Annotated in this window: 30 protein-coding genes and 11 tRNA genes; 10 read left to right on the plus strand and 31 right to left on the minus strand. The window is 39.8% G+C overall.

All coding sequences use genetic code 11. The annotated features are described in order from the left end of the window. Positions 1-205 precede the first annotated feature (205 nt). The 11 genes from LQ50_RS19780 to LQ50_RS19830 form a co-directional block, all read right to left on the minus strand. Positions 206-281: transfer RNA gene (locus tag LQ50_RS19780), tRNA-Val, on the minus strand. 8 nt (positions 282-289) lie between these two features. Next, positions 290-364 (minus strand) — tRNA-Glu (locus LQ50_RS19785). A gap of 7 nt (positions 365-371) precedes the next feature. Further along, a tRNA-Asn gene (locus LQ50_RS19790) sits at positions 372-446 on the minus strand. 6 nt (positions 447-452) lie between these two features. Then, positions 453-526: transfer RNA gene (locus tag LQ50_RS19795), tRNA-Ile, on the minus strand. 15 nt (positions 527-541) lie between these two features. Further along, a tRNA-Gly gene (locus LQ50_RS19800) sits at positions 542-612 on the minus strand. A 103-nt stretch (positions 613-715) separates the two neighbouring features. After that, positions 716-792, minus strand: a tRNA-Pro gene (locus LQ50_RS19805). Between the two features lie 16 nt (positions 793-808). Further along, a tRNA-Arg gene (locus tag LQ50_RS19810) sits at positions 809-885 on the minus strand. Between the two features lie 9 nt (positions 886-894). Then, a tRNA-Leu gene (locus tag LQ50_RS19815) sits at positions 895-983 on the minus strand. Positions 984-1,027: 44 nt separating this feature from the next. Then, a tRNA-Tyr gene (locus LQ50_RS19820) sits at positions 1,028-1,112 on the minus strand. A 31-nt stretch (positions 1,113-1,143) separates the two neighbouring features. Then, positions 1,144-1,236: transfer RNA gene (locus tag LQ50_RS19825), tRNA-Ser, on the minus strand. A gap of 7 nt (positions 1,237-1,243) precedes the next feature. After that, positions 1,244-1,319: transfer RNA gene (locus LQ50_RS19830), tRNA-Ala, on the minus strand. A gap of 265 nt (positions 1,320-1,584) precedes the next feature. Here LQ50_RS19830 and LQ50_RS19835 point away from each other — a divergent pair. Beyond that, a complete protein-coding gene (locus tag LQ50_RS19835; protein WP_034632644.1) occupies positions 1,585-2,667 on the plus strand; it encodes a hypothetical protein in 1,083 nt (360 codons plus the stop codon). A 390-nt stretch (positions 2,668-3,057) separates the two neighbouring features. On the opposite strand, the gene LQ50_RS19840 is transcribed toward LQ50_RS19835, so the two are convergent. Next, entirely contained in the window at positions 3,058-4,590 is a 1,533-nt protein-coding gene (locus LQ50_RS19840; RefSeq protein ID WP_034632683.1) for a flotillin family protein, read from the minus strand. Positions 4,591-4,985: 395 nt separating this feature from the next. Between LQ50_RS19840 and LQ50_RS19845 the strand changes: the two genes are divergently transcribed. After that, positions 4,986-6,134, plus strand: coding sequence for a S8 family peptidase (locus tag LQ50_RS19845; protein ID WP_034632645.1), 1,149 nt, complete (start codon positions 4,986-4,988; stop codon positions 6,132-6,134). A 129-nt stretch (positions 6,135-6,263) separates the two neighbouring features. Here LQ50_RS19845 and LQ50_RS26345 read toward each other — a convergent pair whose 3' ends face one another. Beyond that, positions 6,264-6,386, minus strand: a complete 123-nt coding sequence (locus LQ50_RS26345) for a hypothetical protein (RefSeq protein WP_272913739.1) — start codon at positions 6,384-6,386, stop codon at positions 6,264-6,266. A gap of 127 nt (positions 6,387-6,513) precedes the next feature. Between LQ50_RS26345 and LQ50_RS19850 the strand changes: the two genes are divergently transcribed. After that, positions 6,514-7,443, plus strand: a complete 930-nt coding sequence (locus LQ50_RS19850) for a helix-turn-helix domain-containing protein (RefSeq protein ID WP_034632647.1) — start codon at positions 6,514-6,516, stop codon at positions 7,441-7,443. 25 nt (positions 7,444-7,468) lie between these two features. Here LQ50_RS19850 and LQ50_RS19855 read toward each other — a convergent pair whose 3' ends face one another. The 5 genes from LQ50_RS19855 to LQ50_RS19875 all read right to left on the minus strand — a co-directional run bounded on the left by LQ50_RS19855 (position 7,469) and on the right by LQ50_RS19875 (position 13,017). After that, positions 7,469-8,653, minus strand: coding sequence for a KamA family radical SAM protein (locus LQ50_RS19855; protein ID WP_034632648.1), 1,185 nt, complete (start codon positions 8,651-8,653; stop codon positions 7,469-7,471). A 502-nt stretch (positions 8,654-9,155) separates the two neighbouring features. Next, positions 9,156-9,920, minus strand: coding sequence for a transposase (locus LQ50_RS19860; RefSeq protein ID WP_308417938.1), 765 nt, complete (start codon positions 9,918-9,920; stop codon positions 9,156-9,158). A 441-nt stretch (positions 9,921-10,361) separates the two neighbouring features. Then, on the minus strand, positions 10,362-11,117 hold the full coding sequence (locus LQ50_RS19865; RefSeq protein WP_034632652.1) for a glucose 1-dehydrogenase: 756 nt from the start codon (positions 11,115-11,117) through the stop codon (positions 10,362-10,364). Then, a complete protein-coding gene (locus LQ50_RS19870) occupies positions 11,029-12,144 on the minus strand; it encodes a zinc-dependent alcohol dehydrogenase (RefSeq protein ID WP_070808163.1) in 1,116 nt (371 codons plus the stop codon). Before LQ50_RS19870 ends, LQ50_RS19865 begins: the two co-directional genes overlap by 89 nt. Positions 12,145-12,330: 186 nt before the next feature. Further along, a complete protein-coding gene (locus tag LQ50_RS19875) occupies positions 12,331-13,017 on the minus strand; it encodes a GntR family transcriptional regulator (protein WP_034632654.1) in 687 nt (228 codons plus the stop codon). 225 nt (positions 13,018-13,242) lie between these two features. Between LQ50_RS19875 and LQ50_RS19880 the strand changes: the two genes are divergently transcribed. From LQ50_RS19880 to LQ50_RS19895, 4 genes are all read left to right on the plus strand, one after another. Next, the gene (locus tag LQ50_RS19880; protein WP_034632656.1) at positions 13,243-14,679 is read left to right on the plus strand and encodes a hypothetical protein; all 1,437 of its coding nucleotides are present in this window, start codon (positions 13,243-13,245) and stop codon (positions 14,677-14,679) included. A 98-nt stretch (positions 14,680-14,777) separates the two neighbouring features. Beyond that, positions 14,778-16,562, plus strand: a complete 1,785-nt coding sequence (locus LQ50_RS19885; RefSeq protein WP_052144881.1) for a sulfatase family protein — start codon at positions 14,778-14,780, stop codon at positions 16,560-16,562. Between the two features lie 412 nt (positions 16,563-16,974). Then, on the plus strand, positions 16,975-17,469 hold the full coding sequence (locus LQ50_RS19890) for a sigma-70 family RNA polymerase sigma factor (protein WP_034632658.1): 495 nt from the start codon (positions 16,975-16,977) through the stop codon (positions 17,467-17,469). 323 nt (positions 17,470-17,792) lie between these two features. Then, positions 17,793-19,070 (plus strand): SulP family inorganic anion transporter, encoded by a 1,278-nt coding sequence (locus LQ50_RS19895; RefSeq protein ID WP_052144882.1) that lies wholly within the window; start codon positions 17,793-17,795, stop codon positions 19,068-19,070. 31 nt (positions 19,071-19,101) lie between these two features. Here LQ50_RS19895 and LQ50_RS19900 read toward each other — a convergent pair whose 3' ends face one another. The 11 genes from LQ50_RS19900 to LQ50_RS19950 form a co-directional block, all read right to left on the minus strand. Next, positions 19,102-20,721: a gamma-glutamyltransferase family protein gene (locus LQ50_RS19900; protein ID WP_034632660.1), complete on the minus strand. Its 1,620-nt coding sequence runs from the start codon at positions 20,719-20,721 to the stop codon at positions 19,102-19,104. Positions 20,722-20,979: 258 nt separating this feature from the next. After that, entirely contained in the window at positions 20,980-22,104 is a 1,125-nt protein-coding gene (locus LQ50_RS19905) for a family 8 glycosyl hydrolase (RefSeq protein WP_152608265.1), read from the minus strand. 114 nt (positions 22,105-22,218) lie between these two features. Beyond that, complete coding sequence (locus LQ50_RS19910) at positions 22,219-25,497, minus strand: trifunctional glycoside hydrolase family 18/polysaccharide deacetylase/glycosyltransferase family 2 protein (RefSeq protein WP_034632663.1); 3,279 nt, start codon at positions 25,495-25,497, stop codon at positions 22,219-22,221. Positions 25,498-26,019: 522 nt separating this feature from the next. Beyond that, complete coding sequence (locus tag LQ50_RS19915; protein ID WP_034632665.1) at positions 26,020-26,400, minus strand: hypothetical protein; 381 nt, start codon at positions 26,398-26,400, stop codon at positions 26,020-26,022. A gap of 191 nt (positions 26,401-26,591) precedes the next feature. Next, a complete protein-coding gene (locus tag LQ50_RS19920; RefSeq protein ID WP_052144884.1) occupies positions 26,592-28,589 on the minus strand; it encodes a TRAP transporter permease in 1,998 nt (665 codons plus the stop codon). 6 nt (positions 28,590-28,595) lie between these two features. Next, positions 28,596-29,045 (minus strand): DUF1850 domain-containing protein, encoded by a 450-nt coding sequence (locus LQ50_RS24500; RefSeq protein ID WP_052144885.1) that lies wholly within the window; start codon positions 29,043-29,045, stop codon positions 28,596-28,598. 78 nt (positions 29,046-29,123) lie between these two features. Beyond that, positions 29,124-30,140 carry a TAXI family TRAP transporter solute-binding subunit gene (locus LQ50_RS19930; RefSeq protein WP_034632668.1) on the minus strand — a complete coding sequence of 339 codons (1,017 nt, stop codon included), beginning with the start codon at positions 30,138-30,140 and terminating at the stop codon, positions 29,124-29,126. A gap of 159 nt (positions 30,141-30,299) precedes the next feature. Continuing rightward, positions 30,300-31,652 (minus strand): sigma-54-dependent transcriptional regulator, encoded by a 1,353-nt coding sequence (locus tag LQ50_RS19935; RefSeq protein ID WP_034632670.1) that lies wholly within the window; start codon positions 31,650-31,652, stop codon positions 30,300-30,302. A gap of 12 nt (positions 31,653-31,664) precedes the next feature. Further along, positions 31,665-33,644: a transporter substrate-binding domain-containing protein gene (locus tag LQ50_RS19940; protein WP_052144886.1), complete on the minus strand. Its 1,980-nt coding sequence runs from the start codon at positions 33,642-33,644 to the stop codon at positions 31,665-31,667. Positions 33,645-34,361: 717 nt separating this feature from the next. Next, entirely contained in the window at positions 34,362-36,224 is a 1,863-nt protein-coding gene (locus tag LQ50_RS19945) for a hypothetical protein (RefSeq protein ID WP_034632673.1), read from the minus strand. Between the two features lie 79 nt (positions 36,225-36,303). After that, complete coding sequence (locus LQ50_RS19950; RefSeq protein WP_034632675.1) at positions 36,304-36,573, minus strand: hypothetical protein; 270 nt, start codon at positions 36,571-36,573, stop codon at positions 36,304-36,306. 560 nt (positions 36,574-37,133) lie between these two features. Here LQ50_RS19950 and LQ50_RS26350 point away from each other — a divergent pair. From LQ50_RS26350 to LQ50_RS19960, 3 genes are all read left to right on the plus strand, one after another. Next, positions 37,134-37,262: a hypothetical protein gene (locus LQ50_RS26350; protein ID WP_272913740.1), complete on the plus strand. Its 129-nt coding sequence runs from the start codon at positions 37,134-37,136 to the stop codon at positions 37,260-37,262. A gap of 414 nt (positions 37,263-37,676) precedes the next feature. After that, on the plus strand, positions 37,677-37,874 hold the full coding sequence (locus LQ50_RS25255; protein WP_152608266.1) for a hypothetical protein: 198 nt from the start codon (positions 37,677-37,679) through the stop codon (positions 37,872-37,874). A gap of 105 nt (positions 37,875-37,979) precedes the next feature. Beyond that, positions 37,980-38,357 carry a hypothetical protein gene (locus tag LQ50_RS19960; RefSeq protein ID WP_034632681.1) on the plus strand — a complete coding sequence of 126 codons (378 nt, stop codon included), beginning with the start codon at positions 37,980-37,982 and terminating at the stop codon, positions 38,355-38,357. Between the two features lie 314 nt (positions 38,358-38,671). Here LQ50_RS19960 and LQ50_RS24505 read toward each other — a convergent pair whose 3' ends face one another. Further along, entirely contained in the window at positions 38,672-39,178 is a 507-nt protein-coding gene (locus LQ50_RS24505) for an EccA family type VII secretion system protein (RefSeq protein WP_052144887.1), read from the minus strand. Beyond that, positions 39,132-40,930: right-handed parallel beta-helix repeat-containing protein (locus tag LQ50_RS19965; protein ID WP_152608267.1), on the minus strand; the 1,799-nt coding region annotated here is incomplete at its 5' end. The genes LQ50_RS24505 and LQ50_RS19965, both read right to left, overlap by 47 nt.

Here is a 40,930-nt window from a genome sequence, read left to right on the forward strand (position 1 = left end):
CATGTCGAGGCTTTCTCGACGATGTTTCGCTTCATGCTCCACCCCGCGTCGTTTTATTAGTAATACGGATGATGCTTTTTCGAAGAAGTTGTCTTTTCCTCTTCTAGTAACGCTTTGTGGTGTTTGCGTCAAGACATGTCGAGGCTTTCTCGACGATGTTTCGCTTCATGCTCCACCCCGCGTCATTTTGTTAGAAAAAAATCTATGGTGGAGGATGACGGGATCGAACCGCCGACCCCCTGCTTGTAAGGCAGGTGCTCTCCCAGCTGAGCTAATCCTCCATTTGCGTTGGTGACCCGTACGGGATTCGAACCCGTGTTACCGCCGTGAAAGGGCGGTGTCTTAACCGCTTGACCAACGGGCCAATTTGATGGCTCCACAGGTAGGACTCGAACCTACGACCGATCGGTTAACAGCCGATAGCTCTACCACTGAGCTACTGTGGAATAAAATGGGCCTGAGTGGACTCGAACCACCGACCTCACGCTTATCAGGCGTGCGCTCTAACCAGCTGAGCTACAGGCCCACAGTAATTTTTAAGAGCGGGTGATGAGAATCGAACTCACGACATCAGCTTGGAAGGCTGAGGTTTTACCACTAAACTACACCCGCATATCAAGTTATAATACATCGTGAATATCAAAAACGCACTAACATGTCTCTTCCTCTTCTAGTATCTCATAGAAGCAAATGCGTCGAGACAACTCGCAGCTTCTGGTCGGGAAGACAGGATTTGAACCTGCGACCCCCTGGTCCCAAACCAGGTGCTCTACCAAGCTGAGCCACTTCCCGTTTACTCTAATAAGAATGGCGCGCCCTGAGAGATTCGAACTCCCGACCTTTTGATTCGTAGTCAAACACTCTATCCAGCTGAGCTAAGGGCGCTCAATTATTTGGTGCCGAGGGCCGGACTTGAACCGGCACGGTAGTCACCTACCGCAGGATTTTAAGTCCTGTGTGTCTGCCAATTCCACCACCCCGGCCGGACTTATTATAATTCCATATTAACATATCTATCGCGCAATAATGGTGGAGGGGGACGGATTCGAACCGCCGAACCCTGAGGGAGCGGATTTACAGTCCGCCGCGTTTAGCCACTTCGCTACCCCTCCACATTCCAAATAAACTATTTATGTATAATAATGGCGGAGGAAGAGGGATTCGAACCCCCGCGCGGTTTAACCCGCCTGTCGGTTTTCAAGACCGATCCCTTCAGCCGGACTTGGGTATTCCTCCGCGTATTTGGTGGAGCCTAGCGGGATCGAACCGCTGACCTCCTGCGTGCAAGGCAGGCGCTCTCCCAGCTGAGCTAAGGCCCCGAAATTTTTCTCTAGGTTTATAAAACTATCATAGTATTTTAATTAAGACAAGTATTTTTTTATATCTGAGTAATATAACCCTAGACAACTTTAACGTATTTTTTGTTACATTTACCGCTGAAACAGGCGAAAATCGTACCTTTTTCAGTGGCCTGTTACATTCCTAGTAACGGCCGCTAATCCCCACTCAAAAATTCTAGCATATCCCTCTCCCCTCAAGCATATCTATCAATTAAATAATAGAATAACGTGGAGGTGCTTCATTTTGGTCCCGCTCTCAAAAAATGAAATAGAAATACTGATGAGTACATTAAACAAAGAGCAAATCTACTTCTTGCAGCATCGAACAAAACAAAAAAAGAAGAGCCGCTGGTTACAAACTCTAGCAAATGATAAAGGAATCGACCTCAATGAAAAAATGAGTGACCAAGAAATGGAGGAGAAGCTCGATGATTGGATCTTAGTCGAAATCAAAGATGGAGGATATCAAAAGCGACCGCATAAATGTGATTGCGGACAAGCACTTCGCTTCCAATACATCATCCGAAACAAAGCACAAGGCGCCGTACGCTACCTTGGAGAAAATTGTTTTGAAAACTACCTCTCCCTCCCTGCTTCTGTCATTAAAGATGTTAAAAAAGGATTGTATTCGATTGATCTTGAAAGAGATGAAATACTCATGAAATACAAGAAGAATTTGTTTTATCCTTTAGACAAGTACATGCATTTACCACTCCCTCAAGATCTACTCGACCAATATGAACGAGGTCTTCCACTATCCGATAACCAGATTAACCTAGTCGAACGGATCCATACAAGATACGAGGAAGAAAGGAAATTAGCCTCTTTATTTCAGCGGCTAACCATTGAACAACAACAATTTGTATCAAAGCAAAACCAAGAAGACCGAAGAGAATTACTTCTCTCCATTGAGGAAGGACATGCAGAAAGCTTCTTAGATATAGAAGATCTATCCGAGTTCAATGAAACCTTACTAAAACAACTACATCTAAACCTCCCTCTACTCGAAAGGCAAAAACAGATGATAGAAGAATGGCAACGAACCAAAAAAAGAGAGAAAGCTTTGTACGCCTTAACATTAGAACAGCAACAATTCATCCTCACCCTTAGCAAAGAAAAACAAGCTGCCTTACTCGATCAAATTCACAAACCACTTTATTTTATCTATGAAGAAATCAAGAACTTACCACTAGATGACCAAATAAAAAAACAAGTCGACCTGAAATTGCCTTTGTTAAAGGAGCAAATCTACCAAATTCACCTAGCACAAAATAAAGGAGAATGTGTAACCAAACGAAATGCCGAAACAAAAATAGCAATCGATTGAAATGTGGATAACTACTACATTAGTCAAAAATCCTTAGCCGCCCTGTTGCTATCTTACAGAAGACTCCTTTTAGAAGATTCGACGAGAGTCCACTGAAAATGTTGATACTCGTACCTTTTTCAGTGGCCCTTATCTTACATCATGTAGAAAACTAGATGTATAACTGCATAGTTCTATAAAACTTGTTGATTTTGCATCTAAAGAAACCACCTACTTTTGTGGAAAAGTTAGGTGGTTCCTTTTAATTATAAACAACTTCTCAATGAAGATTTCGGCCTCAACTAAACATTCAGTCCAACTTCAATATTATTCTGTCCAAACTCTCTGATTTGCTGTCGAAAACAATCCATATTCAATCCAAATTTACTCATTTTCAAGCGAAACACATGATTATGCTTTATCCTGTGACTCGTCATCGCCCTGTGCTAACTCTTCCTCAGAATTCACCGGAGGGCTTGATTCCTCTTTCTCTTCCCCAGCTGCAGCTGCAGCCTCTGATACAAACGTCTTAAAATGATCCGCCTGACCTCGTGATACAAAGCTCTCAAGCATCGCTTTTAAATCCATGCCTGTGCTTTCTTTTAAGCTTTCTTGCAGGCCAACCATCGTTTTCGTGACATTGCCTGTAATTTTAGACGCACCGCCGTTTGAATCTGAGCCGCCGAGGTCAATGACTCTCATCTCTTCAATTTGAGAAAGTGGCTGTGCGACTTCACGAGCGTATTTAGGAAGCATGTCGATAAACATTTCAAGAATCGCTGCTTCTCCGTATTTCTCCATTGCTTGGGCCATGAGCTCTTTCGCTTCTGCCTCGGCACGGCCTCGTTCGCGGATAACCTCGGCTTCAGCTAGACCTTTTTGTTTTTCGATCGTTGCCTTGGTTTCCCCGTCGATTCTTGCTTTTTCAGCCTCAGCTTCAGACTTGGCTTTAATATCGTACGCATCTGCATCAGCGAGTGCCTTACGACGTTTTTGTTCTTCTAACTCAAGCTCTACTTGTCTTTGACGTTCGATGTATTGAATCTTCATCTCTTCTTCTTTAACTTGCTGAGCAAGTCTGGCTTTTTCTAGTTCATAAGATTGCTCTGACTTGGCTCTTGCTCGTTCGGTTTCTTCTTTAATTTGAGCGGCCTTTATATCTTTTTCTTTCCTCGACTCAGCAACCGCACTTAATCGTTTGTTTTCCTCATCTTGCGCTTCTTGATCGTTTCTTGCTTTGTACATTCTTGTTTCTTTCTCAGCATCAGACTCCGCCATTTCAGCCTTTTTACGAATTTCGGCGATACGTGGGCGTCCTAAATTTTCTAAATAGCCGTTTTCCTCATCGGCATCACGAAGATCATCTAAACCAAATGAGGTAATTTTAAAGCCCATATTGTCTAATTCCTGCTGGGCAATATCTTGGACTTGGTGATTAAACGATTCGCGGTCATTGTTGATCTCCTCAACCGTCATTTTCGATAAAATCGCACGAAGATTCGTACCAAGAACTTTTGAAACCTCTTCTTCAATTTCCTTATCTTTCTTCCCTAAAAATTGTTCCGCGTAGTTAGCAATTCCAATTAACGAATCAGCAATCTTCACTGAAGTTACCGCATCGGCCACAACCGGAACCCCTTGAGATGTATAGACTTTAGGTGTCGTTAGTTTGATTTGAAATGAATTCAAATCAACAGGGGTACACGTTTGAAACATCTTCAAACGAATCCCACCACCACGAATAATTTTCAAGCTTCTTCCATTTTCATCAAAGAAAATCCGCGTATCTTCCTCTGGATTCCCAAGCTTCGGCCCGGTGATAATTAATGCCTGGTTCGAACTAGCCGTTCTATAACGTTTCTTGAAAATAAAAAAACCAATCCCAGCCACAACTAATAATGCAAAAAGGAAAATAGTAGTTAAAAATAGCCAAATTGTACCCATCATCAAGCATCACTCCAACATTAAAATTTTGTATCTATCTATTGAACTACTCTTCTACTATATACGATTTGGAATTGAATTAGTTTCATTTTTAGGAAAAAAATACAAGAAAGGTCCAGAGGGACAGGTTCCTCGTCCCAGTTTAGTGGGACAAGGGACCTGTCCCCCCGACCCACGCAATCAATATATCAACATATTAATAATGTATTTACTTTCATAATTTTTCATTATATTCTGATATCCAACCCCAGAAGGTTTTCATTTGACCTTCTACCTTTCCATCATCCGTTTATCGCAATTCTTAAAACAGGAGGTGATAATACAGTTTCATAAACTTTTTCAACTAGAATCCTACATATGATTTTACTAGTAAAAAAATTGAGGAGGAACATGATTTGAAAAAGTTATTTACGAAAGTAGTTGCCGGTGCGGCGTTATTATTGTCCATCTCCCTTTCTACCACATCGATCTCTGCCGAGGAGCAGAAAAAGCAATATTTAATTGGTTTTGAAAATCAAGTAAGCGTAACTGAATTTGTAGAAAGCAGTGAAAAGGGAAAAGACGAATTTTCTATTTTTGCTGAAATAAATGATGAAACCATCGAAATGGACCTTCTCTATGAATTCGAGGATATTCCAGTCGTTTCAGTTGAAGTAAGCCCAGAGGATGTGAAAGATTTAGAAGGAGACCCTTCTATTGCTTTCATCGAGGAAGACATTGAGGTTAGTATTTTTAACCAAACGATTCCTTGGGGGATTACACGTGTACAAGCCCCAGCTGCCATTAACAGAGGCTTCACTGGAGCAGGGGTTCGCGTAGCTGTTCTCGACACAGGGATTTCAAATCATCCTGATCTAAATATTCGCGGTGGGGTGAGTTTTGTTCCTGGTGAATCTACTTATCAAGATGGAAATGGCCATGGTACTCATGTTGCAGGTACGATTGCCGCACTAAATAATTCAATCGGTGTTGTTGGAGTCGCACCAAACACAGAGCTTTATGCTGTAAAGGTGTTAGGAGCAAATGGTTCAGGGTCGATCAGTTCCATTGCTCAAGGACTACAATGGACAGCTCAAAATAATATCCATGTTGCTAATTTAAGTTTAGGGAGCCCAACCGGTAGTCAAACATTAGAGTTAGCTGTTAATCAAGCGACAAGCGCAGGGGTGTTAGTCGTTGCTGCATCAGGGAATAATGGGTCTGGTACGATCTCATATCCAGCTCGTTATGCCAATGCTCTTGCCGTAGGCGCAACAGACCAAAATAATAATCGTGCAAGCTTTTCACAATATGGGACAGGCTTAAACATTGTAGCCCCAGGAGTCGGAGTTCAGAGTACGTATCCTGGTAATCGCTATGCAAGCTTAAGCGGAACATCAATGGCAACTCCTCATGTTGCTGGTGTTGCTGCACTTGTGAAACAAAAGAACCCAGGCTGGTCTAACACACAAATTAGACAGCATCTTCTCAACACAGCAACTCCACTAGGTAGCTCGAACCAATACGGAAGTGGACTTGTTAATGCCGAAGCTGCTACAAGATAAACGGTTTTGCTTAAAAAAGCATGATTTTATCCCAGAGATAAATAATCATGCTTTTCTTTTGTTTTACGACCAAAAAATAAAGATCACCTCTCGTTAGAAGCGATCTTCTTTACCATGCTATCATTTTGATTACGAGTGAACAGGTCCTAAATCTAAAGGTACAACCTCACTAATCCCTACTCCGGCTAATGCTGGGTCAACACCAAGCGCTAAAACACCTAAGAAAACGGCTGTGATAAGTAATTTCTTCATATAGAACCTCCTAATTTTTTGAATTTTTTAACAAGCAATTATATAATGGAAATAACTTAGTAATATCTTACTATCCTTTTTATTATTAATCTATACGATATTAATATATTAATATTGGAGGCACATAATGGAAAAAGTACTGCTAGGAAAGAAGATAAGAGATTTGCGAAAGTATTTACATATTACTCAAAAAGAGTTAGCTGATGGCATTTGCACTCAATCGATGATCAGCTTATTAGAAAACAATGAGGAGATTTATCCTTCAGCACAATTGTTATATATGTTGAGTAAACGCTTAGGGGTCTCTATCGAGTATTTTTTTTCAGATAAAGATGTTTATGGATTAAATTATGTTAATGAAATTTGTGATCAGTTAACCACCCTTATCCAATCCAAAAGATATCAGTTAGCCTATAGGACGATACAAAAAGAAAAGCATAACCCTGATTTTTCGAAACCGCATTTGCAAAAATTCATTCTCTGGAGAGAAGCGATTTGCATTAACCATCTCTTTCAAGACCGACAAAAAGCTTTAGAAAAGTTAAAGGATGCAATGACCTTAACGGATGCACTCAATAAAAACTATTCCACTCAAGATTTAGAAATTTTAACTAGTAAAGCGATTATTTATGGAGAAGACGGGCAATGGGACAAAGCGGATCAGAGTTTTGATGAAATTATAAGGCAAATCGAAAGAGCCTCCCAATTAATGAACGCCATCCCGTTGATCAACACCTACTATAACGCTTCACGTACGTCTCTTAAACTTCAAAAGTCTAAGAAAGCTCTCGAATTAAGTGAAAAAGGAATTGCCTTGTGCCTCAAACAAAAAACATTCTATAATCTAGGCTACCTCTACTATCAAAAAGCCGAATGCCTCAAGCAAATGAATGTAGATAATCAAGATGACATCATCACATTTTACAATAAAGCCCTTCAAGTATTTCAAATGATCGATGATACAACCAATATAAAAAAAGTAACTTCTGTTATCCGGGACAGGGGGACAGGTCCCTCGTCCCATGAGCCAATCATCCAAAAAAGCCTAAGCAAATAACTTGCTTAGGCTTTTGATAATCCCATTATAACTGCGCCACACGCTCTCTTCTCTTCTTTGTCGGCATATCCGGCATCTCATTCACCGAAACGACTTCATCATTTTTCTTCTCTGGTTTCTTCCAATACTGTTCATTCCCAGGTAAATCATCAAACCACGCCGCATCGTCAGGACAGTCAAGAATCATAAACTTCCCGTACTCGTCATCACGAGATTGATGATATTTTAAATATGCTTTGCCATCTTCAATAGCTAAAATTTCAATCTTTCCACTCGTATGACTCATCGAAAGCCGTACTCGTTTCCCTAATCCTGACGTTTTCGCTTTTGCTTTTTCAACAATGTCATAAAGCTCTTTCAATGTTAAAACGAAATCATTATTCCCAGCAACTGGACGATTCACAAAGAAATAGTAAGGGGTAACGCCAGCCCATGACAATTTATCCAGTAGTTCTGCTAACACTTCTGGATCATCATTAATTCCTTTTAAAACTGGTGTCTGATTGACAACAATTGCACCAGCATCATGCAGAGCTTGGAACCCTCTTTTGGCTTCTTCTGTAATTTCAACAGGGTGATTAATATGTGCCATTACATAAATCCGTTTTTCAGGCGTCGAGTATTCGCGAATTAATTTGAGCAATTCCTCATCTTCGTAAATACGCATTGGGTTAAAAACAGGCATTTTCGAGCCTAAGCGAATGATTTTCACATGATCGATTGCACGCAGACGCTCAATGATCATTCTAAGTTTTTTTGTAGCTAAAATGAGCGGGTCCCCACCCGTCAATAGAACATTATTAATTTCTGGATGCTCTTCAATGTATGTCAAACCCGGCTCGACATCACTCATCGCTTCCTTAACATCATTACGGAACAAGCGCTTTCGAAAGCAATAACGGCAATAAGCCCCGCACACCTCGGATACAATCAACAAAGCGGTTGTCGCATATTTATGCTGACAGCCAGGGACGGAATAATTCGTATCCTCATCCGACGCATCCCAGCGACCATATTCTTCAAGCTCCCCTTCATTCGGGATCACCAGCTTACGAATCGGATCGTTCGGATTATTCCAGTCAATTAAGTTCAAATAATAATCGTTTACACGAAACACGTACTTTTCTGTAATCTTCTTTAGTTTTGCCTTTTCTTCTTCTGGTATCTCTTTAATTTTATCGAGATTCATATAATATTTTGGTTGTGCCATAGTACCCTCCTCTGAATAAATCAACATATGTAGATTCTTACTTCAAGCATCGAGCAACCCGCTTTAGTAGATTCTTAGGTGACATATTCGGTTTAAGCATGGTCACACAGAAATCCATATATTTCCCATTCAATCGTAACATACGCCTAATTCACCTGCTAATAAGCAAATCGTCCACTTCATGATGACAAGCACACCTTATCGCCATTACACTCGCCTTACAGTCTCCTATCTCCCATTTCCTCGTGGGACGGGTTGAGACTGCTGAAAAAGTCTCTTTTAGCAAATTCGAGGAAGCAGCAATAGCTCCACACGTTGCGCGCCTGCTACGAGAAACATGAGCCTCCTAAGGTCGGCTGCCGGTGCAAAGCAAGTTTGCACCTATGAAACCACTCATTGCAGGCATAAGACAAAGCAACGGTTCGCTCATTGCTTAAAGGCCATTGAAAAAGAAGAAGAACATTCCCTTTTTCAGTGTCCTCGGACAGGTTCGTCGTCCCATTTACAACCGTTGTATCACACTCTTTGAAATCCCTGTCACTCTTGATAATTGCCGAAGCGATATCCCATCGACTTTTTTAAGTTTCCGCAGGATGTCATTTCGGTTTTCTTTCTCCAACTGCTGTAAGCGGCTACTACTTTCTATTCCATATTCATTCATATATTGTTTGATTTCACTATCAGAGACTCTAACTTGGACGTCAGCATTTAAACAAAGATCATCAGATACGTGCTGCATGTAGTCCTTGAAACGTTGTAATGCTTCGGTTCTGTCTGCTGCAAATTGATCCAAGGCGAAGGTCACATCCACTACATCCGGTTTATAAATATAGTCTTCTATACTGGTCCACGAACGCTTGAATACACTTTGAGTGAGGCCTGCTTTGAGGGGGTTTTGGTGGATATATCGGAGGACAGTTAAAAAATAAGCTCGATCTTCTACATTTTCACTCTTAAATCGCTCTTGAAAAAGGTGACCATTTCGTTCATATTTCTGATTATACCAATAGACGTAGCTTGAGCTGATTCTTTTCATTATCAACGCAATCGGCTCCTCACCTTCCTTCAATAAAAGATGAATGTGATTATTCATCAAACAGTAGCCGTATAATTCAAATTGACACATTGCTTTGAAGCGTTTTAGCGTTAGGAGGAATCTTATTTTGTCTGTATCATTCTCAAAGATAAGTTGTTGATTAACTCCTCTTTGGATAATGTGATAGATGCCACTTCGGCTCCTTGTCCTAGGTTTTCTCGGCATATTCATCACCTCAAGGTTTGAAGTTTTGGATTTTAGTGGGGTTAAGAAGAAAGATATCGATGAACATTGAATGGAGAGAACGACGAGCTTGTTGGCTTATGAGGGAAGAATTGTAGATAGATGAGAAATGAGGTTCTAAAGAGTGGGTTAAGATTACTTCGCTATTTATGACAAAAAACCTGCTTATTCGGTAAATTTTTGTGAGAGAGACGGGGGGACAGGTTCATCGTCCCATTTTCCCTTAGTAAATAAAAAAGTTGTGGATATCTACACACCCCGACAAGAATCTCTGCCATCCCTTGTGGATATCTTATAAAAGGTGGATAACCGTCTGTATAAATAGGAGGTTATCCACCTTTTATAATGACAACGAACTATTGTTTAATAATGTATGTTTCAATTCATCCACACTAAACGGGACGAGGGACCTGTCCCCTCGTCCCACGCTTATCTCCCCAACCATCCACCATCTACTGCTAACACATGTCCATGGACAAAGTTTGAAGCATCAGATGCTAAGTAGATAATGGTACCTTTAAAGTCCTCTGGTGTGCCCCATCTTCCGGCAGGAATTCTTTCGAAGATCTGTCTACTGCGTGTTTCATCCTTGATTAAGGCTTCATTCATATCTGTAGCTATGTAGCCTGGAGCGATTGCATTGACGTTAACATTGTGCTGTGCCCACTCATTTGAAAGTGCCTTTGTCAATTGCGCTACTCCACCTTTTGCTGATGCATAAGCCGGAATCGTGATCCCGCCTTGAAATGAGTTTAGTGAGGCAATGTTAATGATTTTACCACTCTTCTTTGGCACCATGTGTTTTCCTGCTTCCTGAGATAAAAGCCATACTGCCTTTAAGTTGACATTTAAGACATCATCCCAGTCCTCTTCAGTAAAATCTACCGCAGGATTCCGACGTTGAATCCCGCCACTATTAACTAAAATATCAATTTTTCCAAAGCTCTCTATGACATTAGGAATGGCTTCTTTGACTTGTTCCGTATTAAAGAGATTACAAGGGATGACCTCACACCTTCTCCCTAAACTCTCTATCTCTTCCTTTACATTTAATTGCGATGAATCACGCTGTAACAAAGCAATATCTGCTCCTGCCTCAGCTAATGCCAAGGCCAAGGCACGACCAATGCCACGAGTTGCTCCTGTGACTGCTGCCACTTTTCCTTCTAGCGAAAATAAATTCATTCAAATCACCCTTTACTTGTTTAGTAATAAGCACTTTTAAGGACTCCTCCGTGTTCTTCATAACGGAAAAGCCTTTGTCAATATCGTCAATGTGAAACTCATGAGAGATAAGAGTTGAAAAATCGACTTTAGCTGATGCCATCAGTTCAACCGCTGTTCGGAAGTCATCACTTGTGTAGCAACGTGTTGTTGTAATTGAGAGCTCTCTAAAATGCATATCTGCTAGAGAAAGCGCCGGTTTGTTTTTAAAAACACTCACAACAACGATTTGACCTTGTGTCTTGATTAGTGGAATCATTTGATCAACCGTTTGCTGACTTCCTGCTACCTCAAAGACAACATCGATGAATTCATTGTTATTTCGTGCTCGTATCTCATCAACGACATTCGTTTCCTTCGCATGAATGGCACGAAAACCCATTTGCTCTGCTATACCTAAACGAAATGGACTAATATCAGATACATAGATATCCTTGGCCCCATTTAATTGAGCGATTAAACCGATTAATAACCCTATTGGACCCGCACCTAATATCGCTACACTTTCGCCAACTTTTAGCGTCGATCTTCTGACCGAATGCACAGCCACAGCGACAGGTTCTGTTAATGCTGCTAGATTTAACGGTAATTCATCAGGGACTTTATGTAATCGATTAATAGGAACTTTTGCATATTCACTGAATCCTCCATCCACATCAATTCCAATGAGCTTCAAACTCTCACAGACATGAGAATTCCCTGATTGGCAAGGTCTACACTCTCCACAGCTAATCGTCGGCTCTACAACAACACGGTCTCCTTTTTTGAAAGAGGACATTCCTTTAATCTCTTCTATCACGCCGCTAAATTCATGCCCCATTGTTAAGCTACTTTGTGCTCTAGGGTGCTGGCCTGCATAAATCATCATATCAGTACCACAAATTCCTCCGTAAGAAACTTTGAGTAACGCTTCGCCTTCAGCAATGATCGGTTTTTCAATCTCAGCTACTTGAACTAGCTTGGGCCCTACATATTTTCCCGCTTTCATCGATTGCCTCCCTAGAACTATATTCCGTTATTATAAATCCTCCATTTTTGTGAAATTTCCTCTGCCCAAGGATATTCCGCTTTTCTTTCAACTAAACAAATAACCATAAAACTAGTTAATCATCGATGAAAAAACTACGATCATTTCCCCATACCTTCTTCACCCTTATCATCTCAAAAGATTCTTTTATACCTTCTCACCGCGAATGTAAGCGTCAATAACGGTATTATTTGTATCAACTAGATGTTTTTTCGTTAGACTCTCTAATCTCTCTTCGTCTTTTGCTAACAGGGCTTCGATCACATCTCGATGATTCCTTAACAAACTACCAATTTCACCTTTTTGTTCAGAAAAACGTTTTTCCGTTGCGACTAGTAATAAGCAAAGGATGATATTTCTAATGTTTTCCCAAGAATGTGAAATTCTTTTGTGACCAGCCTGCTTGATAATTTTTTCATGAAAGCTCAAATCATTATAAGAAAACTCTAAATAATCATTGTGCTTCGCATTCAATTCCATCAAATCTAAGATCTGATAAAACTCTTTAGCCTTCTCTTCATCAAACGTTCTAGAAATTTTCTGCAGACAAAAATGTTCCAATAGAAAACGGACATCGTTCAATTCTTTTATGTCCATTTCATCCAAACCATGAACAACCGCCCCCATTCTCCCAAGCTCAACAAGACCTTCTGTTTTCAAAATTTTAAAGGCCTCTCGAACAGGTGACCGACTTGTTTCAAATCGAGTAGATATTTGATTTTCAGTTAGTACCGTACCTCTTTCAATATCTCCCTTAATTATCTGCAGCCTTAACTCACAAGAAATTAATTCTCCTAAGGAATCATCCTGCAACCACTTCTCGGGAAACTCCATCATCATTCCTCCTAAATCCCCTTCATTTTCTCGGCAGCGCTTACATCGATATACTTACATACTAGTCGACAACTATACAAGTGTCAACAGGGACAGGGGGACAGGACAGAGGGGACAGGTTCATCGTCCCATTTAGGACGGAATGGGACAAGGGACCTGTCCCCCCGTCCCACTTCCATTACACTTAGCTCAATGGTATAGTAAGAAAAAAGGAGGTTTTTCCGTATGCAGCAACAAACTTCGTGGACGTTACTTGATCACAAAAAGTCAATCACTATCCAAGCGCAGAAACTAACCCTTTTTCAACAATGTAAAATCATTGAAGCTGCTGACTCACAAGACCAGCGTTACTTGCTTTTCTTTTATAAAGATCACTTTATCACGGTACAGCCTGCAGTGGACTTTACTCGTGCGTCTTTTCTAGGCCAGGTCAAATCAAAGGGGTTTGACATCTATGCACCCAACCCTCTGTTTTCAAAGCTATTGCCTTCGCTCTCAACTGTAAAAAAAACACCTATCCCCCAATTACTGCACCAGATAAAGCAAAAGTATTCCGTTTCCGAAACAGCGTTAATATCCTCTTACTTTGATTCCTACATCGCTGCTGACCAGCTTGAAACCCTTTTAAAAGACTTCTATTTCACGTATCGCCGTGATGGCAAATTGTTGACTGCTTATCATTTAGCAAAGATCCTACTCTCAAGAGGGTATCAACAAGAATGGCTTCTTTCTTCCGTTAATCATCCCGACTACACGAATGCTGCAAAACGTTACCAGCCCCCATTTGCTGAGCTTCTTACAACCAATCCCATTTATGTCGAACAACACTATTTCTTAAACATAGACTCTACTTATGAGCTGCTCCTCACGCTCTATAAACAACAAGACCGAACGATTGACTTGGTCATTCTTGAGACAGCAAAATGGCTCAAACACCCAAGTGCCAGAACGTATCCAACCTTTATAAATAAACTTTCTGCCCATCTAAATGAGGAAGACATCTTTCTATTTCTTTACTCTTTATTGCCAGTCGTCTCTCCAACCTCCAGTCTTCATAAAGATGTCTATGGACGTTTAATGGAAAAACAAGAGCATGAAACTGCGATCCACTTGCTTTTGTCTTATTCCATTCCACTCTCTAATGACGAGATGAAGCATCTTCCTGCTTTCCTTGAACGCTCAGCGAACTTTCGCTCTATCCATTCATTACCTACGATCTCTAGCCATGTATTTCCTTTATTCACCAAACAACCGCAGCAATTAGAAGAGATTCTTCAGCTCAAACTGCCACAACTGTTACAACATCATCGCTTGCTAGAGCTGCACTCATGGCTGCAAAAGAATGCCCTTACAATGAAGCTGCCCATTGCAAAGAAGCTCTCGGAAATGGTCAACCTGATCAATGATCCTGATCGCCAATTAGAGCTCGGGTATCACTACTACGACTTACTTCAATACGAACAAGCCATCGAGTGTTTCCAATGGGAATCGGAGCTACATCCCAGAAAGCTAGAGCCTGTCCAACAACTCATGAAAACTTATAAAAAGCTAGGCAGACAAGAGGAAGTAAAAATGTATCAGCACCTATTGAAGCAAATCCAACGGGAACAGGCACAGGGGTTCAGTTCATCCTCGTCCCCTTCCGACTTAAACATTTGTTAGTGGGACAAGGGACCTGTCCCCCCGTCCCACCCAATCACACCACAACTTTTCTACATACTATACAGAAGCACAATTTAGTACTATAGGAGGGCAACACATTGACCAAACATAAATGCTCACCAGGTCATTCAACGAAAAAAAATAAACGACCGAATTTCCTTGTTATCCTTGTGGATGAACAACGATTTCCAACCGTTTATGAAAACGAAGAGCTAAAAGAATGGCGTAAAAAACACTTGAAGACACAGGAGCTTCTACGAGAAAACGGGATGACTTTTTTAAATCATTATATTGGAAGTACTGCTTGTTCACCTAGTAGAACGACACTTTACACAGGCCAGTATCCTTCCCTCCACGGGGTCACTCAAACGACAGGTGCAGCGAAGGGAGCTTTTGATCCAGATGTATACTGGCTTGATCCTAATACTGTCCCTACTTTAGGAGATTATTTTCGTTCTGCAGGGTATCGAACATTTTGGAAAGGGAAATGGCATGCGTCTGATGAGGACCTGATCGTTCCAGCAAGTCACAATGCTATGCTAAGCTTTAACCCTACAACCGGAGTCCCCGATCCTGAGAAACAACAGCAATATTTAAAGGCAAATCGGCTCGATTCCTATGGCTTCGATGGGTGGATCGGTCCTGAGCCACATGGATCAAACCCACGAAATTCAGCTTCATCGGCAGCAATTGGGTTAAGTGGCCGTGATATCGTTTATTCTGAAGAGGTTGTTCGATTAATTCACTCCCTAGAAGACGAAGCTCATAAAAAAAATCACGAGCCCTGGCTCATTGTTTCATCCTTTGTCAATCCGCACGACATCACCCTATTTGGGCTGTTCACACAATTACTACCAACATTTAATTTTTCTGTAGATCCTTCTGTTCCTTTTATCCCACAAGCCCCGACAGCACATGAAAACCATCTGACGAAGCCACAAGCCCAAAACAGTTACAAAGACGTGTATCAACAGGCCTTACAACCAACATTGGATACGCCTTTTTACAGGCAACTATACTATTCACTTCATAAGCAGGTGGATGATGAAATGTATAAAGTCTTTACCGCTCTAAAGCAGTCTATTTTCTATGAAGATACCATTGTGGTATTTACGGCAGACCATGGTAGTCTCGTTGGGGCCCATGGAGGGTTGTTTCAAAAATGGCATAATGCCTATGAGGAAGCGATTCATGTTCCACTCATTATACACAGTCCTAAATGCTTTTCAGACTGTAAAGAAACAGATATGCTAACAAGTCATGTCGACATTGTGCCCACTTTATTAGGTCTTGCAGCCATTGATGCAGAAAAGGCCCAAGAGAAACTGAAAAAGGATCATACAGAAGTCCATCCCCTAGTTGGTCGAGACCTAACGTCATTACTAAAAGAAAGTCCAACATTCACTCGAAGTGATGAGCCTCTATATTTTATGACAGATGATGAATTTTCAAAAGGCTTAAATCAAACCACTCTATCTGGCCAACCATATGAAGCGGTTATCCAGCCTAATCATTTGGAAACGGTCATCGTCAAACTACCAACAGGCGAGGCGAACTCAGAGGAGATTTGGAAGTATACTCGATATTTCGATAACCCCCAATTTTGGAGTGATCCAGGCGTTGAAGATGTAGAAACCATCCAGAAAAAAGCCACAGATGTTACAAAAGACCACCAAGCTGCTCTTTGTATCACAACCACCAAAACGCAGCCAATACCAGATCAATTTGAATTATACAATCTAACAAAAGACCCATTAGAAGAAATAAACCTTGCACATCCTACACATGAAACACCTGAAACTAATATGATTCAACACCTTTTAACCTTAATTCTTCAAGAACAACGAAGACAAAAGAGACTCACTCCTTCAAGTGGTACGTAGAGGGTGGTACACAGGGACAGGGTGGTACACAGGGACAGGTTCATCGTCCCAGTTTGGTAAATAGATAAGCTGTGGATATCTACACATTCTTACAATAATCTCTGTCGTTCCTTGTGTATATCTTATAAAAGGTGGATAACCCTCTGTATAAATAGGAGGTTATCCACCTTTTTAGTGACATCACACGGGACGAGGGACCTGTCCCCCCGTCCCCCAAAAACACTCATTCCCCCCAAAATTCCCCCTCCCTCCGCTAGGTTCCTACCAAATAACCTAAAAGATAAATGAAAAATCACCACTCCCTCACCCCAGAAAATGCATTACTCACGATATGACGTTCTGTCAACAACCATATATGGTAAACATACCGCCGGAATAATCGAGAAAACGCGTTTTCTAAAAGGATAGAAAAGTGAATCATAATCAACCATCATTTGAGGAAGTGCTCAAAAACTATGAACCTGCGATAAAAAAACAACTAATCTCGTTACGTATATACAAAGACCATGATGAATTCTATCAAATCGGCCGCCTCGCCCTCTGGGATGCCTATCGAAAGTTCAATCCAGAAAAAGGGACCTTCTCTACATACGCCATTTCCTACATTCGCGGTAGAATGCTGGTCAGCTTACGAAAAGAAAGAAAATATAGCGATCACCATTCCTATGCTGGCGATGAACAGCTAGAAGCTGTTGTGAGCCAACACGAGACGACTCCTCTTGAAATCGAATTACTCGAGCCTTATTTAACCAACCTAAGCGAAAGAGAGAGACTATGGGTCAAAGAATCGATCATTAAGCAAAAGAAAACCGCCGAGATCGCCAGTCAATTTAACGTTTCCACTCCAACCGTACGCTCATGGAAAAAAACAGCATTAACCAAATTACGAAACCAAGCAAGTCTATGACACTGAACCCATTTCCCACCTCAGTATCATGATGACACTTTAGAATTCAGATGAACAGTCCTATATAGTGGAGTTTCTGAATGGTTCCTTTTCTCTACTAAACTCATGCTATAAAGCTCTAAAACAGTAAACGTGCAGAGATCATCACCTTAAGAAGAACAAGATCCAAATCTCGTGCTTCCCTTTCCTTTTCTATAATAGAGGGACAAGGGACCTGTCCCCATGTCCCTTTTGTATGACAAGTCATAATCCTCCTTGCTGAACATATATTTTTAGACAAGCACGGCATCTTATTGCCTTATCTACTAGGAGGTACTCACACTATGCTTTTTAAACTCATGCCAGGCTTGAAGCGCTTAGTCCATTATCAGCCCTCTCACTTAAGAAAGGACCTTACTGCCGGAATCGTTGTTGCTGTTCTCTTCATTCCACAAAGTATGGCCTATGCTACGATTGCAGGAGTCCCACTCGTTCTTGGTTTATATGCGGCTACCTTGCCGTTAATCATTTATGCATTATTTGGTAGTTCGAAGCATTTATCTGTTGGGCCTGTTTCGATTGTCTCTCTTTTAGCTTTTTCGGGAGTCGCTAGTTTAGCAGAGCCGCAATCTTCGCACTTCTTAGAGCTCATTTTGTTTCTAGGATTACTAGTCGGTGCCATTCATGTGCTATTAAGCTTGTTCAAGACAGGCTTTCTTTTTGATTATATTTCTCCTGCTGTTATTTCTGGATTCACCTCCGCAGCGGCGATTATTATTGCTTTAAACCAGGTGAAGACGCTACTAGGAGTCTCACTCCCTCCTTATCATGACTTCATCACTTATTTGCTTGCTATTGTACATATCCTCCCACAGGCCCATCTAGATACGGTCATCATCGGAGTTAGTAGTTTGTTCTTTTTGTTACTTCTTAAAAAAGTTACCTCCTCTCTTAGCCCGTTGTTTGTCATTATTGCTTCTATTTTTCTTGTTCAAACGGCTAATTTGGAAACAAAAAGGGTCGATTTGGTTGGTGTGATTCCAAGTGGACTACCGAGTTTCCACCTTCAAGTTCCTAGCTTTGAAATGATCCAATTGCTACTACCTATTGCATTAACAATTGCTTTTGTTTCATTTCTTGAATCGTATGCCGTGGCTAAAACGGTCGCAAAAAAAGATAAAGATGACATCAATACCAATCAAGAACTTATGGGCTTAGGACTAGCTAATATATCAAGCTCACTCGTCGGCTCCATTCCCGTAGCAGGAGCCCTATCCAGAACAGCTGTGAATTACCAATCACAGGCAAAAACAAACCTATCGTTACTCGTTACAGCTGGGTTTATTTTGTTAACGTTATTGTTTTTCACACCTTATTTTTACCATTTACCAAAAGCCACTTTAGCCGCCATCATTATCCTAGCGGTTGCAAAGCTGATTCATTTACATCATCTTCCTAAATTGTTGCGTACAGCTCCACTTGACGCCGTCATTTTGCTTACTACTTTTTTCGCTACGTTGATGATTGATATATTTTTAGGGTTAGTCATAGGAATGGGGATGTCGGTTGTTTGTTTTGTTATGAAAAAGATAGTCGGTATAGAGAAGAACACACTTGGATGACCAAGTGTGTTCTTCTACCATTGCATGATGTCTACCAAGCAGCTACTTCTCCATCGGTACGTGGTTCGGTTGCTCCTGTAAGGACACCTGTTTCGTTGTTTCTCCAAATAATTTGACCACGCCCGAAGTTCGCTTCATCGACGCCCTTCTTAATATCATGTCCTTTTCTAACCAATGCTTGCGCGATATGGTCAGGGAAGTTCGGCTCTACGACAACCGTTTTTCCTTCTGTCCAAAGCCATCTCGGAGAATCTAGGGCAGCTTGTGGATTTAAGTGGAAATCAATCGTACTCATAACCACTTGCATATGTCCTTGCGGCTGCATGAATCCACCCATAACGCCAAATGGACCGACTGCTTGGCCGTCTTTTGTTAGGAAACCAGGAATAATGGTATGATACGTCTTCTTACCTGGAACAAGATAATTATCATGATTTGGATCAAGCGAAAAATTATGTCCACGGTTTTGCAAGGAAATTCCCGTCCCTGGAACAACCATTCCAGATCCAAATCCCATGTAGTTACTTTGAATAAAGGAAACCATATTCCCTTCTCCATCTGCTGTGGCAAGATACACGGTACCGCCTTTTGGTGGTTGCCCCGGTTCAGGTGTAATCGCTTCTTCACCAATTAGCTCACGGCGTGTAGCTGCATATTGTTCGGACAAAATGTCTTCCACAGATACAGACATCGATTTTGGATCGGTAATGTATTTCATTCCGTCTATGAACGCAAGCTTCATCGCTTCAATTTGTTTGTGATACGTGTCGACATCTTCTTTCGCCTGGAACTCATACCCTTTTGCGATATTTAGAGCATGCAAGGCGATAAGCCCTTGTCCATTCGGAGGAATCTCCCATACATCATAGCCGCGATAGTTCACGCTAATCGGGTCCACCCACTCTGGTGTATAAGCTTCCAGATCACTTTTGCGAATGTATCCACCATGCTTTCTAGAAAATGCATCAATTTGATCAGCTAGTTCTCCTTTATAAAAAGCCTCCGCATTGGTTTCAGCAATCTTGCGAAGAGTGTCGGCATGTCCTTGTGATGACCAAACCTCTCCTGCCTTTGGAGCTTGTCCATTCGGAGCAAACGTATCAAACCAAGGAGAAAACGCCTCTCCTTCCCCAACTTTCTGGAAGTTTTCAAATCCTTTCTTCCAGTACTTAGATAATGTTGGAGACACAGGATAGCCATTTTCCGCATAATCAATGGCTGGAGCTAACACTTGTGTAAGTGGCAACTTACCGAACTTTTCCGATAACTCCGCCCATGCCCCTGGAGCACCCGGTACCGTCACAGGTGTTAACCCGAACTTTGGAAGTTCCTTTTCGTGTCCCGCTGCCTTCATCGCTTCAGGCGTGAGCTCTTGTGGTGCTTGTCCACTAGCATTTAAACCGTGAAGTTCCCCTTTCACCCATACTAATGCAAACGCGTCAGAACCAATACCGTTTGAAGTCGGTTCTACGACGGTTAAACAAGCAGCCGTTGCAATGGCTGCATCAATCGCATTTCCACCTTCTTTTAAAATTTGCAATCCTGCTTGAGCCGCTAGTGGCTGTGACGTAGCTACCATCCCTCTATTTCCATATACAACATTCCGTTTTGATGCGTACGGATAAAACTGTGAATCATATGTATGTTCCATTTTCGCCTCTCCCTTTATTTTAGTATTAAAAAAAGCTCAAAAACTTTCTTTTAATAAGTAAAATTAAAAATTTTATATACAATTTGTATAATTTTAATTATAATTTATTATCTTTTGATAGTCTAGAAAATATTGATATTTCGGAATAATTTGTTTGCGGGGCGGAGGGACAGGTCCCTCGTCCCGTGTCCGCCCTCAATAGACAGCAGTAAAAAAGGATCAAGGGACCTGCTCCCTCAATCCTTATCTACTAGTGGGTCAATGAACCTGTCCCCTCGTCCCACTTATCGAAATCATCGATAGCAAACGAAGGCTATCATTATAATAGTTACTTTCCTTATCGCGATCATATTCCCTTGTTATTCGATTCCATAACCGATTAAACCATTCTTGATTTGTCTGATCAATCGTTGCACTGACGGCTAGTGGAGCAATAAAAGCCATGTCGGAAAAAGAAGAAAGAGGGGTTCCATCTAGGTTATAACCTGCCATAATGTTGTTTGGGTCCATATTTGTTCTATCTATCATCGAGTTGTTCAGTAATGTTAAATACTCTTTGATTCTCTTATCTTTCGTCATGTAATAGGCTTCGGTTAAACGCCAAGGTACTCTGCATGCATTATAAAAATAGCTGCTATCATGAATTGATTCTAAAAATCCTGGATCTACAGGTCCCCATATACCGTCTTTCTTCCAAACAAAATCAGGAACCAATCCTGCAACGCTTTGGTTTTGTAAATCGGTCAGGACGTCTAAGGTCGACTCTATGACTTTCTTCCACCTAGCATCTTTTGTTTCCTCATAAAACACATACAAGTGTCCAAGCATCCAATCTGAAGTCCGAGAAGCTGTGCCAAATAACGGATCATCATTGTTGACCCAATCCCCAAGTTGTAATGTCCACAACTCCGGGTTAACCACCGATTCCATTAAGGCTTCAATGATTTGAAGCGCCTCTGCCCTATAATCAAATTCGCCATCGCTACCCCAATATTGATCGGCCAAGAGCAAAGCATAGGCTATATCCATGTCCCCGTCTGTAGCAGACCATGTTTCATAGGCATTCTCATCAACCATGTTTCCATCCACTTGACGTATTTGCTTCCATGCCATGAGTGAGGAATTCCCTGATGATGGATGATGCTTAAAGTAACGCACCATCCCGTCAAAATATTCCCTCGTATCTAGGTCAAATTGCGCCATTGAAACCATGATTAACATACCAAAGCCATGTGCTTCAGAAACCGTGCTGCCGTGGTCGTTGTACTCCACATAATAGTGTCCTGGCCTGTTCTCGACCTCTCGAACATAATCGTTTTTCCATTGACCATAAGTATCTCTTACATCTTCACTTACCTCTTCTTGTGATATATTTCTAGTCATACTAGGCTCCGAATATAATTGATAGAATGTTATGAAGATCAATAGTGTGAGTAAAGTAACTAGAATCTTTAATTTTTTCCTCACATCCGCACTCCCTCCAGCATGGTAAACCTATTAAGCACCAACCTTCGCTTTTTGAATAGGTTGTTGCACATTTCCTGTTCTGTTTAACTTATTCCAACCCATCAGTCCACCTTTTAGTGCAAAAACTAATGACTTCCATACTACATAAGTAAAAAACTGACGATAAACAAAACGTTGGATGATTAAGAAAAAAAGCGGCTTTTGACTCTCTTTTTCTAGCCTGAAACTATACATCGTGACGAGAAAATCCACTAGGAAGAAACCTAAATAAAAATAGAGCAAAGTAGGATTTTGTGTTAGCAATCCAATGATTAATAGGATATCTATTAACGGGGAAGCCGCTTGTAGAACATATTGATAGATCATATTTGGCATGGCAATAAATCCTAATCCTTTTTGCTTCATACTAAACGTAGCTTTTCTATGTTTCCACACACATTGAAGGATCCCGTAAATCCAACGATAACGTTGTTTAATGAAACTTCTCACCGTTTCAGGTGCTTCTGTATATGCAATGGCCCCTTCTTCACAACGTACATAATATCCCTCACGTAATAACTTCATAGTGACATCCGTATCTTCAGCTAATGTGTCCTCTTCAAAGTTGTTGACTTCTTCAATCGCTGTTTTTCGCCAAGCACCTATGGCACCGGGAACAACCGGGATACAATTTAATTGATCAAAGGCTCTCTTTTCTAAATTAAACCCTGTTACATACTCTACATGCTGCCATAATGTGATTAGATTTTTGATATTCCCAATTTTGACATTACCTGAAACTGCTCCTACCTTAGGATTAGAAAAGTGGCGAACAAATAATGAAACCGCATCCTCAGTAATAATCGTATCCGCATCCAAGGTAACAATAATCTCACCCTTCGCTTCTAAAAGTCCTACATTTAATGCAGAAGATTTCCCTCCATTGATTTTATTAATCAAACGGACTTTACTGTTCGAACCGAAATGGGTTCCAATCACCTCAGAAGTTTGATCCTTTGAGCCATCATCTACTATAATGACTTCAAAATGTGGGTAATTGCTTTTCAATATTGTTTGTATCGTCTGACGGATTACTTTTTCCTCATTATAGGCAGCAATCAGTATGCTTACAAAAGGGTTGTAACCTCTATTAAACGTAATCTTCTGACTATTGCGCTTGTGCTTCATACTGTAATAACCCAGAATCAGTAAGCGTATGACACCAATCATGATAATCGTATATAAAAAGATCGTTGGAATCTTTACGATAAAATAGTAAAGAGCTGAGCCTATTTGATAAAAAGGCTTATAACCCCCTTCGTTCGAAGTAAAAGACGGCATGACTTCCGATCTTGTTTTATCAATCAGTTCACTTACTGGTACAATAGAGTAGCCTTCAGCTTGTAAATACTCAATAATATGTGGCAAAGCTTCAATCGTTGGACGTCGATCTCCACCAGCATCATGAAGCAAAATAATATTACCTGCTTCGCTTTCAACTCGCCTTTTTGTTTCTTCGAAAATTTCATCAGCAGTTTTCCCGTCCCAATCTCTTAGGTCAATATCTGAGCCAACAATGGTATACCCCTTTTCTTGAATACTCAATAACGTCTTAAGGGTTTCAAGGGAAGGTCTATCTTCTCCTTCATTGTTCGTTGAAAGAAATGGTGGACGGAATAATAACGACGATTGCCCCGTCGCACTCTGAATAACCCGCTGTGTTGCATTTAACTCAAAATCCATTTGGGTAGCTGACAAATCCAAGATGTTGCTATGAGTAAAGGTATGGTTTCCAATTTCATGCCCCTCCTCATTAATCTGTTTCAGAATTTGAGGGTACAAGGCAGCATTACTTCCAATTATAAAAAATGCTGCCTTCACATCATATTCCTTAAGAATATCAAGAATTGCTTTTGTATAACGTGGGTCAGGACCATCATCGAATGAGATCGCTATTTTCTTTTCTTTGTTTCCATATCGTTCGATGTGATAAGGGGTTGGGTATTTTTTATAAGTCTGATCCACGATAATAGAATGATCAAACTCAACTTGACGTTTGCCTTGTTCCTCCGTTTTGGATACTCTAAAAATATCTCCGCTTCCACTTGTGCTAAAAGGCAATATAGATGGAATGCTCCGTAAGGCAGATGGATTAAAACCACCATTCGATAGAGAGGCCCAAATCGTTGGATCTTCTGAGCCTATATTCCAAACGCCTATACCTCCAACTCGTTGATTCATCGCTATTGCTACCTGGTTGTGAAACGTTACACCATCCAAGAACCATAGAATATGGTCATCACCCGATTCTTTATAACGAACATATGGGGTTAGAGAGGCCTTATCCCATTGTACTTCTAAACCATGATTCGTGACTAAATCCATAACGTTATGAAAAAAGAGCGGTGTTGCTCGTTCCCCACTCGTTTCATTCCAATCATAGCCATAGCTTGCCAAACACACAACTAACTTATCAAGAGGTCCCTCATAACTCTCAATGATCTCTTTCGACCAATTAAACGAAGCTAATGGCCCTGGGCCTCCCGTCTCAATATGCTGATCAAATACGTTGATTACAACTCGATCAGAGACTTCAGAAAGTAACTTAGAATCATACGTTGAGTCTTTCGGACGAATATGTAGTGCTACTATAAGATCAGCGGAATGAAAATCTTGATATAACTCACTCATAAAAGCTAAAAAATACTCTTTATTTTCGTGACCGATCCCTTCTAATTGAATATGAATGCCATCATATCCTTGTTCTTTTACTTTTTGATGTAAATTCTTAATCAAGCTGGTTCTCATTTCAGGTTTTTCAAGTAATCTATTGATGGACTTTTGTTTAACATCTTCTGCAAAGGATAACCTAGGATAAATCTTCACCTGGTTTTTTTGAGCAATCTCATCGATTTCACGATCTTTTTCCTCCATTATTTGAAGTTGATCATTTACGTAATACCAATTAGGAATCACTACATCGATCTGATCAATCTGATTCTTAAAAGCTATTTTATTGGTTACTTGATACTGATTATGATCATAGAAAGCATAAACTTCTTGATTAATAACCTGATTGCCTTCCTTTATACTATCTAACGAAGCCTCATCCTCACTGCTTGCTACTGGAAGACTAATTGGCTCTATAGGACTTCCTTCCAAACTCAATTCTGTTAATGAAGGCTCTAGGGCAATCCCTCTAAAGATAAAGCCTATTAAGGTTATGATTAGTATCAACGACAATAAGAATGTTAACTTAGAATATCTCCACCTCTTACCCGAACCTTCAAAGAAAACAAATTTCTGCTTTTGTGCAAGCTTTGTTTCCATTATACTATTCACCCCATCTCTTAATTAAGAACTCATTCGTCCTTTATAACGAACATAAAAGTCATGTTAAATCCCTTATTTTTTGAAAATAAGGGTTCATAGAAGATAATTATTTTTTTAAGACTCGTCACCAATCACTACACTATGTTCTTTTTAAAGAACAATTTGTGTGCAATTAGCTAGATCATTAGTAGAAAGTCCTCAACTGAATGATTACAAATTCAAATATGAAGCTTAAAAAAGAGCTTTAAAATAATAAAGTCAAAATTTAATTGTTAATATCATCAACAATCTCAGTAACGTTTATATCCCTTGATTCTTGCCCTTTTACAAATTATGTCTAATTAAACTTCTTGCAATTGCTCTTGGCTTAATTTACTTATTTCCATCATCTAACCTCCACTCACCTTTTATCAAACAAATCGTATTCCACGACTATAGTTATACGCTCATTGTAGTTCTTTATAACGAACTAGTCAAGTGGGTCAGAGGGACAGGTCCCTCGTCCCAATCCCTGCTAATTTACCATTGAACTCCATAGGAACTTTGAAACTGTTCAGCCAATTGAGGGTGTTCGGTAAGACTAATAGCATCTAATACTGTCATGTTATTTTGATAAACTCTAACTATATACTCTTCACCGTCAGCCTTAACTAAATAGAATTTCCGCAATTGTGGAGAAGCTTCTGTTCCAACATATTCAAAAGATAATTCACTGCTCGGACTAAGGACTTCAACCATATTTGCTTCAAGTGTACTTTTTTGCTGTGCATTTGCAATTGAAATCATCCCAGCAAAAAACAATAACGAAAAGATAAAAAAACCGACCATTCCTTTAGCAATACTTCCTTCATTACCTGTGCCTGTTATAACGTTGGATTTTCTCTTAACCTCAGTTTGCATAAAACTACACCTCCTATGCTATTTTACCAATTAAATTCCAATCAACCCGTTTAATTTGTTATATTTCACACAATATCCTTATTTTGGAATGAACTAACGCAACGCTTATTAAACAGCATCATAACCTTTTATAAAACACCGACATGACAAATTTAAGAAGCACGAGATCCAAAATCTCGTGCTTCCCTCTCCTATTCTAGTGGGACAAGGGACCTGTCCCCGCGTCCCTCCGCGTCCCTCATGCCGCCTTTCCTCGCCGATCCTCGCCATTGCACTAACACAACGATCGCGATGATCGCAAAGCCTGCTAGATCTAGTATCCAATTTGGATTCATGAATAACAAAGAGCCTCCAAATAATAATAGACGTAAGAACCAATTCATAGTCGTGAAAAGATACCCTTCTGCCGCCGTTCCTAGCATAATAACGCCTGTGACTGCTGTTATGACAACTAATAGTCCTTCTAGGAAGGTCGTATCGATCAAGAGTAGTGAGTTATTGTAAACAAACATATATGGGACAATAAACCCTGCGATGGCTAGTTTCATTGATAAGAAACCGGTTTTCATCTGATCTCCACCTGATATCCCTGCAGCTGCAAAAGCGGCTAAGGCAACGGGTGGTGTGATGTTGGCAAATAAGCCAAAGTAGAAAACAAATAAATGCGCAACGAGTGGTTCAATGCCAAGTGTGATGAGAGCCGGTGCAGCCATCGTCGCCGTAATAATATAGGTTGGAATACTTGGTAAGCCCATCCCAAGAACAATACAGGCAATCATGGTGAACACAAGGGTTAAGAATAAGCTTTCCCCACCTAGCGTGACAATCCCATTTGCTAGTTTCAAGCCAAACCCAGTCATGGTGGCTACACCAACAACAATTCCAACACACGCACACGCAATCGCTACTCCTACAGAGGTTCTTGCCCCTTGTTCTAATGCATCAATAATATCTTTCAGTGACATTCTTGTCGTTTTTCTTAACATCGCCACAACAACGGTAATAATGATCGTCAGTAAAGCTGAATAAATAATCGTTCGGCCACTAAAGAAAAGCATATACATCAGGAACATAAGCGGGATAAGGAGATGCCCGCGCTCTTTTAAAACTTCCATCACTCTTGGTAAGTTATCTTTAGAAATCCCTTTTAGTCCTTCCTTAGTCGCACGTAAATGAATCTGAACAATAATCCCTAAATAGAAAAGCAATGCTGGCAACAATGCCGCTAGCGCAATTTGACTGTACGGAATCCCGAGTGTTTCTGCCATAATGAACGCTGCAGCCCCCATGATAGGTGGCAAGATTTGTCCCCCAACAGAGGCTGCTGCCTCCACGGCCCCAGCAAAATTCCGGCTGTAGCCAATCTTTTTCATTAATGGAATCGTAAAAGACCCCGTTGTTACAACATTGGCAACCGCTGCACCGTTAATGCTCCCTAAGAAACCGCTCGCAATAACCGATACTTTAGCGGGGCCACCACGCGTTTGACCCGCAATGGCAAGGGCCATATCATTAAAAAATTGTCCCATTCCTGACTTGGATAAAAATGCACCAAATAAAATGAAGAGGAAAATGTAGGTTGCCGAGACACCGATCGCTGTTCCATACACCCCTTCTGTCGTCACATACATGAAATTGACAAGCTCATCCCATGTGTAGCCACGGTGACGGAAGATTCCCGAAAACTCACGACCATATAAGCCATATAAAAAGAAAAGCACCGCCATCGTTGGTAGACCCCAGCCTGTGACACGTCGAGACGCCTCGAGGACAAGCAAAACCAACATCGCCCCAAATAATAAATCAAAATTATTCGGCAAGCCGCCACGATTCACAATTCCCAAGTAATCAACAAATATATAAACAGATGTTGACACCGCCATGAGAGTAAACATGACGTCATACCAAGGAAGTTTCGTTCGACTGGCCTTTTTAAACGGCGGGTATAATAAGAAAATTAATGCTAAGATAGCCGCAACATGCAAGGAACGATGCTGTAGTGTTGCTGGTGTACCAAAGTAAGATGTATACATATGATAAAGCGATAATGAGATCGCAATGATGGAAACGATGATTGCAACCGTCTTGTTAGAAAAATTTCGAAAGCGTGATTCTGCATCGTATTTCTCTAACACTTCTTGTTGTTCTTTTGTCATTTGAGGTTCATCCAATGGTGAACGCTTTTCCATGACAGGTCACCTCTTTTCTACAAGTATTTCCATTCGTTCATGGTGGGGCAGGTCTTCCGCATCAAAGACGAGTTCATTATTCATCTCAAGCTCAAAATCAACATTTTGTGAATGAATCCATCGAAACACTGGTAATCGCTCATCAATCCCTCGAATGATCACTTCACCATCTTCTACGGTCATGGTTCCTTTTTGATGAGGAACACCTGCACCAAATGATTGAAAGGCCGTTTCTATTAATAAAAGCTCTCCTTCATCGGTCAATTGGTAGGTTTCACGCCAAGGTGTTTTTTCTACGGAATGAATCCATTTGATGGTGAATGTATCTTGAGCACTCAAATGATTCACTGTGTTATAGACTGTTCCATCTTCTTGGCTTTGAACAATGAGGGTTAGTTGATCCGAGTCCCCACAAGCCGATAACATCAACACAATTAAAATGAACCAGCTTCTCATCTCTCAAAACCCCCCGTTCATATGAAATAGAGACTGACTCATGTTACCAAACGATCATGAGTCAGTTTCTTGTTTTTACTAGTCTAATGCGCCAACTTCTTTAAAATAACGCTCTGCTCCTGGATGGAATGGAACAGGCATCCCTACATCAACTGTTTCTAACGTAATATCTTTTGCCGCATTATGAGATCCTTGAATTTGCTCAAGATTTTCAAACAATGTCTTCGTTATTTCATAACCAGCATCTTCAGAAACGTCATTGGAGAGTAACAATAAATTGGTGATCGCAGCTGTTGGAATATCCTCATCATTTCCGTAAGCTCCTGCAGGAATCAGTTCACTAGAGAAGAACGGATAATTTTCAATCAAATAATCCATCGCTTCGCCTTCAATCGGAAGGATCTTAGCTGTGTGGGTTGTATCTAGGTCAATGACAGTTGCATTGGGAACACCACTTGTTACAAACGCTGCATCGATCATTCCGTTTTTAATTTGATCAATCGCTTCACTGTAAGATAAATAATCTTCATCAATATCTTCATAAGTCATCCCATGAGCTTCAAGAACCATACGTGCGTTTAACTCTACTCCAGAGTTAGCAGCACCTACACCAATGCTTTTTCCAGCTAAATCAGCAATGCTCTCAATTCCTGATTCCTCTGTGGTAACCACTTGAACAAAATTTGGATACAAACTCGTTAATCCTCTTAAAGAGTCGATAGGCTGTTCTCCTTCAAAGGCATCGCTTCCTTCATAAGCTTGTAACACAGCATCTGCCATCGTAATAGCAAGCTCTGCTCTTCCTGTATTGATCAGGTTAATATTTTCAACCGACGCACCCGTTGCTTGAACGGACGAATCAATTCCAAGTTCTCCTTCAATAATATTTGAAACGGCTCCACCGATAGGATAATAGACTCCAGACGTTCCACCGGTTGCTACCGTTACGAATAAATCTTCTAACTCCATATCACCCGCTTCACTTTCAGCTTCCGCTCCGTCCGTTCCCTTAACGTCCTGACTTGTAGTCTCTTCTCCACATGCCGTTAAGAAAAGAAGCGCTGACGCAAAAAACAATGTGTATAATTTCTTCATACTAACATCCCCCTAAACCTTTTTGTTTTTCATCTTGTTAAATGCAATTGTCATGCCAACTTTATAAAACACATAAATGCATGCACTATGTAGAAAGCGCATACATTTATTTCGTTTCAAAACCGGCAGAAATTGCCGTCCTGCAAATTTTGCCGGCTTTTATTGTTCATATTGCTTTAACTTATCTCTTAATCCACGCTCACTTATCTTCAGCATCCGAGCCGTATTTTTGCGATGACCATTATTTTCCTCAAGCGTTGCTAAAATGAATTGTTTTTCCATTTCTTTTAAAGGAATACCAACAAAATCTATCAGTGTAACTCCATCTTTTCTCTCAAACGTATCGTTTGATCTAACTTGTTGCGGAAGATCTAAAATCTCTATAAACTCATCATCTGCAAGCACCATGGATGACTCAATAATATTGGAGAGCTCACGAATGTTGCCTGGGTAGTCATAATTGAGTAAAACCCGATTGGCTTCTTTTGTTAAGCCTTGTACCTCTTTGTTCATCTCAGCATTAAATTGCTTGATAAAATGCTGAATTAAAAAAGGAATGTCTTCCTTTCTATCTCTTAAAGGAGGCAATGGTATTTTAATAACATCTAAGCGAAAATATAAATCCTCACGAAATTCGCCGTTTTTTACGGCTTCTTCAAGATTTTTGTTTGTCGCAGCAATCACACGCACATCTAAATTGATTTCTTTATTTGACCCAAGCTTTGTGACGACTTTTTCTTGTAGGACTCGCAGCAGCTTTGCTTGTAGAGAAAGGGGCATGTCTCCAATCTCATCTAAAAAAATCGTCCCGCCGTTAGCAAGTTGGAATTTCCCTTCTTTACTAGAAACCGCTCCCGTAAAAGCCCCTTTATCATAACCAAATAATTCACTTTCAAGGAGCTGATCAGGAATCGCCGCACAATTAACGACTTCAAAATGAGATTTTTTGCGTTTCCCTGAAAAATGAAGTGCTCTTGCCACGAGTTCTTTCCCCGTCCCGCTTTCACCGACGATTAACACATTAGAGTCGACTTCTTTTACTTTGTTAATCAAATGAAAAACAGAAGCCATCGATTCACTTTTACCAATAATTCCTTCAAAGCTATATTTCTTCTCTAATTCTTGGCTTAGAAAATCAACTTGATCATTTAAGCGCTGATAATGCAGCGCTTGTTCGATGATCGAGTAAAGCTCCTCAATATTAATCGGTTTTGTTAAATAAGAATACGCTCCTTCCTGAAGTGCTCTAACTGAAGTAGCAATCGTTCCGTACGCCGTAATCATGATAACGACGGTCTTCGGACTTACTTCTTTTATGTTCTTCAATACTTCAAGTCCATCTACCCGTCCAATTTTTAAATCTAACAAACATAAATCGTGTTTGTCTTCTTCTATCCACTTTAATCCTTCATGCGGATTGGTTGTTGTCACTACATCATATTGGTCCTCCAAAGCAAATTCCAAAGACGAACAAATGGAAGCCTCATCATCAATTACGATAATCCGTTTCATCCTCTCACCCTCTTAGTCTTTTTTTGAAAATGTTAATGTAATGGTTGTCCCTTTCCCTTTCTTGCTATCAATCTCTAATTTCCCTTCATTTTCATGGACATATTGGTTAGCGATCGCTAAGCCTAGACCAGTGCCTTTTTCTTTTGTTGTGTAGAATGGCTCTAAGGCTTGTACTTGCTCGGTTTCGGTCATGCCTTCCCCTTTATCTGACACTTGAATGACAATCGTCTCCCCTTTTTGGTAGGCGATTAAGTTAAGCACCAAATCACTTATTTCACCTTCAGAACTCATAGCATCTAAGCTGTTAATAATGAGGTTAATAATTACTTGCTTCAATTGATTCGAATCGGCCTCAATCCAGATTTCCTCTTCTGTTTCACAATGTAGTGTGATTCCTTTATTTAAAGCCGTTCGCTCAAATAAAATCGTGCACTCTTTCAAAATGGAAGAAACATCGAGCAATTCTTTATTCAATTGTTTAGGTTTCGCATAATCGATTAACCCTTCAATCAATTGATTAACGCGCTCAATCTCTTGCGGAACATACGTCGAAATTTCTTTTTGAAAGCGTTCATTGTTATATTTTCGTGGAATTAGCTCCGCAAATGTCTTAATCGATGTAAGCGGGTTGCGGATTTCGTGGGCAATTCCAGCGACCACTCTGCTTAGAGCTTGGTTTTTTTCTTGTTCAAAAATTTGCATACGAAGCTTTCGTTCTTCTGTAATATCTTCAAATGTAACAATGAGTCCATTTAAGTGCTTTTCAAAATCATACAATGGATACACATAGTAACGTAAATAATATGTAACCTGTTCATTTTTCTCCCAGACCGCTTCTTCCCCCAAAAATGAGTTTTTCGTTTTAAACACTTGAATAAAGCGGTCTTCTATCAGTTTTTTTAACAATCGTACTTGTTCATAATGAAGTCCGACCACTGGATCGACTTCCCCTGATATCTCAACCGCTTGCGTATTAAAGGACGTGATCATCCCATCTTGATTCACCGTCGCAATCCCACGCGGGCTACTATTTAATATTTGCTTCTGGAATTCGTCGCTATTTTTCGTTTGTTCAATTTTCTCTTGAAGTTTGCTATTCATTTCGTTTAAGACATGGGTTTTCTTCGCTACTTCTCTTTGCAATTGTCTGTTCCAACGTATCCCAAGAAAGAAAAGAACAATCGCTAAAAAAAGCAAAGATCCTATAATTTGAATTACAATCCAGAGAAGGCCCGTTAAATCCTCCTCCATTTCAAGCCATTCCTCATAGATGGCACTGTAGGTACCATCGCTTTTCATCTCACGGATCGACTGATTTAACTGACTGAGTAATGGATAATCCTCTTTTTGAACAGCCATTGTATAATCAATCGGAAGTAAATAGCTTCCGACAATTTTATAATCATCCGCTCTTCCTGTTTCCTCTAAGACATATTGAGCTGTAACCACATTTCCGACAAAGGCATTAGCCCGACCATGAAACAATAATTCGAGTGCGGTCACCTGATTGCTCGCAACATGATACTGAACATTACGAATATTACGTAGAAACTCATACTCAAGTGTGTCACTTTGAAGAGCAATCACAGCATTCGGTAACTGCGCTAACCCTTCAATGTCTTTCTCATCTTCATGAACAAGCAATCCAATCGATGTCCCTAAAATCGAATCAGAAAAATCCATTATGTTAGCATGATTTTCATTAAAGTAGGCACTTAATAGAATATCAATCTGCTGATCTTGCAGCAGAGCAATCGCTTCTTTTTGTGGCATAGGAACATAGGTAAGATCAGCACCTATGCGTAACGCCACCTCATTCATGATGTCGACCGCAAACCCAACAGGCTCTCCATCTTGACTAAAGTGGATAGGAGGAAAATTAGGATCATAACCAACGACAAGGTTGGTTCGGTTGGTTTGTGCCTCTGTTTGGGCAAAGGTTGCTGGAAGAATTAAAAACAGAATTATAGCGATAATAGAAATTCTTTTCATAATGTATCCCCTTACAATGGGACGGGGGGACAGGTCCCTCGTCCCATCTATTGCATGAATTAGATGTGGATATCTACATCTTGACACGAAGAATTTCATCGGACAGCTGTGTATATCTCATAAAAGGTGGATAACTCTCTGTATAAAGAGAAGGTTATCCACCCTTTTGTTTGAACGTGTTATTTGTTTAGACTTCCTTCTACTTATATATATCTATAAAATGTAACACTCATATACCTTAATCAAAAGTTGTTATAACTAGTTTAGCAGAGCTAATCTTTGCCATCTACCAAAAATTGAAATTAAGAGACCCGTATCCACGTTCCCCTATTGGCTTGCTGTCCAATATTCATGTTATTCTGTCCAAACTTGCCACTTTGCTGTCCAAACTCGGACATATTCAATCCAAACTATGCCTTTTGCTGTCCGCCCCACTATATGGGACGGAAGGGACAGCAAAGCGTTGTGTAAAACACAAAAAGGCAGATTACCCTTTGCACAAATACATGGGTCTCCACCTTTTAAAGCCTTATTGGTTTGTCAACACTAAACAAGAACCGAATACCACCTATTAGCGCTTCATTGAAACTAGCAAATGCACCTGTATCTATAATGGCATCAATGAGTTACATCAGCACGAAACCATCTCACCGCTCTTGGATCGAGGGACCCTTGACCCTCCTATATAGGGGACAACGCACCTGTCCCCTTATGTCCCTAGTCCACAACCATCTCTGTTCCATTCCAAAATAATCGACTCTCTATCCCCTCTTCGTCGTAGATAACAAGGCTATCCCCATCCATTTCAAAGCTATTAACAGGATGGTAATGCTCATCAACTGCATCATAAAGTATCTCAATGGTTTTGCCATCTTTGCTTCCTATTAGTAAGAAGAAAAAGCTCAGCATCGCTCCCCCATCTGTTCCGCCAATCATTACTTGTTTTGTTGAATCTCCTAGGAAACTATCATCTAAAAAATATTGTCCATAAATAAATTCCATTTCGGTATTGAATAATTTATCCCAACCCTGTCCGTTATAGCCATATACTTCAATGATCGTTATTGGATGACTTCCTTCTTCATCTAAGAACACAGCCAAGATTTCTTTTTGCTCGCTTCCTGTGATAGAAAGATCAAGTAAGTCAACGACTGTCAATCCATTGGATTGAGCATTTTGTGCTAATTGCCCAATCATTTCATTAACTTCTTTTGTTGTATTTTCATACCCGTAATTGTCTTGCTCTTCTTTGATGTTAGTAGTTAGAGAATCGATAAATTCCTGACTGTCTCCTTCAAGTGTCAAATAAATGGAGAGTTGATATTCTTCCAAAAACCTCTTAAAATCATCATGTTCATCCTCTCCTTCATACCATGCTTCTGCCTTATAAGCTAAAGCCGAAAGAATAGTCGCTATATAAGCGGTGCCCTTATTCATTTCATCTGGAGTCAAATAAATTTTAGAATTAGTCGATATATCTTCGTAATGCTGATCTGATTCCTCTACGTTAGCAAGAAACCTCTGTAATCGTCGATAATCAAGCGGTGCTTTCTCTTCTAACAGAGACAACGCTGTTTCGACCTCTTCTTGGAAATCCAAACTGCCATTAACCATAATTTCCGTTTTATTAGGGTAATCCGGAACATAATTTCCATCTAATTCGATAATCGTTCTTTGTAAAACATACCTAGTTTCTGTTTTTGACCAGATAAGAACCCTATTACCATCTGTCTCAATTTTATCGATTAACAGCCCCCCATTGTCTATTTGTAGCGAGTTAAGTAACGGTTCTAACTCTTCATTTAATAATGTAATTTCAAACGTACGGTCTTCTAAATTCTCAATAATTTGATAAATACGCATACGATCATCAATCACATGATAATAGTTTTTGGTGTCATTGCTTTCAACCCGAATTCCGTCATTTCTTCTCCCATCCACATAATTGTCTATCGCTACCCAATCATTTTCTAAGTTAAACTTTTGCTTCGTTTCAGTATTAACAAAATCTGGTGGAGGACCACTTTCAAGGAACATTTCAATTTGATTAGGTTCCTTAAACGGGATGAATGCACTTCCGTTGTCGACGATTAACCCAGCCCCCATTGTTGAATTGGCTCTATGAACAATTTCATCTGACGCTGTATAAATTTTGCTTATTTCGGTTGTTCCGTCAAGATTTAGTTGGTAATTGGTAATATCAAAAGTATCTCCTCTATTCTCGATATAATAGAAATTATTATGATGTAAAAAGTTGGTCGTTGGATATTCAATTTGAAATTCTAACTCATTTTCAACAAATAACCATTCCTCATCCCGCAAAGCTGAGATCGATTGGGACGTCCCATTCCTATGATTAAAGTATGTGACACCATCCGATGTACTGTATGCTATAAATGGGTCTGAAACTTCAATTGGCTTTTTCTCTTCTACAACAACAAGCTCTACTTTTTCTTGATTCGCATTCTTGCTCTGATTTGACTTTGCCCCGCCCAAGTCTTCTTCACCACTAGATGTTATCTGACTACAACCAACTATTAGTAACATCGTTAACGTTATGCTGAGGATTTTTTTCCTCATCCTGCACACACCCTTTACCTTTACATTTTTATTATTAACAAGCGAACCTCAATGGTTTCTAATCACCCAATACTTACATCTAGACATCAATCTCAAGTATTAGCCGCTTATCCATCTTGTCTCTTTCGTTAACAGGAATTTGTGAAACTCTATAATCCACTGAACTTATAAGATTCTTCACGATATTTCTTATCGCCCCTGCATTTCCAAAGTTTTTATCCCTATTATAATAAAGACTATCAATTTGTTGTTTCAAAGCATAATTAGCTTCATCTGATAATTTATATCCTAATTCTATTACAAAGGAATGCGCGATCATCAACAGTTCATCTGGCTTATAATCTTCCAACTCTAATCTACGACCAAACCTTCTTGACAACCCTGGATTACTTTATATAATTTCACTTGATTTTTCAGCAATACTTTACTTACATCATTGACAGTTATCGTCGTTAACAATGATTTGGTCCATGGTTTTGGTGTGTTTTTAAGTAAAGAAGCAAATGTTGATTAACGTGAAGTAACGGATTTTCAGCAAACCTCTACTAAAGATAAGGTTTATTTGGTAATTATAGAACATTATACTTGTTCTTTTTTGAAATATAAACAATTTATAGTTAAAATCTACCAATACTTTAAATTTTTATCTATTTATTTAGGTAAATTGAACTAACCATAAGCAAACAACAGGATCTCATCCTGAAAATAGCAAGTTACCCAACTATTCAATTGACATTATTATGTTAAAAGTTAAATTACTTAACCTAGCAACCAGTCGTCTATATCAAAGATCCTATTTTTTTACATATTTATCAAAATCCTGTACTAAATACATACATTTAAGTGTATAATTTTACCTGTAAAAAATTTCCTGATATTCCATAAAAAATATATTTAAGGAGGACATTCATGCCTGAATATCATGTAAAGACAGATGGATTTGGTAAGGTTGTAGAAGTTCATGAGGAAGGACACCTACTTCCCTTATTAGGAATAGCAGGAGTTGTTGCAATAATAGCTTTATTTGGAGGTTTTTAGATTATCTCTATTTTAATTACTTCTGGACAATCATACTAGCCTTTATATTCGGTACGATCTTATCAGTGGTAACTCTACTTATTCCAGCGTTAATGGCTCCATTATGTATTAGTAGGCGGGTATACTATTGGGACGTAACCCCACTTTTCACATTACTCATGCTTACTACCATTATCTATGTAACACCGATATTTGATAATGTCTCAGGTTTTGGGTACTTATTTTTTGGGGCTTATCTTGTAGTACTTATGCCTATAAGTGCGATTGCCTCATAACATATTTAGTAGTGCTAGTGGAAGCTTTACAGAAAATTTATATTTTGATCAGAACACGAATTATTTGTTTGGTGAAAGTAGCGGTAGGACCATCAAGAGGCTAGATGTAGTTACAGCGGAACCTCTTTATGAGAATGGAGTGGATAAAACAAGCCAAGCAGAAGGAGATTTAATTATAGGTCAAGGTACAGATACTCTATACCTTACAACAAATAATGCGCCTTATCAAACAACTACTTTACATGCTTATGATTTTGATTTAAACCCTCTTGGAGAGTCGTTAACCTTTGATGAACATTTAACTCATCATCTAGGGGTAAACGTAAGGAAAAAGTGAAGACGCCGTAATTGGTATTGAGTTAAATTGACCATGTAATTGTCGGTATTAAATGAGTTGTAAGTGTAGAGGTATATTGATTTTAAAAAACTTGGAGGTGCTACTATGCAAACAGTTGTAAATAATAAAACACAAATAAATACTGGTAATAATGTAAGTATTACTAAAGGGATTATTGGATTTATCGTTGTTTCATCTTTATTTTTCATTGGAATGATTTCATTTGCGAGCGCTCAACAAAAGAGTACACTTGAGGCTAACATGATTGAAGCAATCAATCCAAGTAGTAGTGATTTAACATTTGAGTATGTGGGTACCGAGGCGAATCCTCAATTACGAAAGTTTTATTTAGCCCAAGCTGATGGAGAAGAGTTTATTGTTAGAGTTTACCAAAATAATAAAACCGTATTAGATGCTTTTAGTCTAACAGAACACCCTGAATTAGCGCAGAAGTTTCAGGAAACCTATGAAGTTAAGTGGTAAAGTATATGAACACAAGGGCGGATTCTTGTGCTTCCACGATTATTTATATTAGACAAATTTAATAATCTCATGAAAGTCTGGTCAACGCAACTACATACCGCATGAAGAGCGATTGACCAGAATTGAATGTATCAAAAAAGAAGTAACCACCCATTTCATGGTAAGATAACGGGGCGGTTACTTCTTTGTTTTGGTAACTAGCGCGACAATTGCTACGACAAAATACATATATACCTAGGTGTAAGAGGGAGGGTATCAGTCAGTCGGGAACACGAGACCCGTCCCCGCGCTCCCCCCTTGACTCACTTGACTAACTAGAAAATATCCTCCATCAAAATGGTCTTCATCTCTATTTGAGTACGTTCTTCTTTTGGTTTTTTCGCAATTCTGTAGTCCAAATTCTTGACGGCTTCATTTATTAAATTCCGAGCAAATCCAGCATTTCCAAATGTTTGATCCCGAACTTCATAAGCTTCTTTGTAATATGTGAAAAGACTGCTCGTTGCTTCTTCATCTAACGAATACCCTTTTTCCTTCAAGATTAATTGGCTTATCTCCATTAATTCAGTTGGAGAATAGTCCTCAAATTCAAGATGGCGTACAAACCTTCTTCGTAGACCATCATTGCTATTTAAAAATTGTTCCATCTTCTCTTTGTACCCAGCTACAATCACGATAAATTTGCCACGGTCATCCTCCATGCTTTTCAATAATACTTCAATGACTTTATGTCCTGGGTCACTTTTACCGTATTGAGTCAGTTGATAGGCTTCATCAATAAAAAGCGTTCCCCCCCATCGCTTTCTTAATGTATGAAGCAACTAGCCGTTCACTTTCACCTTGATAAGCACTGATTAGTTTATCTCGATTAACCTCAATCAAATCTCCTCGCTCTAGGATTCCAAGAGCCTCGTATATCTTTGAGATTATACGAGCTACCTCTGTCTTCCCGGTTCCAGGGCTTCCTAAAAGCAACGTATGAGGAGAAAGTTCCTCAAGGTTTCTTCCTTCCTCCCTATAGAAGCGAACAAGTGTGATGAGCTTCTCAATTTCCCTCTTCACTTCATTCATGCCGACCATCCGTTGTAACTTTTGTAACGCTTCAAAAAGCAACTCCTCGTTAATTGGTAGATCAAACAATTTTTCTTCCTCTTTCGGTAATACAGCTTTTACATCCTCTTCTGTTAAGGTTAATAAAAATTCCCTCGTCCATTGATCTTTCGGTATTTGCCGGCATCTTTGTGCCTGAACCTGAAGCATCCCTTCAACATAATTACGAACAAGACGAGCATTCGAAAACATACGATCTCGCTTTCTCCATAACGTTGTGAAATGTTTATGCAAAAGCTCCACTGCACTTTCTGAGAGACTTCGCTTTTTATCATTGGCCATTTTGTTGGCAATACGGACCAACTCATCTGGCGTATAATCTTGAAGTTCAAAAAACTGTGTAAATCTGCTTTTTAGACCTGGATTCACCTCTAGGAACTGGTGCATCTCTTGGTTGTACCCAGCCACAACAACTATAAATTCCCCTTTTCTGTTTTCCATCTCTTCTAGTAAGAGGGCTAGCGCCTCAGGACCAAAATCATTATTTCCCCCCTTGTTTGTCAACTCGTATGCTTCATCTATAAACAAAACGCCACCGATTGCTTCATCGATTTTCTTCTGTGTTTTTGGAGCAGTTGAGCCTATATATTCTCCTACTAATTTTTCTCGATTCACTTGAACGACATGACCTTCTGTTAAAAGCCCCATCGCCTTATACAGCTTTCCTAATAGATTAGCAACCGTTGTTTTCCTTGTTCCAGGATTGCCATAAAAAACCGTATGTGCTGCCCCTATATCCTCTGCTGCTTCGATACCGAATTCAGTTAGGTCTTGGTTAAATTGTACAAATTCAATTGTTTTTTGAATTTCTTCTTTAATGTTCTCCATACCAATTAAAGAATGTAATTCAGCCAATACTTCATCTAAACTTGGTGAAGAGGGGGACGAGGTAGCCCCTACCAATTCCGTTTCAATCGACTGCCTTTGCTCCTGTTGCCTCTTAACTTCAATAATAGTCGGGTTACTATCTTCTGAAACAACAAGGTCTTGTTCTTTATTTTCATAAATCTCACAATCTTCAATTGTGCCAAGCCCCTTGTTGTTTATCCAAATGCCCGATTCAGCACTTTTGTAAATCTTGCTTCTTGTTATAGTAGGGTTTCCTTCATTATCGATATCCACATTACCTTTCGTATTGCTATAAATTTCACAATCCTCAATCGTTCCAAGTCCCTTTTCTGTTACCCATATGCCACTTTCCTCGCTCTCGTAAATCTTACTCCTCCTAATTACCGGATTTCCTTCACTTTCAATTAGAACATTCTCAGATCTGTTTTTGAATATCTCACAATTCTCAATGGTTCCCTGTCCGTTCTCTTTTACCCAAAGTCCTATATTTTCGTTGTCGTAAATCTTACATTCCCTTATCATGGGATTTCCTTTCTTTTTAATGACAACGCTTGGATTCTTCATTTCGTAAATCTCACAATGCTCAATTGTACCTCGGCCTTGATTGCTTACAA

This window comes from Halalkalibacter okhensis (assembly GCF_000787375.1).
Lineage (GTDB): Bacteria > Bacillota > Bacilli > Bacillales > Bacillaceae_D > Halalkalibacter > Halalkalibacter okhensis.

What these genes read in the sequence shown, in the direction of transcription:
- LQ50_RS19865 (WP_034632652.1), bottom strand. Translation starts at nt 11,117, where the DNA reads ATGAATTTATTTTCGCTAGAAGGAAAAGTGGCAGCAGTCACAGGAGCA.
- LQ50_RS19920 (WP_052144884.1), bottom strand. Translation starts at nt 28,589, where the DNA reads ATGGAAAAGCGTTCACCATTGGATGAACCTCAAATGACAAAAGAACAA.
- LQ50_RS19905 (WP_152608265.1), bottom strand. Translation starts at nt 22,104, where the DNA reads ATGACTAGAAATATATCACAAGAAGAGGTAAGTGAAGATGTAAGAGAT.
- LQ50_RS19895 (WP_052144882.1), top strand. Translation starts at nt 17,793, where the DNA reads ATGCTTTTTAAACTCATGCCAGGCTTGAAGCGCTTAGTCCATTATCAG.
- LQ50_RS19960 (WP_034632681.1), top strand. Translation starts at nt 37,980, where the DNA reads ATGCAAACAGTTGTAAATAATAAAACACAAATAAATACTGGTAATAAT.
- LQ50_RS19850 (WP_034632647.1), top strand. Translation starts at nt 6,514, where the DNA reads ATGGAAAAAGTACTGCTAGGAAAGAAGATAAGAGATTTGCGAAAGTAT.
- LQ50_RS19840 (WP_034632683.1), bottom strand. Translation starts at nt 4,590, where the DNA reads ATGGGTACAATTTGGCTATTTTTAACTACTATTTTCCTTTTTGCATTA.
- LQ50_RS19875 (WP_034632654.1), bottom strand. Translation starts at nt 13,017, where the DNA reads ATGGAGTTTCCCGAGAAGTGGTTGCAGGATGATTCCTTAGGAGAATTA.
- LQ50_RS26350 (WP_272913740.1), top strand. Translation starts at nt 37,134, where the DNA reads ATGCCTGAATATCATGTAAAGACAGATGGATTTGGTAAGGTTGTAGAA.
- LQ50_RS24500 (WP_052144885.1), bottom strand. Translation starts at nt 29,045, where the DNA reads ATGAGAAGCTGGTTCATTTTAATTGTGTTGATGTTATCGGCTTGTGGG.
- LQ50_RS19945 (WP_034632673.1), bottom strand. Translation starts at nt 36,224, where the DNA reads ATGAGGAAAAAAATCCTCAGCATAACGTTAACGATGTTACTAATAGTT.
- LQ50_RS19940 (WP_052144886.1), bottom strand. Translation starts at nt 33,644, where the DNA reads ATGAAAAGAATTTCTATTATCGCTATAATTCTGTTTTTAATTCTTCCA.
- LQ50_RS19880 (WP_034632656.1), top strand. Translation starts at nt 13,243, where the DNA reads ATGCAGCAACAAACTTCGTGGACGTTACTTGATCACAAAAAGTCAATC.
- LQ50_RS19910 (WP_034632663.1), bottom strand. Translation starts at nt 25,497, where the DNA reads ATGGAAACAAAGCTTGCACAAAAGCAGAAATTTGTTTTCTTTGAAGGT.
- LQ50_RS19900 (WP_034632660.1), bottom strand. Translation starts at nt 20,721, where the DNA reads ATGGAACATACATATGATTCACAGTTTTATCCGTACGCATCAAAACGG.
- LQ50_RS19860 (WP_308417938.1), bottom strand. Translation starts at nt 9,920, where the DNA reads ATGAATATGCCGAGAAAACCTAGGACAAGGAGCCGAAGTGGCATCTAT.
- LQ50_RS26345 (WP_272913739.1), bottom strand. Translation starts at nt 6,386, where the DNA reads ATGAAGAAATTACTTATCACAGCCGTTTTCTTAGGTGTTTTAGCGCTT.
- LQ50_RS19855 (WP_034632648.1), bottom strand. Translation starts at nt 8,653, where the DNA reads ATGGCACAACCAAAATATTATATGAATCTCGATAAAATTAAAGAGATA.
- LQ50_RS19930 (WP_034632668.1), bottom strand. Translation starts at nt 30,140, where the DNA reads ATGAAGAAATTATACACATTGTTTTTTGCGTCAGCGCTTCTTTTCTTA.
- LQ50_RS19935 (WP_034632670.1), bottom strand. Translation starts at nt 31,652, where the DNA reads ATGAAACGGATTATCGTAATTGATGATGAGGCTTCCATTTGTTCGTCT.
- LQ50_RS19915 (WP_034632665.1), bottom strand. Translation starts at nt 26,400, where the DNA reads ATGCAAACTGAGGTTAAGAGAAAATCCAACGTTATAACAGGCACAGGT.
- LQ50_RS19870 (WP_070808163.1), bottom strand. Translation starts at nt 12,144, where the DNA reads ATGAAAGCGGGAAAATATGTAGGGCCCAAGCTAGTTCAAGTAGCTGAG.